Origin of the sequence: Streptomyces mayonensis, assembly GCF_018982965.1 — a bacterium.
Lineage (GTDB): Bacteria > Actinomycetota > Actinomycetes > Streptomycetales > Streptomycetaceae > Streptomyces > Streptomyces mayonensis.
In genome coordinates, this window is sequence record NZ_JACBYP010000023.1 from 1 (window position 1) to 55,188 (window position 55,188).

Genomic DNA, 55,188 nt, shown 5'->3' on the forward strand with positions numbered 1-55,188 from the left:
CGGGAGGAGTGACGTATCGGCCGGGGTAGAGGGCAGTTGCGGTGGGGGTGCGAGTGGAGTGAGGGCCCGCATGCGGCCCTCGGCCACGTGCAGCACCTCTGAGAGGTTGCGGATCTCGGCGGCGGCGTCGGCCAGGTCGTAGGAGAGGTCGAAGCCGTCGTCCTCCTCGGCCTCCTTGGCCTTTTCCCCGGCTGCTTCGAAGAACTCGCCGAGCTGCGCCAGCAGGCCCTTGGTGGGTTCCAGGATCTGGTGCAGCAAGGCAGCGGCATCCGCAGGTGACTCGGTTCCGTTGAGCCGGTCGGTCAGATCGCGCAGCGCGTCGCCGTAGACGCAGTGGGGTCCGCGCTGTGGTGTGGCGGGGGCATCCCGGGCCTCGGGCGGGGCTGGGGACACGTGTGGACCCTCGTGGGGAAAGGAGGGGTGTGGTAGCAGCCCGAACTGGGCGAGGCGGTGGTCGATCGCCTCGATCAGGGGTTGGGTGCTGCCGCCGTGACGGGCTTCAGGCCGATGGGGAGCACTGGGGTCGTCGGGGGGAAGTGAGTCGTAGATGACCTCGAACAGCGTCTCGTCGTCCGGGTCCTCGCGGGTCGCGATCCAGCCCTCGGGGTCTCCGGGGCGGCGGTTGGAGGGCGGATCCTGCGGCGGGCTGATGATCAGGTAGCTGTCGTCGGGGAGCGAGACGCGCACGATGTAGGCGCTGAGGCCGAATTCGATGTCGCACGGGAGTCCGCGTGTCCGTAGCGGGGTGGTGATGTGCGTGTGGCGACGCCACAGTTCCTGCCACCATCGCGTCTTCACGTTTTGATGGTCGGGGAGCGGCGCGAGCGGGGGAGTACGGGCGTCTGAAGGGTTCGGCTCGTCAGCGGCCACGGCTCCTCCTCCGGGATGCCGGCCGGTGCCGTGGAGTCGGCTTGCGAGCGAGGTCGGTCTCCGGCCCTGGCACCTGATCGCAGTCGACTGCGCAGTCGTCGCAGGCGGCGCTCAGGTCGTGCTCCTTCTTGGCTTCGCGGTCGGCGAGCTGAGCGGTGAGGGCGTCGAGTTCGGCTTGGCTGCGTTGGGCTTCGGCCCATTCGGTGGCGTTCACGTGCAGGGGGTGTGGCAAAGGGACTCCGGGTGTGGGTGGACGGGGGCGTTCGCAGCGGGGCCGGGCCTTGGGAGGCGGTTGGAGCTGGGAGCTACCGCCGGGGCCCGGTGCCGGGAGACGGTGGCGAGGGCGGCAGGCTCGCGGTAGTCCCCTGCTGGGGGTTGGTCGGCGGCGCGGGGGTGGGGGACGGGTCGTAGGTGGCACGCAGCCTGTTCATGCTGGCCTCGTCGGCGAGGGCCAGGACCGACAGCGCCCGGCTGGCCGCTGTCATCAGCAGGTTCGAGGGCGATCCCTTGGCCGCGCCGCGGCTCTCCTGCTTCCACCGGGCAGCGGCGACGAGGTAGTCGCTCAGGGCACGCAGTGCGGGTTCGGCGGCGTCCAGGACGTGATCGGTGACCGCGTCGATCTCCGCCGGGCTCTGGGCTGCGGCGAGGGCATCCAGGTAGAGGGTGAGGTCGGGCGCCGGCCAAGGCTGGTCGGGCAGGGGGTGGGCGGCGCGGAAGGGCTGTGCGTCGCGTCGTGCCCACCGCTTCAGGTCGCCGCGGGTGGCGAGGTTGTAACGGGCGGCGTGAATTTGGTCGGCGTCGCGGCCGACGTTGTCGTACAGGTCGAAGTCTGGGTCGCGCGAGGTGATGCGGAAGTCCCTCGGGGCTTGCAGTGGCGGGCTGTGAGCGTCTTGGTTATTGGCGAGTGCGGCGAGCAGCTGTGGATGGTGCGGGCGTGGCGCGTGGAGGGGGAGTGGCGGTGGGCTTGTCCGCCGTTACCTGGCGGTAGGTGGTGATGGCTTCCCCGAGGCGGTCGACTGCGTCAGCCCGACGTGCGGCGAGGATGTCGATCTGCGTGGCGGAGTGCTGCAGGACGCCCAGGGAGTTGATCGATGTGGTGCCGGCGACGGCGCGTGTCAGGGTGGTGGCTGCCTGCTGGGCGGCATCGGTGAATTGCCGGTGCACGTCGTCCAGGTGACGTGCGGCTCTGGTCACGAGGAATGCCAGCGCCAGCTCGGTGCCCTCGTGGAGGAACCGGAGTTCTGACGGCGACTTACCGATGGCCTGCTGCACCATCTGGGAGCCGGGTGCAGCGGAAGGCTGGGTGGCGGAGGTGTCCATCAGGGTGATTAGTCCGAAGAGTTGAAGGCAATTGCTAAGGAGACGGCAGGGTCGGGTGGGCCTGTGTGAGGAAGGCCAGAGCCGGTCACGTCGTGTCGGAGTCGAAGCCGAGGTCGTCGAAGGCGCTCTGCCGGTAGCCGAAGACGGTCTCTTCGAGCGGGGCGAGCCGCTTGCAGTGGGGGTTTTCCCGGTAGGCGTCGATTCGGCTGCTGACGTATTCCTGTTTGTGTGCTTCTGCCGTGGCGGTTCGGACGAAGTTGCGTGAGGAGATGCGGCCCCATTCGGTCATGTCGGTGGGGGTGCTGTCTTTCATCCACACCCAGATGCCGTTGCCGAGCTTCATGATGCTTTTGGGGTGATACATGCCGTTGGGGGTGCGGTTTCGGCGGGGGCTGTGGCGTTCTCCGAGGTCTCGCATCATGGCCTGGCCGGCCTTCTTGATGACCAGGCCGAGCAGTTCCTTGCGCGGAGCAAGCCGCTCGCAGAGCGCGTCGAGAAGCTCGTCTTGGTGAATGCGGCCGGTGTCGGTGGTGACCTGCCGGGCGGCTTCCAGCGCGATCTTCCGGAGAACAGGGTCGGAGGTGAAGTTCACGGAAGGTTGCGCTCCTTCCACACCGAAGCAATCTCGGCCAGTGCCGTGGTCGCATGCTCGATGACCTCTTGGGTCACGGCCCGGCCGGGCGGCGCGAACTCGGGGTCGTACAGGGCGAAGGTGCGACTGCCCCGGGCCTGGGCGAGCGAGGGCAGGACCTCGCACAGCAGCTGCGTGGCGACCCGCCGCTGACGTATCTCCTCCTCCTGCCGGGCTCTACGCTCCGCCCAGGCGCCCTGCAGAGTCAGTTCCCCTTCCTGCACGCGGGCGGCGAGGGCCGGGTCCTCGGCGCGGAGCTTGGCCAGCTGGGCCTCCGCAGAGGCGGTCTGCGCCTTCTTCTGCCGGGCGGTTTCGTACGCGCGGTCCAACCCGACGGCTCCGCTGATCACAGAGTCGACGAGTTCGGGGGCGTACTGCCAGACCACATTCGCCCGTCCAATGACGGCGCGTGCGACTCCGAGCTGCTCCTCGATGTCTCGAACGGTGTGTCCCGAGTCGGGACAAGCGTCCTGTCCCGACTCGGGACGGGCCTCTTGTCCCGAGTCGGGACAGGAGTAGCCGAGGTTCGCGCGGGCTTTGACGGTGATCATCGCGCAGATTCCCTTGGAGAAGCTGCGGCGCTTGAGGTTGACGGACAGGCTGTAGGTGTCGGTGCCGGCACCGTCGTACGTGACGAAGGCCGGCTCGATGTGCAGGCGCTCGCAGGCCGCCAACCGGCCGCGGCCGTCGAGGATCCGTCCTGAGCGGTCCAGAACGATGGGCTGGAGAAGTCCGTTCTCCTGGATGTCGTGCATGAGGACGGCAAGGTCGTCCTCGTCCAGCGGCGGGATCAAGACGTTGGTGGGATGGGATTCGATGACGGGTCTCCGTGTAGTGGGTGGAGGACGTGAGGGTTCGCGAATCGGTGCTGTCCGCCAGTCCGTGGGTTCCGCCCCCTGGACGCTTCAGAAATGGCGAACCCGCGGGCTTATCAGTGCATGCGGGCGTCGGTGTCGAAGAGCGCCAGTTCGTGGCTGTGCAGGAGGTGCTGCACGATGAAGGATCGGCCGGCGACCTTCCACAGGCCGCGCCCTCGGTTGAGGTGGGCGATGGCGTCCATCTCGACGGAGGTCAGGCCGAGCAGGGAGGCCGCGGCGTGGAGCTGGTCGGTCTCCTGGCGGTAGATGATCCGGGTGGAGCAGTCCGCCAGGAGGCCCTCGGCCAGGGCGCGGCCCTGTGATCCGGCGTCGCCGGCGGTGAGCAGGTCGGACAGCCGGTGGATCACCATCAGGTTCGCGATGCCCAGGCCGCGGGAGAGTTTCCACTGGGCCTGCATGCGCTGCAGAAGGCCGACGTGCCGCATCAGGCGCCATGCTTCGTCGTAGACGATCCAGCGCCGGCCGCCGCCGGGGTCGGAGAGCGCGGATTCCATCCAGGCGGACGCGCAGGTCATGGCGAGGACGAGGGCAGTGTCGTCTCCGGAGCCGCCGAGGCGGGACAGGTCGATGGTGAGCATCGGCGCGTTGGGGTTGAAGGCGACGGTGGAGGGCGCGTCGAACATGCCGGCCAGGTCGCCGTGGACCAGACGTCGCATGGCGTGGGCCAGGTCGCGGGCTGCGTCGCCGAGTTGGCCCGACATCATCCCGGCGGCCTCGTCGAGCGCGTGAGGGTTGTTGAGGGTGGCGGCGATGTCGCCGAGGAGCGGGGTGCGGTGTGTGTCGGCGGCGCGGGTGACGACGGCGTCGAGGGCGACGTCCAGGGCGGTGTGCTCCATGGGCATCAGGTCCCGGCCCAGGGCGGTCCGGGCCAGGGAGCCGAGCAGGAGCAGGCGCCGCTTGCGGATCTCGCCGACCCAGTCGGCCTCGGCCACGCTGTCCGGGCGCGGGGCTGCGTCCAGGGGGTTCAGGCGTCCGGGCAGTCCGGGGCCGAGGGCGACGGACCGGCCGCCGAGGGCTTCGGCCACTGGCGTCCACTCGCCTTTCGGGTCGCACGGGACGTAGACGCGGTATCCGAAGGCGACCGAGCGCAGCGCGAAGGACTTGGCCAGTGCGCTCTTGCCCTGGCCGATCACGCCAGCGAGGAGCAGGTTGGGGTTGGTGAATCCTTCGACCTTGCCGTACAGGGCGAACGGGTCGAAGACGAATGATGCTTCGGCGTGGACGTCGCGGCCGATGTAGATGCCTTCGGCGCCGAGTCCGCCTTCGGCGAGGAAAGGATAGGCGCCGGCCGCGATGGCGGTGGTCATGCGGTGGGCGGGAAGTTTCAGCCGGTTTCCGCGGGCGGAGGTGGGCCCGGGGCGCCCGCCCGGTGGGTAGAGCGCGGTGGGCATCTGCTGCTCGGGGAAGGTGCTTTCGCTCTGGTGGGAGCTGGCTTCGGTGCGGGCTTTGGCGGCGGCCTCGGCGAGTTGGCGGCGGGCGGCCTTGCGGCTGGCGCGGTCGGTGCCGTGAGGGGTGAAGAGTGGGGATGCGGAGGCGCGGCGGGCGCGGCGGGCGGGCCGGTGGTTCATCGGGGGCCCTCGATTCTGCGGCTGGTGCTCATCGCGCGCAGGTGGTGGTGTGCGGGTGGAGGTCGGTGGGAGTGGTCTTGCGACGGACGACGTGTCCGGCGGCGAGGTGGCGTTGGCAGATCGTTAGCACGGGAGGGCCCTCGGGAAGCCGCTCTGGGCGGCAGCTGCTGGTCTCGGCGTCGGCCTGGGGGACCCCGGGCAGCGCGTGGAAGGCGGCGTGGACTTCGGTGGTGGCTTGCCAGAGCCTGGTGTGGGCGGTGGCCAGGTGACGTCCGGCGGCCGGGTGAGGGGGCCGCGTGTGGTCGGCGAGCCGGTCCAGAAGCTGGAGCAGAACCGTGAGGTGGGCGTGCAGTACGTCGAGGTGCACACGGTCCACGGGCCTGGGCGGGACTGAGTCCGAGGGCGTGAGGGCGCGTGTGTGGTGGCGGATGCCGGCGCTCGCGGCGCGGAGGTAGGGGTGCGCGTCGTCGGGGCGCGTGGAGGGGGTCAAAGGTGGTGGTCCTTCCTGCCGGTCGGCAGGGTGGTGAGGGACGTCCCGTCGCGGGTGATCCGGAGTGCGGTGGGCCAGCGCCCATGGGCGCTGTTGGTTCACAGGGCGGTGCGGGCGAGCGGGAGCGCGGAGAGGGCGAAGGCGTCCGGCTGCTGGTAGTTGAGCCTGCGGAGATCGACTCCGGATGTGACGGCGTGAGTCTCGATCTGTGCGCAGGCGGCGTCCAGGAGGGCGTCGGTCTCGGCGGTGACGGTGACCAGACCGGTCAGGGCGACATCCGCGTGCCCGGCGATGAGCTGGCGTTCGCGGGTCTTGACGTCGGCGTACTCGACGGAGTCCTCTTCGGAGTCGACCTGCCCGCGGCGGGCGCGCTCGTTGGCGTCGGCGATGATCGCGGCCTTCTTGCGCTGGACGTCCCGCAGAGCGGACTCGAGCCCCTGCGGCACGTAGATGAGGGAGAGACTGCGGCGCACGCCGGCGGTGAACATGATCCCGTGCAGGAACCCTGCCCCCATCTCGGTGCGCGGCCAGTTCTCCACCCAGTACGTCGCGTGCCGCGCGCTGTCGGTGGCGAGGCGGTCGTACTCCTCGAACTGCACGACGGGACCGGCGGCTGCAGGGTCGGCCTCGGCACGGCCGGTCTCGGACCACTGCTGGAGTGCGGCGAGCGCCTTGGGGTCGTAGGCGGTGCGGATGACGGCGGCGATCTCCCGCGCGCTCAGCCATCCGGTGACCACCAGGCCGGCGTTGCGGGCGGCTTGGGCGATGGAGGCGGTGGTCTGCTGCATGACGGTGAACGCCCCGGGCAGTCCTCCGCCGGCCTGGGTGATCAGGCGCCGGGCGGCCTTGAGGTCGAGGGAGATGGCGAGGTAGGTCTCGTGCGGGGCGGCGGCCGGGCCGACTGAGGCGACCAGTTCGGAGTAGACCTGTCCGGCGACGGGGGCCTGGGGCTGCCCGTTCTGGGTCCAGTGGCGGGTGAGCGTGTCACCGCTGTCGGGCACGGTGCGCTCCAGCACCTGCACAGTGGCGACGTTCCCGGTGCGGGCGATACCCGCCAGCGCGCGTCCCCAGCTGTTCACGTTGTGGTTCTGGGTGATCGGGTCGAGGAGGGCGAAGGCGCGGCTGGTGACGCGGGCGATGGCGGTCAGGGTCTGCTGGTGCGGGTCGTAGACAGCTGCAGCCTGGTTGGCGGAGTCGCCGGGGGTGACCACCTTCAGGGAAGCGGCGGTGCCGGGCAGGTGGAGGACGCCGTCTTGCCGGGGCCGGGTGACGGGCCGGGCGAGCCAGAGCGTCTGGCCGGTGCGGTGGCGGTGCGCGTACCTGGTGACGATCGGTGCCCAGTCGATGAGGGATCGGCCGTGGCGGCGGATCGCGACCAGTGCACCAGATGCCGCCCACAGCGGGGCCAGGGCGAGGGCGCCGAGCAGCCCGGTGGAGATCACCGTCATGAGCAGCAGGGCCAGCGTGCAGGAGACGAGGACGAGCTGGGGCAGGGTGAGGCCGAGGAGGATGCCGCGGCGGCTCCGGTGCGGAAACTTCACCGTGACCGGAGCGACAGAAAGATCAGTCATGGGACAGGTCCTGGAGGCGCGGTGGAGCCCGGGGCGGGAGGTGGCGTGCACGTCCCGCCCCCGGGAGTCGGGCAGGGGTCAGAGGCCAGTCGGAGGCGGCGGCGGAGCCGACCCGCTCGACGCGGCGTCCTGTGAGCCGGAGGACGGGGGTGCGCCCTGCGGAGGCGGTGTCGTCGTCGGCGGAGTGGCCTGCCACCCGCCGCCCTGGCCGGACCCGGTATTCGCGCCGGATCCGCCTGGACCGGGGCTGCCTCCCACCTGGCCACTGGTGTCGTCGGACACACTGGTCGGCGCGGGCTGGACGGCCTTCTCCAGGCCGGCCTTGAGGGCACCGCCGCCGGGCGAGCCGCCCGTTCCGCCGCCCTGCGAACCGTCCTTGCCTTCGCCGCCGCCGATCGGGTTGGCGGCGACGTCACCGGGGAATCCGCCGTCGGGGCCCTGCGGCGCGGCACCACCCATGGCGGCAGCGCCACCTGCTCCGGCTGCGGCGCCACCGGTGCCGGCGGTGGCCGCGGCTGCTGCGGTCTTGCGTGCCGCATTCTCGGCGTGGGCCTTCGCGATCTGTGCTCCGGCACCGCCGGCACGGTGGATGGACTCGCCGTCGGTGCCGTCGGCCGCCCAGTGCACGAACTTGAAGACGCCGTACGGACACAGCAGCACCAGAGCCATGATCACGATGCCGGACATGACGTCGGCCAGGGCGGCAATACCGTCCTTGGCCTCGGTCTTGCCCATCGCGGCAATGCCAAGCACGAAGATGACGGTCATCAGCAGCTTGGAGACGACGAGGGTGGCGGTGGCCTCGATCCAGCCCTTGCGCCAGCGCCGGGCGACCTCCCAGCCACCACCGGCGGACGCGAAGATCGCCAGGGTGACCAGGACGAGGATGCCGACCTTGCGGACCATCATCACGCACCAGTACAGGAAGGCCCCGACGGCAGCTCCGAGACCGGCGACGGCGGCGACGAGCCAGCCCAGGCCGCTGAGGCCCCCAATACCGTCGACCTTCACAGTGCGCCGCACGGCCGTCTCGATGTTCAGGTGAGCGGTCTTGAACAGGCCGTCGGAGACGGCGTCGACCACTTCGACGGCGACCGTGGTCAAAGCGATGGCACAGAAAGCGAACAGGACGCCGGACATGGTGCCGGTGAATGCTTGGGCGAGGGCTTGTCCGTCGCGTCTGATGGCGGCCCGGACCAGTTGCGCGCAGAAGGTGGCGACCAGCAGGACCAGGCCCAGCGGCAGCAGCATTTCGTAGTTGTCGCGGAACCACCCGGCGTTCAGATCGACCTTGGTGGTGGTGTTGACGGCCTCGGCGGCCAGATCGGCTGCTGCGGCTGCCAGTTCACCGGCGGACTTCGCCATCCAGTCACCGATGGCTTTGCCGGGGTTCGAGGCGAAATCCACTGCGTCGCCGACGGCGCACAGCTTGTCTGCCAGAGGGAAATCACAGAAACCCACGAGGAGTTACTCCTCCTTTCGTGTCTCAGGCGCGGGTCACTGCGTGACGCTCGGTGCGATGGCGGCCAGGGTGCAGTCGTGGTTCGGGCGGCACTGCACGGCGAGGGTCACAGCGCGGTCCTCGGCTCCGCCGCCGCCCTTCTTCCAGGAGATCTGCTGCTTGCCGTTGACGGTGACGACGTAGATGTACGCCTCGGTGATCGCGGACGGATCCTCGGCCAGCGCCTGTTTGAACGCGCCGGGGTAGTGGCCCTCGGTGATGTGGGCAGTGGCGTGCTGGTCCTGGTCGGCCATCCGCGACCACAGCACCGGGTCGGGGACCTGGCCGGCGACCGAGGCCCAGTCGACGTACTTGGTCTCGGTGGTCATCCAGGCGCGCATGCCGGCGAGCTGCTGGTCGCGGCTGGTGTCGCGGGTATCGTAGGACCACAGCATCTGGGCCGCCGCCTTGGCGTAGGCGACCGGTTCGGCGACCTGCGGAGGCCCCGGCACCGATCCGGATCCGGAGGACGGCTTCGGGGCGGCCTCGGGGGAGGACGGGCTGCCAGTCGGGGCGGGCGCGGCACTGTCCGGGACCTGGTGGCGGTTGCCGCCGCCGGTCCACAGGGCAACGATCACGGCGAGACCGAGCAGGCCGGCGACGGCGGCAACGACGATCGCGATACGCCGGTTGCCCGACCAGCTAGCGCCGTACGAGGACAGCGAAAAGGAAGGGAAGCGGTTTCGCATCAGTGGACCTGCGACCCCAGGCCGGAGAAGAAGGCGACGATGCCGTTGGCGGCGCCGAGGCCGAGGGCTGCGCCCGCGGCTACGACGGCGCCCTTCTTTCCGTTGGCCTCGGCCTGGTGGCCACCGGTGTGGTGGCCCCAGGCCCAGACGCCGAGCGAGACGGCGAGGGCGCCGACGACGGCGATGATCCCGAACATGTTGATCGAGTTGACGACGTTCTTCAGCACGCTCAAGCCGGGCAGGCCGCCACCCTTGGGTGAGATTCCTGGGTCGTAGGCGAGCTGGATGACGCGGTCTGCGAGAGGGACGGACATAGGTGTGGCGGGCTCCTTGCATACGCGGGCCCGGCGAGGGCCAACGGGAAGGTGAAAGCGGAGGGGGAGGCGAGCGGAGGGCGCGGAAGTGGCCTCGGCGCCCGGCTGCCGGGCGGGCCATGGGCAAGGTCGCGGCGACGGCGGCTCCGCGGGACTGCGGGCTGACCGGGGTCAGAGGATGCGGCGCGCGGCGAGAATGTCCCAGTCCTTGATCGGAGTGATCCGCACCGGCTTGGTGGTGCGCGGTGCCTCGATGACGAGGCCCTCGCCCATGTACATGCCGACGTGCTCGGGCCGTGCGGCGGTGCCGCGGCTGAAGATCAGGTCGCCGGGCTTGAGGTGAGCGGGGGAGACCGCCTTGCCTTCGCCCACCTGCGTGTACGTGGTGCGGGTGAGCGTGATGCCGGCATGGGCGTACGCCTGCTGCATCAGGCTGGAGCAGTCGCAGCGGCCCATGGGGCCGGGGCCGTGTGCGTTCGTGCAGGATCCGCCCCACTGGTAGAGCGTGCCGAGTTGGTGCATCGCCCACTCGATGGCCTTTCGGGCCTTGGGGTCGGCGTCCTTGGGGATCGAGTAGCCCTTGGGGACGCTCCCTTCGGGGATGCGGCCGAAGCCGGAACCGTCCTGGCCCGGCATGCAGCTGGTCGTGCCGGTCGACGGCGTCTCGCCCTGGTTCGTGTCCTTGCCGTCCGCGTCATCGGCGCCGGGAAAGGTCTTGGCGATGGCGCTCTGCAGCGCGGTGGCCAGGCTTTCCCACTGCGCGTACGCGTCCGGCAGACCGGATTTCTGCACGGCTTGGGCGGCCTGGGTGACGGTCATCTGCTGCCAGCCGTCCACCTTGAGCAAGTGCTTGTAGAACTGCTCGCTCGCATAGGTGGGGTCACGGATCTGCTGGGCGCTGCCCCAGCCCTGGGAGGGTCGCTGCTGGAAGAGGCCGAGCGAGTCGCGGTCGCCGTAGCCCAGGTTGCGCAGGCGGCTCTCCTGCATCGCCGTGGCGAGCGCGATGATCTGTCCCTTCTTGGGGACGTCGAGGGAGAGGCCGGTGGCCACGATCGTCGCCGCGTTGGGGACCTGCTTGGCGGGCAGGTCCAGGCCCTCGACGTGCACGTCTTTGCCGGAGGCGCCGTCGAGGATCTTGGTGACCTGTTCGGCGATCTTGTCGCTGTCGATGTCGCTCAGGCAGTTGCTGAAGGAGCTGTTGCTCTGCACGGCGTCGGCGGAGGAGGCGAGCATCATGCCGGTGCCGGCGAGCAGGATCGGGGAGAGGAAGACGACGCCGATGCCGGCGGCGAGCCCCTTCAACCTGAGCGGACCGCTCGCCGGTCAGCGGTTTCGGGCCTGGGTGGGTAGCGAGACGTCATGAACGGCTCCTTGAGGGGTGCGGTGTCCGGCGTGCCGCGGGCGCGAGGCGTGGTGGAAGGACGCGGCGGCCGGGGTGGGCGATCGGAGGCGGGCCGGTGGGGGCGAGTTGCCGCTCGCTCCGTGTGTGGCCGTGCCGTGAGCTAGGTATGCCGGGGCAGGGGTACCTCCATGAGGTGCGGCAGGGGAGTAGCCAGCGGCGGGACCCGCCCGGCGGTTCAAAAACAGTAGGCGCGAATCGGCGGTTGACCAAAAAGCTCGGCGGGAGGTGCCGGAAACCGGCACCTCAGCACGGCACTTCTTGGTCGTCGGCGGATTCGCCTCTACAGTTTTTGGACTCCCCCTCGCCTTCCTTCGCCTGTCGCCATGGGCTTCTGCACGCCCATGTTCGGCCCGCAAGGACTCCTGCGCGAGGCGGGGTTTCCCTCCGCGTTCCCGCACCCGAATAGGGGTTCCTCTTTGCCTTTTTCCCTGCACCAGGGCGACGCTCTGGCCGTCCTCTCCGGTCTCCCGGACGGCTGCGTCGACACCGTCATCACCGACCCGCCGTACAACAGCGGAGGCCGGACCGCGAAGGAGCGCACCACCCGCTCCGCGAAGCAGAAGTACACCTCCGCCGACGCCAAGAACGACCTCGCCGACTTCACCGGCGAGAACATGGACCAGCGCTCCTACGGCTTCTGGCTGACGCAGATCATGACCGAGGCGCACCGGCTGACGAAGACCGGCGGGACCGCGCTGCTGTTCACCGACTGGCGCCAGCTCCCCACGACCACGGACGCGATTCAGGCGGCCGGGTGGCTGTGGCGGGGTGTGCTGGCCTGGCACAAGCCGCAGGCCAGGCCACAGAAGGGCCGGTTCACCCAGAACTGCGAATTCATCGTCTGGGCATCCAAGGGGCCGATCGACGGCTCCCGCAACCCCGTCTACCTGCCCGGTATGTACTCGGCTTCGCAGCCCTCGGGGTCCAAGCGCCAGCACATCACGCAGAAGCCGGTCGAGGTGATGCGCGAGCTGGTCAAGATCAGCCCCGAAGGCGGCACGGTCCTCGACTTCTGCGCCGGCTCCGGCTCCACGGGCGTCGCCGCCCTGCTGGAAGGCCGGGACTTCATCGGCGTGGAGAAGACCGAGCACTACGCGTCGATCGCGGCCGACCGGCTCACCGGGACGATCCGCGCAACCCTCACCAAGGACGACGTGGTTCTCGCAACCTGAGCCGCGTCTTCTCCCGCCGTGAGCGCAACCGGCTCCTTGCATAGCCGTCGGCACAGCACCCCGGAGCGGACGCGCGCTTTCACTGTCCGGTCGGTGCAAGGACGCTTTCGCCTGTCTCAATCCCGTGTCTCGTAGGAGGCCGAACTTTCAATGCCCGAATCCGCTAAGCCGTCTGACGCTGGAGAGTTGGAGCCGGTTCGTATTCCGGATCCGCAGTTGGAGGGAATCGAGGCGAGCGTGCGGCAGCTCATGGAGCAGTCGGCGCAACAGGCTCAGCAGCTTGACCACCTCGCGTCCGCGCCGGCACCGAGTGGCTCACCCTTCGCCGCGTTCGGCATGCCGGGCCTCGGCGGACCGCCGGCGCCCGCTCCGCCCGAGCCCCGCCCGATCCTGGAACTCGCCGGGGAGGAACGGGAAGACGAACTCGACGCCCTCTCGGACTGGGTCGACGACTTCTTCCTCCCGGTCTACGGAGCCGAGGTCACCACCGCGGCGCCCTGGTGTCTGCAGTGGCAGGAACACGACGACGTGGTGGCCTGGCTCCATGCCCTGTGGCTCGCCTACCAGCAGCACAAGGACCCCGAAGCCGGTCTTTCCGGCCTGTTCGTGTGGCACCGGGACTTCCTCGCCCACGCCGTCGCCGCGATCCGCGCGCCGGGCGGACCGCTGTCGGCCTGCCTGACCTCTCCCGACCGGCCCGCGCATCGTCTTCTGCCCGGCCCGCCGCCGTCCCTGCGCACGGAGACGGCGGCCACGGTGGAAGCCGCCGAGCCGGACGAGCCGACGTCATGACCGCAGGAGCGGGAGAGCCCGCCTTCGGGCTGAGCTTCGACCCTCGCGCGCTGACCGATCTCCTTCAGGCCCCCAGCGATATCCGCGACCTCACCCTCGCCTACCTGCAGGAAGTGGTGAACGCGCAGCGCTTCGGACAGCGTCTCGACGGCGACCTGGAGGGATTTCGAAAGCTGTATGTGGACCGCCGCAAGGACTGGCGCGTCGTCTACGCCGTCCGACCGGCGCCTGCGGAATCCACCCATTCCAAGGAGATCCACGTTGTCGCGATCCGGCCGCGTGCGGGCAACGACGTCTACGACGAGGTAGGCCGCCGCTTGGGGATGACCCGCCGGCCGCTGAGCGCTCGGACGCACGCGGCCCGCTCGTGTTCCCCGCAGCTGACCACCCGTGCTCCCGTGCCCCGGCCGGGTCCGCCGCCTACCGGACTGCCGGGTCTACCCCGTCCCGCACTCAATTCCGGGCACCATCCCACCCGCTGAACGACGGAGCGTCACCTTTGCCCCCTCAACCCGCGCCGTCCGCCCGGCGTGCGGTCACGCAGCTTGACCACCGCATCGAAGCGGTCACCGGCCACGACATCGACACCCTGTGGGCCTACCGTGACCGCGGCGTCCTCGACGAACCGCACGCCCAGCTGGTCGACCGGCACCGTACTCTGGCCAACGCGCAGATCGGCGTCACCTTCTACCTCAAGCTGCTCAACCGCCTCACGAGCGGTGAGTTCCCTGTCGACGGCGCCCTCTTCGTACGCATCGACCGCACCGCGGACCAGCTGGAGGAAGCCGCCGACGCGCGCGACGCCGCCGCCCAAAAGGTGCTTGCCGCCCTGGAGCCCATCGAGGCCGCCGCCGCAGCATCGACGCCCGACGTAGGACGGCTCTCGAACGACGACCAGGCGGCACTGCTCGCCATCGCTGGCGGTGCCAAGCTCCACGAACACCTGCTGACAGGCCGACTGTCCGTGACCGCCTCCTCCGGCACCCGCATCCCCTATCCCCAGATGCAGCAACTGGAACACGCCGGCCTAATCGTCCGGGACACCAGCCACCCTGTGCACGCCGGGCAGCCCGTCTCCCTCACAGACGCCGGACGAGCCGCCTTGCTCGATGCCCGCCAGACCCCCACCACGCATGCGCCGAAGAGCCCGGCACGCCCCGGCGCCTCGCCGTCCACCCCCGCGAAGCGGCGCTGACCTCCACCGATCCACCGAAAGGCTCTTGTTGCCCCCCACCGAACCGGCGCCGGCCCGGAAGTCCATCCCCCACGTCGACTTCGCGCTGGACGACCTCGATGCCGACGAGGAGCGATACCTCGACTTCTACCGCAAGGTCGTTATCCACGAGGACATGCTCGTCCCCCTCGCCCAACACCACGACGGCCCGAACAGCTACTACGTGCTGTTCGACCGCGCCGCCACTTGGGGCCCCGGCATGCCTCAAGTCTTGGCCGTTCACCTGCAACGAGACTACGAGAAGCAGACGTTCAGCTTCGAGCAGGCGGCGTTGCCGCTGCCCGCGATGGCGCAGTCCTGGCTCATCCACCGCGGCTGCCCACCCGACGCCATCAGTCTCGACCCCGACCTGGGCCCACCACCGGCGGACGAGGCCACGCGAGCACTGGAGCGACGCCTCGCCGAAGACGGCGACCGCTATGCCACGGGCTACTCCTACACCAGCGACGACCCCGACGACATGGTCATCGTCGTGGTTCTGCGTGCCCGAGACGAGCAAGCCCCCAGCCCGTTCCGCGTGGTGGTCGAGGAGGTCGACACGGGGACGTGGACGCACACCCTGCGCGAGGGCGGCTTCGACACGGCAGGGGAGGCCATGCAGTGGTGCGACGACCGCCTCACCGGCGAGGCCGGCCTTCTACCGCCGGCCCGCCCAGCAGCCACCACCGGCCAGCCGGCCCCTGTCGCCAAGACCCCCGCCCCGCGCCCCTCCGGCCGCTCGCGCTGAGCGCTCAGCCCCACACGGTCGGGGCAACATAGCCGACGATCGCCGGTTAGCCAAACCGGCGATTCTCCGGACTCTTATACAGCCGCCGGAACAACCCCCGCGGCCCCTTCCCCGCATTCCCTGTGCCTTCACGGAGGTCTCTTCCGCATGCGCTCCACCCGAATTGCCATACCCGCGGCGATGCTTGGCGCGCTCACACTGCCGGCGCTGTCCACAACCCCCGCCAGCGCCGCGACCGTACCCACCGCCATCCCCGGCGTGAGCTGCCACAACCTGCCGCCGCTCCCGTACGCGGTGCACGCCAAGGCCGTGACCATCCGGTCCAAGGCCAGCTCGAAGTCCACCGCGCTCGGCGTGCTCTACAAGAGCCCACAAGTTCAGCGTGGCCAAGAAGAGCGGCACCTGGCTCTACATCACGGACAAGACGACCGGCGTCAAGGGCTGGGTCTCCGGCACGTACGTCTACCGCGACGTCCGCATGTGCCTGGACTGACCGGAATCCGGCACGCCCCGCTAAGCGGCGGGGCGCCGAGTACAGCCGCCCCTCACATTCCCCAGGCACCGGCCTTTCCAGAGTAGGAGAACCCCTTTTTGACTGACGGCATATCCGATGAGTCTGCGGATGTCGTGGGCGTGCTCACCGAACGGATCGAGGCCCGCTTCGACATGGGCATGGACCAGCTGAAGGCCGCGGTCGCCGCCGCTCCGACCGCGAACCCCGACGCCACCGACGTCGTCAAGTGGCACGGCCTCCTCGTCGAGGCCCAGTCCGTGCTGGAGCGCGCGGAGGACGACCTCCTCGCAGCTCTTGAGACCCAGCCCAGCGAGGTCGACGACCCGACGACGGGCCTCGACGACCGGGTGAGCGCCGCGGTCACCACCCGCGACGGCCGGGCCATGGTCGTGCGGTGGCTCCTCGACCCGGACGCCCCGGGAAAGAAGGACCTCGCCGAAGGGCGCCTGGCCCGCCTCCGGCCCCGGAGCGGCCCGGCGGTGCAGACCAGCGCCCCCCACCGGCCGCCAGGGACACCCGCGCCGGCGTCGGCGTGGCGGCCGGCACGGTCCGCCCGATGAGCCGGGACAAGGCCAGCACCATGGACACCGACTTGCAGAAGGTCTTCGGGAGCCCGCTACCCGACCTGTACGAGGCGGTGTCCGGCCCCGATGCTCCACCCGCGCTCGCCCGCGCTCTGGAGCTGCGCTCGTTTCTGGCGCTCACCGAGGAGCAGGTCGCTCGCGTCCGCGACCGCGTTCACGCCGACATGGATCCCGACCGTGACATGGGCGAACTGTCGGCGGACACGCTGCGCTTCGACGCGCAGTGGCTGGAAGCGGCACTGGAGGCCCGCGACGGCTACCGCGCCGCCCTCGGCGAGCTGCTGCGCACCATGCCCCCGCCTGACCGGCATGCCCAGCCTGTCCGTACGGCTCAGCTCAGGGCCACCGCCACCCTGCGCCCGTCTGCCGCCCCGGCACCTCAGCGTGCCGGGGCGGCCCGGGCCCGCCGACCGTAAAAGTTCCCGTTTGCCCGACCTGACGTCCACCGACATAGCCGGACGGATCGAGGGCCTGTACGGCGCATCGCTCGCCGACCTCGAAGCTCACGCACAGGAGCAGCCCCCCGGCATGCTCTCGGCCGTGCTTGGCATGCACGACGCCCTCGCCCTGGCCGAGCGCAGCATCGACTTCCACCGCGACCACGTCACCCGGGCCCTTGACCCTGAGCGGCAGATCGGCCCGCAGGAGGTCTCCCACCTCCTCGACGGCGTCCGTCGGCTCGCCGAGGCCGTCGCCGTCCGCGAGGCCCAGGCCACTTCGGTTACCGCCGTCCTGCAGAGCCTGGCCCGCGTTTCAGCCCCGACGCCGCCGACTTCCTCGCCGCCTGCTCCGGCGCCGCCTCGTGTGCCCCCGAGTCCGGCGCGCAGCCGCTGACCCGCGGGCGACCCCCTTCTTCATTCACCCAGGAGTTTCTCCCTTGGCCATCACCGCTCTGCCCCCGGAGACCGAGGCTGACATCGCCCGGGTCACCGAGGCCCTCGCCATGATCACCCCGCGCTGGAACGTGAGGATCCTGCTGGCCCTCTCCGGACCGCCGCTGCGCTACAGCGAGCTGGCAGCCAAGGTGTCCTGGCTGCAGAACGGCCAGCTCCACCCCAAGCTCAAGTCGCTGTGCGACGCCGGCCTCGTCGAACGCACCGAACACACCGCACGCCACGTGACCTACGGCCACACCGAGCGAGCCACTGCCCTGCTGCCGGTCCTGCCGATGATCGTCACCTGGGCCGAGGAGCACCTGGAGAAGGCCGACCGTCCGCTGCCCGCGATCGAGCAGATCGAGGACAGCCTCACCCTGCTCACCCGGCGCCACGCCGCCGCGATCCTGTGGGTGCTCAAGTCGCGTGAGGAGGTCAGCGGCCGGGTGCTGGCCCGGATCGTGATGCCCAGCAGCGACTGGACCAACATCTATCCGCCGCTGCGCCAGCTCGTTGCCGACGGTCTGGCCGACACCGAGGGCAACGGCCGGCCCTACCGGCTGTCCGCCGCCGGCGCCGCCCTGGCTCCCGTGCTCGGCGCGCTGTCCGCCTGGTCCGCCGGACAGCCCCTCGACCAGGCGGCCCACCACCCCGTCTGGGGGCAGTCGCAGGCCAAGAGCAAGCCGAGGCCGTGGGTCAGCAGCCAGTCACGGCCGGCGCCCGCGGCGCTGCCACCCGCTCGGGCGGTTGGGTCGTCCCCGGCGTGGCACCACCGCGACCTCTTCTCGCACGCCGTCGCCGTCCGCTCGACGGCAGCCCTCCCGGCGGGAGGCCCGCGCCGATGAGCACCTCCTTCACCCCTGCCGAAGCACGTCACGCAGTCGACCTGCTGGCCTCGCCCTCCCTGATCCGCCTGGTCACCGAGATCGACGACAACGGCGCCATACCGCCGCGACGGCTCGCCGGTACCCTGCCCGACCTTTCCGCGCACCAACTGCGCAGTGCATACGACACGGCCCGCGCCCACGGCCTCGTCCGGGTCGCGCCCGGTGCCGGTCTGGAACTCACGGACTCCGGCACGGAGCTGGCCGACCTGTACGACGCGCTAGCCCGGTGGGCGCGGCGCCACTCGGTCCCCGCCGCCGTCTGCGAGTTCAGCAGCCGTGTCCGTCATGCCCTCGGTCTGCTGGCACCATCGCTCACCCCCGAGAACGCCGACCGCCCCGGACCCCTGCCCGACGTGCACCCCATCGGTATGGAGGGTGAGGCGGAGCTGGTCCGTGCCCGCACGCTCCTGATCCAGTGGCTGGCCGGTAACCCCCAGGTGGTCGGGGCCGAGCCGGTGCGGGCCGCGTGAGCGCAGCGGTCACACCCCGGCACGCACGTCACACTGCCGGGCTGATGAGCAGCATCTACCTGCCGCGCACGGCGGACGCGGTGGCGTTCGCGATGTCCACCTACGGCATCCCGTTGCTCGTCCTGTCCACGACCCGCTCCGCGACGCTGACCGGTGCCGCCTTCACCCTGGAGTGGATCCCACGCCTGGCAGCGTTCGGGTGGGCCGGATCGATGGTCGACCGGCGGGGCGCCGCGGTGGTCTTCCACCTCGCCTCCCTGGGACGGGCGCTGGTCCTCGTGGCCGGGGGGATGCTGCTCTACCTCTACCCGTCCGGTGCCGTGGCGAGCGTGACGGTGATGGTGCTCGCGGCGGCGACCGGTGTGCTCACCCAGTTCAGCTACGTGGCGGCCGAGACCGCAGGTGCCGCCGCCGGCCGCCGAGCGGGGCCTCGTGCTCACCGTGTCCAGGCCGTCCTGCTCGGCATCGACCAGACCGCGACCCTGGCCGGACCGGCGCTCGCCGGCGTGCTGTTGCTCGCCGGACCGCCGTCGATGCTCGCGGTGGTCACCGGGTTCTCGCTGCTCGCCGCGCTGCTCGCCCTGCGCACACCGCCCTCGCCCGTCCTTCCGGCCCGCGCGCCGAAGGGGCGGCCCGGGGCAGGGCTGGCCACCGGGTGGCGCACCATCCGCGCGCTTCCCGCGCTCGGCTGGCTGGTGGCCGGGCTGACCGTGTCCAACCTGGCCACCGGTCTTCTCCAGGCCGCCGGTCCCGTGATCGTCGTCCAGCACTTTGGGCAGCCCACCACAGCCGTCGGCCTGGTGTGGTCCGCCGCAGCGGCGGCGACCCTCGTGGCCGTGACCATCTGTCGGTTCGCGCTGGACCGCCGGGGCTTGTGGCCAGTGGGAGCAGCTTGCTCCGTCATCGCTTCGCTCGCCTGTCTCGCTGCCGCCCTGGCCCCCGACTACCTGTCCTACCTGGTCATGGTCGCGGTCCTGATGGCAGCCGATGGCGGCCTGGCGGTCGTCCTGCGTACCCTGCGCTCCCGCCTGATCCCCCCAGAGGCGTTCGGCAGCACCCTGTCGGCCACCATCCTCATCCTCCTGCTGCCCTTCCCCGTCGCCGGCGTGCTCACCGCGCTCACCCCGCCCGACGCGCTGGGCCACGTCATCACCGCCTGCGCTGCCCTGCAAACCCTCGGCCTGTTCTGCGCCTTCGCCCGCCTGCGCACCGACCCCGCCCTGCGCACCTGACCCAGGTGTCCCCAGCCTCTGGAGAACCCTTATGACCATCGCCGCCCTCGGGTCGCACCGAGCGACCGGCCGCACCATCACCGAGCAGTTCCACGCCTTCGACGCCCGCAACCCGCACGCGTACCGCGCTCTGGAACGCATGGCCGCCCGCCGCTTGGCCGCCGGAGCCACCCGGATCAGCCTCAAGGACTCTTCGAGGACCTGCGACGCCATCTCCCGTACGGGGTCGCGGGGCTGAACAACAACTTCACCGCGCTCTACGCCCGCCGCCTCATCGACGACCACCACCACCGGGCCGACGCGTTCGAGCTGCGCCGCCGCCGCGCCGCCTGAGACACCCCGCTTCTTCCTGCCCTGCCGTCCCCCGATACGGAGAACCCCTCTTGTCCGCTCGCCCTGTTGTACTTGTCGTCGCTCCCGGAGATAGAAACTACCGCGGCTACTGCCTTGAGCAGGTCGCCGACGCCTACGACGTCGTGCTGCTCACCGGCGCCGAACCGTCGTGGGAGAAGCCGCACATCACCGATCACGCCGTCGTGGACCTCAGCGATCCTGCCGCGCTGCTGGCAGGGGGCCGCGCCCTGGCAGGACGCCACGACCTCGCCGGTGTCATGACCTGGGACGAGTGGAGCGTGGTCCCGACCGCCCGCCTCGCCCGCCAGCTCGGCTTGCCCACCACCGCACCCGAAGTGATGCAGGGGTGCCGCAACAAGGCCACCGCTCGGTCGCTGTTCGCCCGCCACGGCGTGCCCTCGGCAACCTCGGTGAGCGTGCGTACCCGCCAGGAGGCCGAAGCCGCCGCCGAACGGATCGGCTACCCCGTGGTGCTCAAGCCCGCCTCACACGCGGGTGCCATCGGCGTGCGCCGCGTCGATGACCGTGACCAGCTCACGGCCGCCTACCAGGCAGCCGAACGCACAGCCGGTCAGAGCACCGAGAGCACCAGCGTCCTTGTCGAGGAGTACCTCGACGGGCCGGAGATCTCCGTGGAGTGCGTCACCTACCGCCGCAACACCACAGTCGTCGCGGTCAACCGCAAGACCCTCAGCCCTCCGCCGCACTTCGAGCAGCTCGCCCACAGCGTGGACGCCGCCGACCCGCTCCTGGAGACCGTTGCGCCGGCCGCCCGGGCGGCGATCAACGCCCTCGGCATCACCGACGGCGTCAGCCACATAGAGATGCGCCTCGTCGAGGGCAGACCCCGCCTCATAGAGGTCAACGCCCGACTCGCCGGTGACATGATCGGCCACCTCGTGTGTCTCGCCACCGGCATCGACCTGCCTCGTGCCGCCGCCGACATCGCCTGCGGCCGTGCCCCCGACCTCACGCCCACCAGGTCCTCGGCCGCCGCCATCCGGCTCCTCTACCCGGACACCTCCGGCACCCTCACCCACCTCACCTACGACGGACCTTGCCCGACGTGGCTGGACCGGCTCCAGTTCCAGTGCCGCACCGGCGACCAGCTCCTCCTCCCCACCGACGGGGGAAACCTGTACACCGGCCGGATCGGCTACCTCACCACCACCGCATCGACCGGTCAGCAGGCGCGTGCACGCGCCGAGCGGGCCGCTCGTGCCGTCGTCGCGGTCCTCGACCAGACCCCCGGCACCCGCAGCACCGCGGCGTGAGCGTGGAGTCTGTGTCCGACCGGCACAGCCGCGCGCTGCTGACCGGGTACTTCCTCGGCCTCGGGGCCATCATGGCGGTGTGGGGCGCCCGGATGCCTGCCGTGCAGCAGGCTGCCCACCTCAGCACCGCAGGGCTGGCCCTGGTCCTGCTGGCCGCCGCCGTCGGCATGGTCGCCGGGCTTCAGCTCGGAGGCCGCTACGCCCGCCCGGCGCGGCTACCGACTCTGCTTAGCACAGGGGCCCTTGCCCTGGCCGGATGCCTCGTCCTGGTGGGCCAAGGCGAGAGCCTGTCCGCGTTGCTGGCGGCGGCTCTCGCGTTCGGCCTTGCGCACGGCGTCCTCGATGTCGCCGCCAACACCGCGGCCGTCCGATGCCAAACGGCCTTCGGCCGGCCCATCATGTCTGGTCTTCACGCCGCCTACTCCCTTGGCGCCCTCGCCGGCGCCGCCCTGGCTGCCCTCACCTCCCACGCCGCGCACAGCACACTCTTCACCGCAACAGGTGCAATCCTGGCCGGCCTCGCGATCGCTGCCGTGCCGGTCACCCGAAGCCTGAGCGGCGCAGACCGCCCCGCAATGGGCGCCGACGCCGGGAAGCCCCCCCTGGTTCCGTCGCCGGGAAAGCTCTGGCTTCTGGCCGCTCTGGCTGCTGCGAGCCTGCTGGGGGAGGGAGCCGCCGCCGACTGGGCCGCCGTGCACCTGCACACCCTGGGCGCCCCGACGGCCGCGAGCGCCACCGCGTTCGCGCTCTACAGCGCGGCCATGGCCGCGGGACGGCTGACCGGAGACCGGCTCACCGCAGCATTCGGTGCACCGACAGTCGTACGGGCCGGAGCCGTTCTCGCCACGACCGGACTCACCATCGGCGTCATCGGAAGAAGCACCCCGCTGACGCTGGCCGGGTGGGCGGTCTTCGGACTCGGCCTGTCCACCACCGTCCCCTCGCTCATCACCGCGGCCGGAGCCGGAGGCGCCAAGGCCGTGGCCACGGTCACCGCCACCGGCTACCTCGGCCTCCTCGCCGGCCCGGCCCTCATCGGTGCCCTGGCCAGCGCCACCACCTTGTCCACGGCCCTGCTGCTGCCCGCCCTCCTCGCAGCAACTGTCGCCGCCCTCGCCCATCGCGCCCTGGAGAACACCACCCCTTGACCCCCGCCACCGCCCAGGGCTTGGACGCCGTCATCCTCGACTACAACGGCGTCATCGGCCTGCAACCCACCACCGACCAGTGGATCCGCCTGGCCCGCACCGCCCTGTGGCCCGAGGACCTCCCCGCCTTCCAGAACGCCTTCTGGAACGCCCGCTGCGCCTACGACGCCGGTCAGCTCAGCGACCTCGCGTATTGGGCCACGGTCCTCGGCCACCACCCTGGTGCCCGACGGCTGCGTGAACTCCGCGACGCCGACACCGACATGTGGACGTCCACCGACGACCGCGTCGTGGAAGTCCTGGAGTACGCCCACGCGTCCGGGCTGCCGCTGGTCCTGCTGTCGAACGCACCCCGCCACCTCAGCGACGTCCTCGACCGCCACCCGTGGCGCCGCCTGATGACCCACGCCTTCTACTCGGCCCGGCTCCAGGTATGCAAACCCGACCCGGCCGCCTACCAGCACGCGATGAACGCCACCGGAGTGCGCGATCCACAACGCGTCCTCTTCGTGGACGACCGGGCCGACAACTGCCACGCCGCCCGACGCCTGGGCCTGCGCACCCTGCACTACACCGGCCGCCCCACCGACCTCGCAGTCGCCCTGCAGTCCCCCAACTGACCCCGCCCCTTCCCGTAGGATTCAGTGCCTCACGACGACCACGACACCATCGACGGCGACGTCTACGTCTCCCCCCGCCACCTGGCCCGATCCACCGCAGTCGGTGACCCCGGCCTCGACCCGCTGCGCGACCTCGGCTGGGACCTGCACCACGACGACCTCGGCAACGCGCACCTCACGGCTCCCGACGGCAAGGTCCGCCTCGGCTATCTCCCCGAAGGCGACAACGACGGACTGTGGCGCATCAACGCCTACAAGGACGCCTTCGGCCCACCGGCCTGGGGCGTCTGCTTCAACGACACCGCGCCCACGGAGTTCGTCACCGCCTTCACCACCGCCCTCGCCGGGGCGTACCGGCAGGGGCCGGACCACTACCTCGCCCGGCCGGTCGCCGACAGCGCCGACCACAACCCGTTCCTGGCCGTCGCCCCCCTCATCAACCACGGGTGGCAGCTCGACCGCCCGCACCCGAGCGCCTTCGCGATCAGCGCACCCGACGGGCTCGCCACGCTGGAGTACACCACCGGCGACCTCGACCCGGCGATCGAACTGGAAACCCGCGACGCCCGCTGGCACCTGTGGGCCGGCACGTCCCCGGCCCGGCCCTTCTGGTACGCCACGGCCAGCACCGACACCCCCGCCGCTCTCCTGCGAGCCGTGACCGAAGCCGTGGCCGACCCCGCACCCCTTCCCCGCTGGCGGGACGACACCGACAGCTACGTCAAGGACCACGCCCGGCTCTCCCTGATCCTCCCGCAGAGTCCGCCATCGCCCACCCCGCTCGACGTCCGGCGGGCCGCCGCTTCCCGCCGCCCGGCCGCGCTTCCCGCGGTCAGCGTGCCGCGCTGGAGCACCACGAGCCGACCTGCCCTGCCCGGCCCACGCCGCTGACCCCAACCCACCCCCAACGGATACCTACCCCTCGTGTCCTTGCAGGCCCCCGAGTTCTTCACCGAGCTGCGCCTCCCCTTCCACGACTACACCGTCGTGGGCAACACCTACTACGCCGCTCCCGTCCCGGGCACGCCGCTACGGCTTCGGATCGACTTCACTCGCACCATCTACGCGGACACCTATGGCGGGCTGCGGGTCGCAGTCGTCCACCCGGACCGCGGCGAGATCGACGCGGTGGCGCTCAGCTTCCTGGACCACGGAACCTTCCACCGCCGCGACGAGGCCACCAACACCCGGCCGAACACCCAGCAGTACGGCACCTTCGACAAATACCACCGCCCCGGCCGCCCGCCATGGGAGGGGGCCGTCACCACCGGGCTGCGCGACGCCATCGAGCAGTACACCGCCGTCTGGTTACCCGGCGCCTGGGCCGCCTCCGGACCCAAGCGAGCGGCCGGCCGCACGTCGCGCAGAACTCCGCCCCCGCCGACCGCGCCCGCCGGGGCCCGCACCCGCTGATCCTCATCCCGAAACCCGCACCCGCGCCAGCCACCCAGCAGGAGCCTCTCCTCGTGTTGCCCGATCCGCCCTCCGACCCCTTCAAGGGCCTCGACCCCGCCCAGACCATGAGGGTCCTCCCGCGTTACCTCGCAGGTCCCGGCCAAGCAGACCTGAAGACGATCTGGGCCTTCCCCTACGACGAGGGCTGGCACCTTCACCAGGGACTCGAAGGGATGGTGTTCGCCATCAGCCCCTGCGCCCGGTTGTGGACCCGCTTCGCTCCCGAACCCGAGGAGCGAGGCCAAGGAACGTGGACCATCGGCATGGACCGTGTCCCCTTCGGCCCACGGGCCTGGGAGACCACCTTCGACGCCACCACCCCCGCCGAACTCCTGCGCGACGTCCACGCCGAACTGCTCGACCTGTACCTCGAAGACCGCCACAGCGACCAGAACCACCTGTTCGAGGACGCGACGGCCCCGCACGAAGGTGTACACACCGCTCCTCACGCGCGGCTGGAGCCACAGCGTCAAAACGGACGGCACACAGACCTTCCTCCCACCGGACGGCCTCGGCGGCGTGCGCCACCAATACGCCACCACCCGCTCCGAAGGCCCTACCTGGCGCGCCTGGGGCGGCTACCCGAGCGAACCGCACTGGCAGGCCCAGTTCTCCGCCGCCGCTCCCACCACCCTCGCCGCGGCCTTCACCGCCTCGCTGATCTCCACCGAACCGCTGCACCGGGCCGTGAAACAGATCCCCATCCACACCCGCCGGCACCTCTACGTCGCACCCAGGGCCCCGCAGCCACCCAACCGTCCGACCCCCGCGATGTCACCCACCGGCCATACGACCGGCCGCACCCGCTGACCCCGACCGATCAAGGAGCCTTCTTCCTCGTGCACGCACGTCTCGTCCGATCCGCCGCCGCCCTCGCGGTCGCCGCGGCCGGAACCCTCACCTGGGTGCCGACCGCGAGCGCCGAGCCCTCCGAACCGACCCCCTCGGCCTCCGCCGAGACTCCGGCCCCCGACGCGGGCAGTGTCGAGATCACCACCAAGGACACGGCCGGAGACGCCCTGCCCGGCGCCGTGTTCCTGCTGCTCGACTCCGCCGGCCAGGAAGCCGGACGCGGGACGACCGACGCACAGGGGAAGCTGACCTTCTCCGACCTCGCGCCCGGCGTCTACCGGCTCAAGGAGACGGCCTCCGGCAGCCCGCTCCACGAGGTCGTCGCAGACCAGGACGTCATCGTCACCCCGGGCGCGCCCACCCGCCTGACGATCACCGACCCGTTCAAGGCCGCCAAGGTCCTCCTGCAGGCCAAGGACGACAAGACCGGCAAGCTCCTGCCCGGCGCGACCGTGAACATCGGCACCGGCACCTCGACGCTGCTCACCCTGACCACGGGAGCCAAGGGCACGGCCTCCGGAGAGCTGCCCATGTCGAGCCGCAAGGCCCAGTTCTGGGTCAAGGAGATCAAAGCCCCTGCCGGCTACGACCTGTACAAGCCGACCAAGACGTTCACCGCGGCTCCCGGCGACCCGGTGACCGTGACCGTCACCAACGCCAAGACCACCACCACCCTGAATCCCGAACCCTCGGGCAAGCCCACGCACACGCCCACCGGCACCCCCGCCGGCCCAGGCAAACCGAACAGTGGTACAGGACGGGCCGCGCCGTCCGCGTCGGATAGCGACACACCGGAACCCGACTCCTCCACCATTGCTGCCACCCCGGACGGCGACTCCACACCGAAGACGCCGACGGGCTCCCTCGCCCACACCGGTACTGACGCCACGCCGTGGCTGTTCGGCGGAGCGGCCGCACTGATCGCGGCCGGTGGAGGCGCCCTCGCCGTGGCACGCCGCAGTCGCACCGACAGCCACACAGAAGACTCCACTGGGAGCTGACTGCACCCACCCTTCTTCGCTACACGGAGCCCCCGCAGCCCCAGATGGACACCCTGTTGGCGACCGCCAACAGGTCCTCCCGGGTGCGGGGGCCTCGGTGCGTGCTTGACTCAATACGCAGTGTCTTGATCCATTACACATCCTTTGACCTCTGACAAACGATCTTGATCGATTGTCACTGGACTTTGACCGATAGCCGTCTACCGGGATCCGAGAGGGTGATGCGGCATCGGGAATGTCTCGCGGACTCGGCTGGCGTGCCACTCCCAGAGGATGCGGTTGACAGCGGCTGCGTGCTGGAGGTCGAGGACAGCGACGGTGAGGGCGTCGGCCTGCGTGCGCAGGCTCTCCTTCTCCGCTGCTCGGTCGGCGCGGTCGCGGGAGAGGTTGGTCAGTCGCCAGGCGATCGTCGCATTGACCAGGAGGTTGATGAGCTCTTCCACACGAGAAGCGTCACGGCGCCAGCCGGTGGGCGAGGTGCTGTTGCGGATCGGCAGCGGAGGGGGATCTGATCGTTGTAGGAGCCGCTACTCGCCGGCGGTCGCGCGGGCGGCGACGGGGGAGTGCGGGCTGACGGAGCGTGCTGGAGGTCTTCGGCGTCCAGTCGCGCGGTCCAGGCCGGCCCGCTCTACTTGATGGTGAACAGCGGCTGGCCGTACTCCACGGGAGCGCCGTGGTCAACCAGCCGCTCCGCGATGACGCCGGCCCTTTCCGCTGGGATCTCGTTCATCAACCCCTGCGCCTCCACAATGCACAGCGTGTCGCCTTCTCGCACGGACTGGCCCACCGCCACGAACGGACTTGCGTTCGGCTGCGGGGGCGCCGCATGAAAGGTCCCGACGACTGGAGACGCCACCACCTGCAATTCGCGGGATACAGACATCACTTCAGCCCTTTCCGTAAGGCGATGAACCATCACAGTCCGTAATGGTGCAGACGTCAGGGGAGCCTAGCCGACCCCGCTTCCCGCAACGATCAACAGCGCAGCCTGCGGCATGTCGCAAGAAGAGGCCATCAGCGCCGTCAACGGCCACCGCGGAACGTCAAGATCGCTTGGCAATCGATCAGGATCGTTTGTCACTTGAGGTTCGTTGACAGGCGGTCAACGTTCGATGGCACACGACTGTCCTGTGACAGCGAACCCGGGGCCTACCAGGCAGCTCCTCGTCCACCCGCTCCAGGACCATGTGGGCGTTCCCCCGCCGCAGGTTGGCCAGCATCGTCCCGATCGCAGGCTTGGATGGACGCTTCACCACGTGGCCGCGCTCGTTGGTTGCAATCAGGATGGCCAGATCGTCCAGCAGAGGACTGGCACCGCCCAGCAGCGTCCTGACCAGGCCGGTCCGGGTTCGATGACACGAACCGTGCAGTGGTCCAACTTCAGTGGCAATCGGTCAAGATCACCTGTCAGGGGACAGTCTGGTTTGTCCTCTGACAGCGAGGTTGGACCGATTGCCAGTGAAGCTGGATGGGGCCCACGGCAGCTTCTCGCGGCTGGCGTGGGTGAAGTGCCTGCTCGGGAGGTTGGTCCTTTCGGCGGCTTTGAGTGGAAGCCTGCTGCTGGAAGCGGTGCCATGGGCGTGGTGTATCGCGTAGACAACTGCTGTGAGGAGAGCCAATGCCTGAGCAGATCTTGCATGTGACTGACGCGTCGTTCGAGGGGGACGTGCTCAACTCTGCCCAGCCCGTGCTGCTGGAGTTCTGGGCACCGTGGTGTGGGCCGTGCAGGATGATCGCACCGCTTCTCGACGAGGTGGCCAAGGACTACGGCGACAGGCTCAAGGTTGCGAAGATCGACGTGGACCAGCACCCGGCGACGCCGGCGAAGTTCGGCGTCCGAGGCATCCCTGCCCTGATCATTTTCAAGAACGGGGTTGTGGCGCAGACAAAGGTGGGTGCACTGTCGAAAGCCCAGATCACCGCGCTTGTCAACAGTCACGTCTGACCAGCACAGGTCACGCTCCCGACAGTCTCCGACCACGCCATAGTTGTCCAACTTGCCTGGTAATCGGTCCATGCGCAGTGACAGAGGACAGCCCACTGTCCCCCTGACAGGTGATCTCGACCGATTGCCAAGAGATATTGACCGCCATGGTCGAACGGCTATCGGTACGGTCGATCCATGGAAAAGCTGCCAGAGATCGTGGACCGCCACATCCTGGACCACCACGTCGTCCTGGCACTCAAGGCGATCATGGACGCGTCGGGCTGCACACTCCATGAGGCGATCGACATCTTCGGGCTTCGATACGAGGAACTCCGCCGCGACCGGCCGGGCGACTTCCAGGTGAGCCGTCAGGAGTACGGCCGCAACGTCTACACCTGACCTGCGGCCGCTCAGCCGGTCAAACTCACCTGGCAATCGGTCAAGATCACTTGTCAGAGGACAACGAGCCCCCTCGCAGCCCTGGCCGCTGGCAGGGCGACTATATTCGAACTTGTGAGCGAACCTTCTCGTCTGGAACTGCTGCGGTTCACCCGCCGAGTGGTCGAGCAGCAGGCCGGTGCTGCACTGCGGCAGATCGACGGATGGATCGCCACAGAGGAGCGACGGGAAGCGGAACGCCGCCGCCACACAGAGGGAGGCGCGCCCCCTCCGGAATGGCTACTGCAACACGGCCTGAACCCGAAGAACATCGACGCGGTGCACACAGGGGACTGCTGGACCGTCGAGGGGTCGGAGCGGTGTCGTCCGGTGTCGCGCGAACAGGCGATGGAGGCAATTCGACACCAGGTGCCGGCGTGCACGTTTTGCCGCCCGGATACGGCGCTGGGACTGCTGGAGTGACCGCCGCTACCCCGTGTGTGGCTCACGCCACAGAACGATTTTCAGCCATGCGCCGCAGGCAATCCGCGCAGATCAACTTTGCTTCCGCGAAGCCCGCAGGTCAGCGTTCTGCAGAGCTGCCCCAGAGATGGGGTAGGTGATCCAACTCCGCAGGTCAGGCCGTGAATTGCCCTGGTGGCCGATGCACGCCCCATGATGACGCCAACCCCTGTAGCGACCGCATACCGTCGTCGGCAACGCGGACGGGGACCGCCCCGGCCAGGGCGATCCCCGAGATGTCCGTGGATACGAGCAAATCGCATTAAGGACGACACCATGCAACCACAGCTCTGGAAGCCCGTCGGGCTCCAGTACCGCCGCCCCGAGTGGCAGGACGCGTTCAACACAGTCATCACCGGCACCGTGATCTTCCTGCTTCCGCAGGTCCCGTCAGAGATGACCCTCCTGGCGTGCGTCCCGCTCCTCCGCTGCATCCGCTACCGGAACGCTGTCTGAAACGGAACCCCTTCCAAGCCCCTGGTCGCGCTCAGCGGCCGGGGGGCTGCTCCGTTCCGCCGCCATACTCGGCGCGCTGCCAGGGGTGGTCGGAGTTGCGCTATCGGCGCGCCGTCTCGGCTTGACGTCCTGTATGACGTTGGCGGGGACGAACTGAGACATGGGGTGGGGATGGCTTTCGAGTTGGGCGTTACTGGACCGGCACAGAGCGAGTACCTGTATCACTTCACGAGCCGTAATGGAGAAAGCCCGGACTGGGTGCCGGACGAGATCCGTTCGATGAACGGGGCTCAGCGCCTGGAGTCGATCTTGCGGGAGGAGCAGTTCCGGGCGTTCCCGCCTTTCGGCGCTGCTGAGGCCGGCGCCTCGGGGAGGCCCTGTGTGTGCTTCTCGGAGTGCTCTCCGGAGCACATGGCTCAGCTGTTCCGATGGAGGCACTTCGACCCATGGGGTCTGGTCACTACGCGGGAGGTGGTGAACGGACTCGGTGGTGGCGCGGTGGCGTACGTGCCGCGGGAGGTTCAGCGGCGTTTTCAGCGGGCGGCGCTCGGCCATTGGGCGGTGAACACGGGGAACGGGATCTCGTGGATGCACGAACGGGAGTGGCGGCTGCCCCTGTCTCGCCCGGAAACCAGCATCAAGATCAATGGAGTGGTTGCGATCCTCGTCGCTAGCGCCGACTGGCGACCTCGTCGGATGCCCGTGGGCTGGGTGAACGGTGAGAGCGGTGATCCGCTGGCCGGTCATGGCGAGAACCCGTTCGCGATGCCGTACGAGGACTACCCGAGACTGTGGCGGGAGACGCCGGTCTGGGTGTGGGACCAGGAGGCCGAGCGGGTTGTGGCGTACGAGCCGGGCGCCTTGTGCTGAGCTTGCGGGCGTAGACGGCGCGCGCCGCTTGGAGGAACGTCGCAGGCTGGTGGTGTGGAGTTCCCCGTCGACGTGGCGCTCGCCGAGCTGGTACCGCGGCTGCCTACGGGGCCGCGGTGGTGGTACGAGGTGAAGATGGACGGCCCCCGTACGGTTCTGTGGCGGCTGGCTGACACGGTGCGGCTTCAGGCCCGGTCGGGGCGGGATGTGACCGGCCCGTGGATGGATCTGGCTGTGGCTGGGATGGCGTTGCCGCCGGGTGTGGTTCTGGATGGCGAGGCGGTCGTCGTGGTCGACGGCAGGGTGTCCTTCGAGGCGGCGCAGTCTCGGGCGGCGTCGTCGCCGGCTCGGGCCCGGCAGCTGGCGGCACAGCGCCCGGCGTTGCTGATAACTGGAGTGCGCGCGAGTTCCTCGTGAGGTCCCGAGAGCGCGATCGATGGATGTGAGCAGGTGAGAGACCGTTGTTCGAGACATCCCTCGACGGTGTGAGGTTCTCGTAGTTACTCGCAGATTCCAGGAGTGCCACTCGTAATCTGCGGATCTATGGGGGATCTCGAAACTCGCACCCCGACATCGGGTCGCCGCCGGACGGGCTGGCAGAGGTCTTCTCCCTGCACACCCACCGAGCGGGCCGCGCGGGGCAGCAGGACGAGCGGTCGTACTTCTTCGACACGCTGGCGGAGTACCAGTGGGCGCGTGATTCCGCCGGGCTGATGCCGTCCTCGATCGACCAGCTGGTCAAACCGGTGCTGGAAATCTGCGAGCACTACGACCTCGTGCCGTGGCAGCTCACCCCGACGCTGCTCGACTGCTACTTCGCAGGACCCGGGAAGCGTGCTCGGTCGACTGTCCGTACGAAGATCACCAAGATCGACGCGTACTTCGCGTTCTTGGAACAGCGCTACGCCGGTGAGATCCATCGCCGGTTCGGCGCCGCGGTGGAGTCGCCGGTCGACCCGTTCAACCGGCCGCGACATCGTGGTGACTTCGGGCTGCGGGTGCCGCCCTCGCAGCGGGCGATGCGCGAATACTTCGCCGCGTGGCGCGATGCGCTGCCGCTGGCTCGCAAGCCGGCGGTCGCGTGCCGGGACTACGTGATGGCCAAGCTCGACTATCTGTCCGGGGTGAGGGCGTCCGAGCTCTGTGGTGTCGGCCTGTGCGATGTGCACTGGGAGTTGGGCAAGTGGGGCCGGTTCGTCGTGCAGGGCAAGGGCGCCCGCGGCTCCGGGCCCAGGCCGCGCGAGGCGTTCATGTTCGAGGAGTGCCGCGAGCTCGTGTGGTGGTACGTCGAGGAGGTCCGCGGCCTCTTCCACGACGACCCGGAGCATCCGCTGGCGCCGCTGTTTCCCTCTGAGCGGCTGCCGGTGGAGCTCGCGGCGGCGAACATCCCGGTCGCGGCGGCGATCACCCCGGGAACGTTCCGCCGGAACCTCAAGGCGGCCTCGCTGCTGTACCTGCCGGGGCCGGTGGGCGAGTTGTACCCGCATCTGCTGCGGCACGCCTGCGCCACCCATAACTATGAGCGCGGGATGACGCTGTGGGAAGTACAGCGGCTTCTTGGACATACCTGGACGACTACGACGGTGAACTATCTGGCGACGGCTCAGGCGGACCCCGAGCACGCGGAGCGCTGGCGGCAGTCGGCCACGCGGGCCGGGCAGCGCTTGGTCGCGAATATCGGGAGTTTACGGTGAAGTGGAATCTGCGCTGGGCGGCCGCCAAGTGCGACATCTGGCGGCCTGTCGACTTGCAGGCGGCGTTCGCGACGGTGGGCTTCACCCCGTCACTGAGCAAGGTCGCGGCCTTGTGGGGCGGGACCCCGGTGACGGTGCGCCTGGACGACCTGGACAAGATCTGCGCGGCGCTGCAGTGCACGGTGGCGGACCTGATGGAGGCCGAACCGGTAGCTCCCGCCGAGGGCTTGGAGGAGCCGCAGCGCGCGGTCGGCGGTGAGGCGGGGGCGGTGCGGCCTGTGCCGCGGCGCGATGGGCGGCGTCAGCTGCGGCCGCCGAACTGACCGAGGTGGTCATGGGCGTCATCCGGCAGTGTGCTGTGTGCCTGGACTGGGGTGTGCACCGGCTGTGCGACGGTCTGTGCTGGGGCTGTGTGGGCTGGCGCAAGTCCCACCCGGACTCGGCGAGGTGTGTCCGGTGCGCCAGGCCCGACCGGGTGGACGCAGATCGTTTGTGCCGTCCCTGCGTGATGGCGGTACGCGAGGAGATCGCAGCCGGCTTCGAGGCCGTCTTCCCAGGCGCGACGCAGCTGCGGGTATACGTGCTCGGGCTCGGGCAGCAGGAGAGCCGAAACCTCCCGCGACCGCGCGGCGCCGCCGCCCCGTACCTGGGACCGCGCCAGGTCCAGCGGCCGATCGACGATCCGAGGATCTGTCCCGCCGTGATGCTCGGACAGCAGACGCTGTTCCCGGTTCGGCGGCGTCTGGAGCGTGAGCACGCGCGCCGGATCAGCGGTCGGACGTGGCCGGAGGAGAGCGCGGTACGGGCGTTGGCCGAGGAGCGGGCAGCAGCCCAAGGGCTGACCGCGACGTGGCTCCACACGGTGATGCGGATCATCCGGTGCGCGCTCGCGATCCGGGATACCGAGGGGGAGGCACTCGTCGCCCCGGAGATGCTCGATCAGGTGCGGTTGCCGCTGAAGGCGGCAGCGGCCGAACTGCTGCACCGAGCTGGGCTCTTGAAGTCACGGGCGGCTCCACCGCCGGCACTGTGGCCGGCCAGGGCGTGCGCGGACTGTGGCAGCTGGGGCATCACGACGAAGCGCTGCCGTGGATGCGAGACCTGGCGGCATACGCCCGAGCGGTATCCACCTGGCCGGTGTCCGCGCTGTCGACGCGACGACCTGCCCGTGCATGAGGAGGGGCTGTGCCGAGGGTGCCTGGCCTACATCCGTGATCACGGCCTCGACGCCGCCGAGGGGGCCGCCACTCAACTCTCTGCTCGACGCCGACCAACTGCGCGAGACACCGCATCAGCTGCTCACCGACGTCCAATGCCGAACCCCGGACAGAGTCGTGAGCCTGAGCGTGGAGCGCCGCGACCGACACGACGCTCGGGAGCTGATGCAGCAGATCGACCTGCTTCCCGAGCCGATGACCGAGCAGATGCACGCCTGGGTCAAGGTCATGCGTGGCGCCGGTCGCTACGAGCACCCACCCGCCGCCTACCGGCTCATCCGCCGCTACTTCCGCACGGCGTCCTCCACCCTGACCGCGTGGGCGGCCGCCGGGAAGGACCTGCGGCAGATCACGAGCAAGGACATCCAGACGGAGCTCGACCGGCACCGGGGAAACGCGGCCCGCGGCCTGCTCAACGCGCTACGGAGCATCTTCCGGGCATTGAAGCAGGAACGGCTGATCTTCCACGTCCCCACCGTCGGGCTGAAGGCGCAGGCCACTGTGAATCTGCCACGGCCTCTGTCCAGCGACCGCCTCGCCGGGGCATTGGACCGCCTCGACGGGCCTCGCGCCCGCCTCATCGTCGGCCTGGTCGCCATCCACGCCATCCACGCTGTGGAGGTGGCCCGGCTCCTGCTGACCGACGTGGATCTGAGGAACCGGACGATCACGGTGCGGCGGGGCTTGCACATCCACGTCGTCTACCTCGACGACCTGAGCACCCGGCTGGTAGCCGACTGGCTGCGTGAACGCCGCACCCGCTGGCCCCAGGCCACCAACCCGCACCTTCTCGTCACCGCTCAGACCTACCGGAATCCGTCATCGCCGCAGATCAGTTATACCGGGATGCGCTCCGCCTTCGACCAGATCGGGCTCCTGCCCCGTCAGCTGTGGGCCGACCGCGTGCTCGACGAGGCTCGTGAGACGGCAGACCCGGTTTGTCTCGTGCGGCTCTTCGGGATCCACCCCCGGGTCGCCGTGAAGTACGTACACACGGCGCACCCCGATAAGGCGCTGCCGCGAATCCGCTGAAGCTGATGCACTTGTTCGCCGTCGCTGAAAGGCCGCCACGCACTACGGTGCCGTGGCCATCCGCAGAAGCGTTCCCCCAGCCCTCCCAGTGGAGGCCGGTTTGTGAACGACAGCAGCGGGGCCGCCCGGAGGTTTCCGGACGACCCCGCTGGCGAGCCCGCTCAGGCCGGGACGGCAGTTACCCGTTCGACCTCTGCCGCGCCCCAGGCGGCCAGGTAGCGCTCGGCGTCCAGGGCTGCGGCGGCGCCGGTGCCGGCGGCGGTGATGGCCTGGCGGTAGGTGTGGTCGACGACGTCGCCGGCGGCGAACACCCCGGGCAGGCTCGTACGCGTCGTCGGGGCGGCGACGGTGATGTAGCCCTCGGCGTCGAGGTCGAGCTGGCCCTTGAAGAGTTCGGTGCGGGGGTCGTGGCCGATGGCGATGAACAGGCCAGTGACGTCCAGGTCGCGGGTGGCGCCGGTGAAGACATTGCGCAGGACGACGCCGCCGAGCATGCCGCTGGTCTCCTTGATCTCGGCGATCTCGCTGTCGAACGCGAAGGAGATCTTGTCGTCGGCGAAGGCCCGGTCCTGCATGACCTTCGAGGCGCGCAGGGTGGAGCGGCGGTGGACGACGGTGACCGAGCGGGCGAAGCGGGTGAGGAAGGTGGCTTCCTCCATGGCGGTGTCGCCGCCGCCGACCACGACGATGTCCCGGTCGCGGAAGAAGAACCCGTCGCAGGTCGCACACCACGAGACGCCCCGGCCGGACAGCTTGTCCTCGTTTGGGATGCCGAGCTTGCGGTAGCCGGAGCCGGTGGCGATGATCACCGTCCTGGCGCGGTGGACGGTGCCCGCGGAGTCGGTGAGGAGCTTGATGTCGGCGGTGAGGTCGACGGCCACGATGTCGTCGTCGATCATCTCGGCGCCGAACTTCTCCGCCTGGGCCCGCATGTTCTCCATGAGGACCGGGCCGTCGACGCCCTCGGGGAAGCCGGGGAAGTTCTCCACCTCGGTCGTGGTCGTCAGCGAGCCGCCGACGAAGATGGAGCTGCCGAACAGCAGGGGGCGCAGCTGGGCGCGGGCGGTGTAGAGGGCGGCGGTGTATCCGGCGGGGCCGGATCCGATGATGACGACCTCGCGTATCTCGTTCACGCCGTCGCCTCCGGCTTCGCGGGGGCGATCTCGGCGATCAGGCCCTCGACGAGGGTCTTGATCTCGTCGCGGATGGGGCGGACGGCCTCGACGCCCTGGCCGGCCGGGTCCTCCAGCTTCCAGTCCAGGTAGCGCTTGCCGGGGAAGACGGGGCAGGTGTCGCCGCAGCCCATGGTGATGCACACGTCCGACTCGCGGACCGCGTCGACGGTGAGGATCTTCGGCGTCTCCTTGGAGATGTCGATGCCGACCTCGGCCATGGCCTCGACGGCTGCCGGGTTGACCTGGTCGCCGGGGTTGGAGCCGGCGGAGCGGACCTCGACACGGTCGCCGGCCAGGTGGGTCAGCCACGCGGCGGCCATCTGGGAGCGGCCGGCGTTGTGGACGCAGACGAACAGGACGGACGGCTTGTCGGCCATGGTGATCGTTCTCTCTCGTCGCATGGCGGAACCCAGCCGCCAATGACTTCAGCCCCCGCTGGTATCAGCGGGCGATGATGTGAGAGTATCAGTGCATGCTGACTTCAGTCGATCCTGACGTGATCCGGGTGCTGGGCGATCCGCTCCGCCTGAAGATCGTGACCCTGCTGGCGCGCGAAACGCTCTGCACGACGCACCTGGTCGAGGAGACCGGAGCCAAGCAGACCAACCTGTCCAACCACATGAAGGTGCTGCGCGAGGCCGGGATCGTGGAGACCGAGCCCTGCGGCCGCTTCACCTACTACAAGCTCAAGCCCGAGGTCCTGGCCGGCCTGTCCGAGCAGTTCGCGGAGCTTGCAGCCTCCGCCCGTACCGCCGCCGAGAACAAGAGGGCCTGCCCGTGACTTCCACCGAGCCCACCACCGCCGCCCCTCGTCCGGCTGGCGGCGGGGACGACTCGATCGTCAAGAAGCTCTCCACCCTCGACCGTTACCTCGCGGTGTGGATCCTGATCGCCATGGCCGTCGGTCTCGGTCTCGGACGCGTGATCCCTGGACTGAACGACGCGCTGGCGAAGGTGGAGATCGGCGGGATCTCCCTGCCGATCGCGCTCGGCCTGCTGGTCATGATGTACCCGGTCCTGGCGAAGGTCCGCTACGACAAGCTGGACGCCGTCACCGGCGACCGGAAGCTGATGATCTCCTCCCTGGTCATCAACTGGATCCTCGGCCCCGCGGTCATGTTCGCGCTGGCGTGGATCTTCCTGCCGGACCTGCCCGAGTACCGCACCGGGTTGATCATCGTCGGGCTGGCGCGCTGCATCGCCATGGTGATCATCTGGAACGACCTTGCCTGCGGCGACCGCGAAGCCGCCGCCGTGCTGGTGGCCCTCAACAGCGTCTTCCAGGTCATCGCGTTCGGCCTGCTCGGCTGGTTCTACCTCGACCTGCTGCCGGGCTGGCTCGGCTTGGGCGACGGCGAGCACCTGGACATCTCCATGAGGGAGATCGCGCTGAACGTGGTCATCTTCCTCGGCGTCCCGCTGCTGGCCGGCTTCCTGACCCGCCGCGTCGGTGAGAAGAGGATGGGCCGGGAGGGCTACGAACAGCGCTTCCTGCCGAAGATCGGCCCGTGGGCGCTGTACGGGCTGCTGTTCACGATCGTCATCCTCTTCGCCCTGCAGGGCAAGACCATCACCTCCCAGCCTCTGGACGTTGCCCGCATCGCGCTGCCGCTGCTGGTCTACTTCGCGGTCATGTTCTTCGGCACCTTCCTCCTCGGCAAGGGCCTGGGTCTGGCCTACGACCGCACTACGACCCTGGCGTTCACGGCGGCGGGCAACAACTTCGAGCTGGCCATCGCGGTCGCCATCGCGACCTTCGGTGTCACCTCCGGCCAGGCCCTCTCGGGCGTGGTCGGCCCGCTCATCGAGGTCCCGGTCCTGATCGGCCTGGTCTATGTCGCGCTCGCCTGGCGACGGAAGTTCGCCGCCGACGCGGTGACGACGGCGCCGTGACGCAGCGCACGGATGTGGTGGTGGTCGGCGGAGGCCAGGCAGGGCTCGCCGCCGGCTACCACCTGCGCCGCCAGGGTCTCGACTTCGTGATCCTGGACGCTGATCCGGCGCCGGGCGGGGCCTGGCAGCACATGTGGGACTCGCTGCACCTGTTCTCCCCGGCCCAGCACTCCTCGCTGCCCGGACGGCTCATGCCCGCCCAGCCCGGAGAGACCTATCCGGATGCCGGGCACGTGGTGGACTACCTCACCGACTACGAGAAGCGCTACGACCTGCCCGTCCAGCACGGCACCCGCGTGGACGCCGTACGGCCCGACGGCGACCACCTCCTGGTCGAGGCGGACACCGGCACCTGGCGGCCCCGCGCGGTCGTCAGCGCCACCGGCACCTGGTCGCGGCCCTTCCTCCCCACCGTCCCCGGCCGCGAAGTGTTCACCGGACGGCATCTGCACACGGTCAGCTATCGCTCCCCGGCCGACTTCGCCGGGCAGCGCGTTGTCGTGGTCGGCGGCGGGAACTCCGGCGCCCAGATCGCCGCCGACCTCGCCCTGGACGGCCGCGTCGAGGTGACGTGGGTGACCCAGCGCCCGCCGCGCTTCCTGCCGGACGACATCGACGGGCGTGCCCTGTTCGACGTCGCCACCGCACGCCGCCGCGCCCTCGAGGAAGGCCGTAGCGACACCGGCGGGGTGGCCTCGCTCGGCGACATCGTGGCCGTACCGCCCGTCCGTTCCGCCCGCGGCGCCGGACTCCTGAGCGTCAGGCCGATGTTCGCCCGGCTCACCGCCGACGGGGTCCGGTGGGACGACGGCAGCCACAGCGGTGCTGATGCGGTTGTCTGGTGTACCGGCTTTCGCCCGGCCTTGGCCCATCTCGCCCCCCTGACCCTGCGTGGCCCGCGCGGGCACATTCCTACCGCCGGCACGCGCGCCCTCGGCGAGCCGCGTCTGCACCTGCTCGGCTACGGCGACTGGACCGGCCCGGCCTCCGCCACCCTGATCGGCGTGGGCCGCCCTGCTCGCGAGGCCGTCCAGCAGATCGCGCGTCAGCTGAGCACCTGACCTCGCGGTCCGGTCTGCACGGCTAGCAGAGACCATCTGCTGGGCTTGCTGTCGCACCCAGCGGGGTGGTGGTAAATCCGCCGCGCCAGCCGGGTCACGCGGCGTCTAATGGGCGCCATGACCGACCCGACTTCCTCTCCCTCTCAGCTGTGGCGCTACGTCCAGGACGACGACCCCAGCGCGTTCACCCTCATTGTGGAGACTCCCAACGGGCCCTACGTGCGGCGGATACCTCCGGCCCTGCCCCTGCCGTCCGGCGTCGACCATGGCTCCGGCGCCGAGGCCGCCGCCCACACCGCCGCAGCCACGTGGGGCATGCCCGACTTCGTCTTCCAGCAGGCTGATCACGCCACCAAGGGGTCGGGGCGCCGGGAGCTGGGCGACCGGTTGCTGCTGGCCGGCAGGCGAGGCGCGGTGGTCCAGGTCAAGGCACGCACGATCAAGCCCAAACCGGATCCCCAGGAGGTCGCCTGGATCCAGAAGGTGGCGGCCAAGGCGATGAGCCAGGCCAAGGGCACCGTGCGGCAACTGCGCATGCTGCCCGCCGACATGGTCAACGGACGGGCCCGGACGCTGCAGGTCGACGGCAACGCCTACGAATGGGTCGCGGTGTTCCTGCTGGATCACCCCCAGGTCCCGCAGGGCGCCCAGGCCACCTGGGAGCCGATCGGGATGCCTGCCATCGCGCTGACCCGCCGCGACTGGGACTTCCTGTTCGACCAGCTGCGCTCCACCACCGCAGTGCTCGACTACCTCTTCCGTGCAGCTGCCGAAGAGCCCGTGCCGCTGGGTGAGGAGCCGGTCCGTTTCTACGAGCTGGCCGCCGCGGATGCCGCCGCGCCGCCCAAGGACATCGACACCGAGCTGGTCGGTCCGGGTGGCACGCTGTTCTCCACACCGCGGCTGCCGCAGGCGCCGGCCGGCTCGGACGGCACCCACGCCCACCTCATGATCCGCATCATGCTCGAAGACGTGGCCACCAGCCTCCTGCGCGACTCGGTGGCCGAGGGCGACCGCTTCACGGTGCTGTCCGACTTCGACCGGCTGCCGGTGCCGGCCCGGGCCGAGTGGGGTCACCTGCTGCTGGACATGCTCCGTGACGTGCCAGAAGTGCCCGAGGAACACTGCAAGTGGCGCTTCCGGCGCCTGCTCGAAGAGGACGGCACCCGGCAGCTCATCGTGGGCGCGGCCACCCGCTTCGACCCCATCATCGAGGCCGCCTTCTCCGCGTACGTGCAGCTGCGCCACCACGAGGTCACCGCGCGTACCGGCCGGGCCGAGGAATCCTCCACGCTCGGAGTCCTGCTCACTCCGCGCCGCGACGGGGTGCGGCCATGGGACACCAGCGCGGTGCGTGTCCACGGCGACCTGGACCTGTCCGAGGAAGAGATCCAGGTCTACAGCGAGGAGTGGAACCGCGCGACCGAGAGCTCTGACGTCAGCGTGAGCGGCTGAGCCGGGTCAGGACGTGCGCGGCGTCGCGGCCGACACCGCGCAGGGTGTTGGAGGAGAAGCTGCGCTGGAACTCGATGCCGACGAAACCGAGCCCGGGAACGGTGGCGATGCCGCCGCGGTGCCGGGGCCTTCCGTCGGCGTCCAGGGCGCCGCTGTCGTTCAGGTAGGGGTGGGTGAGGCGGTAGCCAGTGGCCCAGATGACGGCGTCGACCGGTTCCTTGGCGCCGTCGGCCCATACGGCACCGTCCGGGGTGAGGCGGGTGAACATCTCGCGCCGTTCGACGCCGTGGGTGTCCAGAGCCGTGCGGTAGTGGCCGTCGTCGAGGACGGACACCGGCATCTTCTCCAGCAGCCGGCTCAGCGGGGCGGTGTCGAAGCGGGTGTGCTTGAACCACCAGTGGACGTCCCGGCCCAGCGGTCGCTGCTTCATCCAGCCGATCGGCCGGCGGCTGGCCAGCGTCGTCTCGGTGACCGTGCCGAGTTCGGCGGCGATCTGCACCGCGGAGTTGCCGCCGCCCACGACCACGACCCGTCGGCCGGTGAAGGGTTCGGGGCTGCGGTAGTCGGCGGCGTGCAGCGACTGCCCGGCGAACTCCTCGCTTCCGGGCACGTCCGGCGTGTACGGGCTGCGGAAGGCGCCGGACGCGGCCACGACCGCACGCGCCGTGAACTCGGCACCGTCCTGTGTGCGCACCGCCCAGGCGCCGTCGCGGGGCAGCACCGAGGTGACCGTGGTGGAGGTGCGGATGTCGGCGTCGAGCCGGCGGGCGTAGGCACGCAGGTAGTCGACCACCTCGTCCCTGGTCGGGTAGCGGTCGCCGTCGCCGGGGAAGCGCATGCCGGGCAGCGAGGAGTACCGGGCGGGGGAGAACAGGGTGAGGCTGTCGTAGTAGCGCGGCCAGGATCCGCCGGTCTGCTCGGCGGCGTCCAGGACCAGGGTGCGGGCGAAGCCATGGCGCGGGGCGAGGGCGGCGGTGGCCAGACCGGACTGGCCGGCGCCGATGACGATGAGGTCGGCGTGGTGCTCCATGAGAACCTTCTCCTGTAAATGTCGTTGTTTCGGGAAGTGACGAAATATGAGCCAGGGAGAAGCAGAGGCGGCGAACGGTGAGGCGGGCGAGGGGGTCGACCCGGCGACGGCCGACTTCCTCAAGGCCCTGGCGAGCGAGACCCGCCAGCTGGTCATGCAGCAGTTCGCGGGCGGTCGCGAGCTGACCGTCGGGGAGATCGCCGAGCGATGCGGCCTCAAGTCCTCGACCGCGTCCGAGCATCTGAGCCTGCTGCGCCGCGGCGGCCTGGTTCTCTCCCGCAAGGAGGGCAAGCAGGTTTTCTACCGCGCCGACGGCGCCACGATGGCGAGCCGCATGGACGCGCTCAAGGAGTACCTGCTGCGCTGCTGCCCACCCGGATGCGGCGACTGACAGCCCGCCCGCCTCGGGGCAGCCGTCAGCTACGCAGATCGAGCATGGCGGACATGGCCGCCACCACGGACGGGGCGACCTGGTAGTAGACCCAGGTGCCGCGCCGCTCCGAGGTCAGCAGGCCGGCCTCGCGCAGCTTCTTCAGATGGTGTGAGACGGTCGGCTGGGAGACGCCGACGTCGGCGATGTCGCACACGCATGCCTCCCCGCCCGGATGCGAGGCGACCTTGGAGAACAGCCGCAGACGCACGGGATCCGACAGCGCCTTGAACATCGCCGCCATCTTCTGCGCATCCGCCGTGGACAGCTCCCCGGCCGTGATCGGCGGGCAGCACGGCACCACGTCGCCGTCCTGCAGAACGGGCAACTCCACAACCTCTGGATTCGACATGTGTCTATGTTGACACTCGTCGATACGAGTGGCAAGCTCCGAGGTATCGACAGGCATCGAAACAAGGAGTCGTCGTGACCACCGCCCTCCGTACCGTGCTTTCGGTGGCCCGGGCCCGCCGCACCGCCCGCCACCTGGCCGGCGTCAGCTTCTGCGACAGCTGCGCCCAGGTCAGCGACAGAGCCACCCGAGCGGCAGAACACCGCCAACACCACCAGCTGACCGCCCTCACCCACGCGCGCTGACCCCCTTCGCCCCTCAAGGAGACCGAGCATCATGAGCACCCAGCAGCTCCCCGTCGTCGTCATCGGAGCCGGCCCCACGGGCCTGGCCGCTGCCGCCCACCTCGTCGAGCGCGGCATCGAGCCTCTGGTCCTGGAAGCGGGACCAGCCGCCGCCTCCGCGGTGCGCGAGTGGAGCCACGTGCGCCTGTTCTCCACCTGGGGCGAGGTCGTCGACCCGGCCGCCGAGAAGCTCCTCGCCCCCACCGGCTGGATGCGACCCGACCCGGCCGCCTACCCCTCCGGAGGCGACTGGGCCGACCTCTACCTGCAGCCGCTCGCCGACGTCCTCGGCGACCGCGTCCGCGCCGGTGCGACTGTCACCGGTGTCTCCCGGGCAGGCCGGGACCGCATCGTCGACGCCGACCGGGAGCAGCAGCCGTTCGTCGTGCACATCACCTACGCCGACGGCCGTGAGGAGCGCGCCTTCGCCCGCGCGGTCATCGATGCCTCCGGCACCTGGGTCACGCCGTCCCCGGTCGGCGGCAGCGGCCTGCCCGCCCTCGGCGAGAAGGCCGCCGCGGACCGGATCGCCTACCGCGTCCCGGACCTGAAGGACCCCGCCGTCCGCGCCCGGTACGCGGGCAAGCGCACCGCCGTCATCGGCTCCGGTGCCTCCGCCTTCACCGCGCTCGCCTACCTGGCCGACCTCGCCAAGTCCGACGGCGGTGAGGGCACGAAGGGGGTGTGGATCCTGCGCCGGGGCATCTCGGGTTCCACCTTCGGTGGCGGCGAGGCTGACCAGCTCCCGGCGCGTGGCGCGCTCGGGTTGGCGGCGAAGGCCGCCGTCGACGAAGGCCACGCGGACGCGGTCACGGGCTTTCGTACCGAGGCGATCGAGCGCGACGCCAACGACCGCCTGGTCCTGGCCGGCGAGGACGGACGCCGCCTGGACCCGGTCGACGAGGTCATCGTCCTGACCGGCTTCCGCCCCGACCTGTCCTTCCTCGACGAGCTGCGCCTGGGCCTCGACGAACGCCTCCAGGCGCCCGTCGAACTGGCTCCGCTGATCGACCCCAACCAGCACTCCTGCGGCACCGTCTACCCGCACGGCCACCGCGAGCTCTCCCACCCCGAGCAGGGCGTCTACCTGGTCGGCATGAAGTCCTACGGCCGCGCCCCAACATTCCTCGCCATGACCGGATACGAGCAGGTCCGCTCCGTCGCCGCCGCAATCGCCGGCGACCTCGCCTCCGCCGACCGCGTCGAACTCACCCTCCCGGAGACCGGAGTCTGCGGCGGCGCCGGCCTCTTCGACGCCCCCGACGCCCAGGAAGCCGACGGCGGCGGCTGCTGCGCGCCCGCGCCGCAGCTCGTCCAGCTCGGCGCCCCCGCCACGGTCGGGGCCGCTTCCGAGCAGGCCCCGGCAGGCGGCTGCTGCGGCTCGTGACCGACCTGAACACCCGCGACGGCGGGGTCGCGACCGGAACAGGAGACCGGTCGCGACCCCGCGCCGCCCTGCCAGCCCTCTGCGCCACGCAGATCACCAGCTGGGGCATCGTCTACTACGCATTCCCCGTCCTCAACCCCCAGATCACCGCCGCGACCGGCTGGCCGACCGGAGCGACCACCGCGGCGTTCTCCCTCGCTCTCGTCGTCTCCGCCCTCGCCGGAATCCGCGTCGGGCGCATCCTCGACCGGCGCGGCCCCTGCACCGTCATGACCCTCGGCTCCGTGCTCGGCGTGGTCAGCCTGCTAATCGTGGCCGCAGCCCCCAACGTCCTGGTCTTCATCGCCGGTTGGACGCTGGCCGGACTCGCGATGGCGACCACCTTCTACCAGCCCGCGTTCGCCGCCCTCACCCGCTGGTGGGCACCCGACCACGTGCGCGCCCTGACCGTCGTCACCCTCGCCGGCGGGCTTGCGTCCACCGTCTTCGCGCCCCTGACCGCAGCTCTCGCCGACCATCTGTCCTGGCGCCACACCTACCTCGTACTCGCCGGCATCCTCGCCGCCGTCACCATCCCCGCCCACGCCCTGGCCCTGCGCGCACCCTGGCCCGACGCCCCAACGAGCCCCGCACACGGGTCCCCAGGCGCTGCCGAGATCGGACGCAGCCGACCGTTCCTCCTGCTCGCCGCCGCCTTCACTCTGTCCGGCTTCGCGATGTACGCCGTCGTCATCGCCCTCGTCCCGCTCCTCCTAGAACGCGGGTACACCACCAGCCAAGCGGCCTGGGCCCTCGGCATCGGCGGCGCTGGGCAGACCCTCGGCCGCACCCTGTACGCCACCCTCGCGCATCGCACCGCCGCAACAGCCCGCACAACGATCCTGATCGCGCTCGGCGCACTGACCACCGCCGCATTCGCCGCCGTCCCCGGCCCGTACGCCCTACTCATCGCCGTCTCAGTCGTTGCCGGCATGGTCCGCGGCAACCTCACCCTCCTCCAAGCCACCGCCATCACCGACCGATGGGGCACCACCCACTACGGCCGCCTCTCCGGACTCCTGGCGGCACCGGCAACCACCGCGGCAGCCCTTGCGCCATTCGCCGGCGCCGCATTGGCCGTGTCCCTAGGCGGCTACGGACCGCTCTTCATCCTCCTGGCCACCGTCTCCGTGGCCGCCGCACTCATCGCACCGTGGACCGCCGATGCGTCCAACCGCTCTGACTGCCGAGTCATCCCTGTCAAGCACAGATGAACCCGCCTTGGTGCCCGGCCTCAACTGGGTAATGCCGCGCGGGTTCAGCGATCGCATCCTCCAGGAATCCACGAACCCGTCTGCCTCCGTGTGGGACGTCCCGGCGCTTCCGACGGGGGACGTGCGTGCGCGTCCGTACGAGGAGAGGCGGGCGATGATGCTGGACGTCCTGGGGGGGGGGCTCCCGTCGCCTTCGCCGATTCAGGCCGTGTCGGCGACGGACGACGTCGAGGTGGCGCGGGTCTGGTACGACACGCTTGTCGCCTCGGGCGTCGAGGGTGTGGTCGCGAAGCTGGGGAGCGCCCCCTATCAGGCAGGCCGGTCGTCGTCGTGGAAGAAGGTCGGACACGCGGAGACGATCGACGCGGAGGTGGTGGGGTTCACGGGGGCGGCGGGTCGACCGCGGGCGCTGGCGGTGCGGTTGCCTGACGGCCGTGTTGCGTTGTCTCAGCGGCTCGGGGCGCAGCTGGCCGCGCAGGTCGCGGCGGCGCTTGTGGCCGTTGCCCCGGCCGCACGAGGTCGGGCGGCCGGGGGCGAGTCGTTCACGGCGGCGGAGCCCGGACTGCTCGTCGAGGTGCTGGCGGGGACGACGAGGCATGCCGTGGTCACCGTGACGCGCGTGCGGTGAGCTGCCGCGGACGAATCAGGAGAAATGGCCGGCTTTCAGCTTGGCGAAGGACCGCGGGTCTCAGCGCACGAACTCCTCGCTTCGGCGTGGGCGTGGGCACGCAGTCCCTGAGCTGGGGCTCCGTTATCCACGAACGATCGGAGACCTCGTTACGCTGCGGCGGTGACCGAGCCCTCCCCGCTGCCAGGCGACCCCTCCGAGCTGCACCTGCGCATCTCCTACGACGACGGACTCTGGGACACTCCCCAGGCTGACACGCTGGAGTGCTGGGATGTGGCCATCCTGCACCGCCGACGCGCCCATGGTGAACATCACGAGCCGGTCAGCTCCAGCGGTTGTGCGACTGCTGACTGTCCCTCGTGCACGGTCGAGGACGTAGTCGTCGGCTCCATGACGTTCTACCGGGTGCACCTCGATCGAGGCCGCAACGCCTACTGGCCCATGGAGGAGGAGTCGGAGGAACTGTACGAGACTGCGTGACGCTGGATCCGCCATGGCGCGGGCACGGCCTGGCGGCCGTGCTTGCCTGCGAGGTGATCACCCGGCTCATGGCCGGCTGCCGGGCCGTCGCCTGTTCGCCCGGCATCACCGATCTCAGCAGCCATCGGCTGACGGCCAGAGCCGAGTGGGACCGCGTGAACGCCAAAATTGCCCAGGGGTGGGAGAGCCTGGGTTTCCGTCCCTACCGAGACAATGTCTTTCTTCTGTCTCCCGCCTCGCAGGACCTTGAGGAGCAGCGCGGCGCCCTTCGCCAGCATCTTGCCGACCTTGGGGGGCTCTGGCGGACCGATGCTTCGCGATCCGTCTCGCTGTCGGAGGAGACAGGCTCGGCAGAGAGCCTGTGAAGCCCCGAGGAGGGCGGTGTCCCTCCTTGGGCTGGTGACGCTTGGGGAACCAGTAGCAAAGTCATCGTGGGATACCTGTCCCGACTCGGGACGGATCCGATGTCCCGAGTCGGGACACGCCGCGTGTCCCGACTCGGGACAAGGTCGCCGGCGGGCTGTACGGCGTAGTCCCCACGCGGGAGTGCGCCGGGGCAGCTGGCGTTAGGGCCACGGAATCTGAGATGCCACAGCTGTTGACGGACGGCAGTTCGCCGGGGGCAGACAGGAATGATCGGGGAAAGACTGGCCAACGGGCGCGAGGGCATGTCAACGTAGACGACCTTGCAAGAAACCCCAGGTCAGAGAGGTGATTGCTCGTGACCGTAGCCCCTGCGGGCCCCGGTTTCTCCACCACCGTGGAAGCCCTGAGACTGCGGGAGTGGCAGCTCGGCCCTGGTCAGCCGACTCTGGTCATGGACCAGTTCTCCGCCGAGGACTTCCATCTGATCGTCGATGATCGCGCTGACGTGCACGTCAGCTCCAAGGACGGCCGGTTCTACCTCGGCTGGTTCCCGCTCGGCCGACCCGGCACGGACGGCGAGGGGTGGAAGATTGCTGTCACCGGCACCGCCCAGGTCCGCGGCTACCACCTGTCGTTCGACACCGAGACGCCGGCCGACATCGTCGCCGCCGCCGTGGCGAGGGTGCTGGAGACCTCACGCCGTCTCTGACAGCGCGGCCACCGATACATGGCGCCCGCCCTGTGAGCGCTGGCGGTGCCGTAGGCCGGTCCGGCTTCACCGCCCCTGTTTCCCCCGAGCCCTAGGAGGCTGTTCGTGACGTCCTCGGAGATGACCGTCGGCGATCTCATCGATCGGTTGTCCGGCTGCGACCGGAGTGCTCCGGTCCGTCAGGCCATGAACCCGTTCTTCCCGATGGCGCATCGCTTGGCGCAGGTCCTGCAGTCGGTCGATGAGACCGGCCGGACCGTTGTCTACCTCGCCGAAGGAGCCGAGCCGGACGCACAGCTTGGCCACCTTCTGCCGGAGGTTGCCATCGCCCTGACCTGGCAGGGCCCCGTCCAGGCGCCCCCGCGCCGCCCTCGCCGCCGCGCCGGCGGCAACTAGACCCGCACCGAGTCATTGGAGGCGCCTCTGTACCCCGACCTTCCGCCCGACCCGTCCGCCCCGCGCGGCGGCCAACCTGCTTTCTGGGTCGGTCCCCGGCACTTGGCCGGCGACGATGGACGCCTCTACGACGTCGTCGCCGACGCGCTCGCCGGCCTGGGCTGGACGAGCCTGACGATCGTCCGCGGACGGCACGAGCCGGACGAGGAACCGGAGGACCGCCAGGTCCTGCGCAGCACCGTCCTCCACATCAGCCCCGACGCCTTGCGCTGGGCCCAGTGGGCGCTGCCGGACGAACCGTTCCATCTGGGTGGGCTGCCGATCGCCTGGCAGATCTCCGCCCGAGCCGAGGCGAGCAGCCCGCTCGCCCAGTGGTCGGCCTACTTCACCCGTGACGTCCCCGGCGAGGCGGTGGTCGACTTCCTCGTCGCGCTCGACGCAGGCAATCAGCCTGCCTCGGTGCTCGCGAGGCCCGAGCTGGTCCTTGACGCTGTCGCCGCCCACGGCTGGTTCCGCGACATCGACCAGCCCGAGGCGGTGGCGACGGATCCGACCTTCACCTCGCACATCAGCCTGGGGGAGGTGCCGCCCCTCATCCAGGACGGCGACCCACGGGCCGTGTCCGCCGAGGACGACGAGACGGGACCGCCCGGATGGCAGGCGTGGGCCGAGCCCGTGCTCGGCGCCCCGCTTCTGTGGGTGGCCTCGTTCGCCGCCAGCGTCCCGCACGATCTCGTTGCCGCCTTCGCGGCCTCCCTCAGCTCGACCGCACCGGTCCTGCGGCGGGTCCTGCCCGAGGCCACCCAGGAGCGCCTCCTGCGCGCGCCAGCCATCTAACGTCCTGCGCACCTCTCGACGACCGCCAGTCCGGCATCCTCCAGTTGGGGGCGCCGGACTTTCCTATTTCCCGGGGGAAGTGGCCGACGGGTTGTCCATGCGCAGCCCCGTAACGCGCTGCTGCCCCCGACCCGCGGTGGTCGGAGGCAGCTGCGTGACGCGCGCGCAGGTCAGCTCGTGACTGTGGCCTTGGCGAGGGCCTTGTCGAGGTGGCGGTCGACGAGGGCCGGGGAGCCGGAGACGACCAGTAGCAGGTTGCCGTCGCGGATCGCGGTCTGCTTGACCACGGTGCTCCGACCCCCGGCGATGAAGGTCAGGAGCAGGCTCCACCGCTTATCACCGCCGACGGTGGGTGCGGGCAGCTTCTGCGAGGTCACGTCGACCGGGGTGCCACCGGAGACGACCTGATAGGCCGGGCAGCCTGTCATGGCGTCGAAGATCCGGCCGATGCCGTCGGAGAGCTTCTTCACGCTGTCGCTGTACAGCTCCTCGGAGATCTCCGAGGAGCTGCCGCCGTAGGTGAAGTCCACCTTCGCCCTGTGCGGGAAGGCGAGCGTGCCGCCAGTTGCCGCGTCGCCGCCCAGCTCGCTCAAGGCCGGGCAGCCGATGACCTTGACGTCGTCGTGCTGGGCCGGACGCTCCGGCTTGGGAAGGTAGCCGCTGCCGAGGTCGCGCGGGTCGAGCAGGCGGGACTCGAGTGCGGCCGAGGAGAGCGCGGCCGGCTCCCGGGCGGCGTCGGTCGGCTTTCCCATACGAGAGGAGGAGGTCTGGTGCTCGGACCCGGTGGTGTCGGTGGAACAGGCGGGCACGGCGAGGAGGGCGGCGGTGATGCCAAGTGCGGTGGTGGCGACGCGAACGCGCATGACGGAACTGACCCCTTGGTGCTAGGCGACGGGTGGTCAGTGCGGGCCCTCGGGCCCGGTGGGGTCGTGGGAGTGGTGGTCAGTGCCCGAGGTGGTGCAGGCAGTCCTCGAACGTGGCGTAAGTCGCATCCGCCGGTCCGCTGTTGCGGTTGTACCAGGCGGTGTCGATGCGCGTCTCCAATTGCTGGTGTCCGGCCCTGCAGCGCAGCCAGATCTCACCGCGGGTGGAGAGGATGAGCCAGTCCCGGTATGCGCCGCACTCGGCGCAGGTGGCCATCTCACCGTCGAGGACCAGGGGCTGCTTCCACGGCATCATCTTGCCTTCGACCTGGTCGTGGCTCGGCACCCGCAGTTCCGCCGGGAGGAAGTCGTCCACGATGGCCGCTGGCTCGGCGGACTGCGGCTTAGGCGCCGGCACTCCGATGCCGGGCGGGACCTGGCCCTGCATCCGCGCGTGCAGTTCGGCGAACTGTCGCTGAGCTTCGCTCGGTTCCTTGGCCCTGCGGCGTATCCGGTGAAACACCCTGGCGTCCTCCTCTACCTCGGCACCTCGTCCTGCGCGTTTCATGATCGTGCCCCACGCCCTCGGCGGTTTCAATTCACAAAGTCCACAGTGACTTTCGGCAGGTCACAAGGGCATATCCCTGCATCCTCAAGGCAGCGTCGCTCGGGGCGAGGCGTTCAGAGTGAGGTGGGGGGCGTCTACCGTGGCATGCCATGACTGTCCTTCTTGTCGGAGGCAGCGGGTTCCTGGGCACCGAGCTGGTCCGCCAGGCATCTGCCGCTGGGCATCGCGTCGCCGCGACCTTCGCGACCAGGCCGTGCGATGGTCCGGAGGCCACGTGGCACGAGGTGGACCTGCGAGACGGCAGTCGTGTCGAAGAGGTCGTTGCCTCGCTTGCCCCCTGCGTGGTCATCAACGCGAGCAGCGGCAGCGCCGACTGGGCCGTCACGGCCGAAGGCCCCGTCCGTCTGGCGATGGCCGCGGTGAAGTACGACTGCCGCCTCGTTCACGTCAGCAGCGACGCCGTGTTCTCCGGCAGCCGAGTCCACTACGACGAGTCCTGTCTCCCCAGATCCAGTCACTCCGTACGGGGCAGCGAAGGCAGCGGCGGAGACGGGCATCCGGCTACTGGCTCCCGCCGCCGTCATCGCCCGTACCTCTCTGATCATCGGCGGCATCCAGTCCGAGCATGTCCGCCTCGTGCACGACCTTGCGACCGGCTCCCGAACCGGTGCGCTGTTCACCGACGACGTCCGCTGTCCCGTGCATGTCGGGGACCTCGCCGCTGCTCTGCTGGAGTTGGCCTTCACTGGCGCCTGCGGTGTACACCACCTTGCGGGTAGGGATGCCGTGAGTCGTCACGGCCTGGGTGTGCTGATCGCTCAGCGGGACGGGCTCGATGCTTCCCGGTTGCCGGAGGGCCTCCGCGTCGGCACATCGCTTTCCGGTGCACTCGACGTCCGCCTCGACAGCCGGGCGACCCAGGCGAAGCTGCGTACGAGAGTGCGCGGTGTCCACGAGTTCCTCTGAGGCGCAGCCGCACCGGCCTCATCGCGTGTTGCCGGGTGCCTCGTCACCGAAACGGCGGCCAGATGCGGTGGGCCCGGGCGTCGGCGGGCGCCTGGTCGCCGGACTCCTTGTCATGTGGTTCTCCGGGATTCCAGGAGCGTCGGCCGGCAGATCTGCGCGCCGCCGCAAACGCCACACCAGGACGTCACTGACGGAATCGGCGGTGCCGAGTTCACGGCTCTCCACGGCGTCGGCCAGGAGCGCGGCCGGGTCGTGGCCGGCGGCGTCGGCTTCTGCGATGGTCGCTGCCAGGGCGTACCAGCCGGGTTCGGCGAGGATCTGCTCGGCCAGGCTCGGCAGCGATTCGCGCAGAAGCGCTGTCTGCCGCTGGAGCATCGGCTGGCTCAGGCGTCGGCCGCGCTGGTAGAGCAGGCCGAGCGGCTGAGCGGCGGCGGGTCGGTAGGCGTTGCGCAGGTGCTCGGCGGCCCGAGTCGCGGCTTCGGCCTGCTGGGCGTGCCCCTTCCGCGCATGCCAGTGGGCGGCGGCCGTGACGAGGAAGAACAGCATGTCGATCGCCATAGCGGTGGTGGCGCCGTCCTCGCCCCGGCCGAGGGCCGGGCCTCCGTGGACGAGGTCGCGGGCCGCCTGCCGCAGGGCGCGGTCGTGTCCGCGTGCAGCGCGTACGTGGGAGCGCGAGACTCGCTCGAACGCGAAGGCGGCATCGCGTAGTTCGCGTCGGGTTTGGGCGGCGGACGTCTTCGCGAGGGCGTCCAGGATCTCGCCGGTCGCGGCGATGTACGCGGCAGCGACCGCGTCGTCACCGTACTCGACGGCCCCGATTGCCACCCACGCAGCCGTGGCCGTCCGGCGACGTGCTACAGAAGGGCTGTTGGACGAGGCGTTGCCAGCGGAATCTGGCGACGCCGTCTTGTCGAAGTCGGCGGACCAGCGCTCCCGGATCCGTGGCAGGGACAGATCCGGGGCAAGGCGCGCGCCGGGGTAGAACACGGGCTCACCGTCTTTGTTGCGGTCATCAGGCAGGGCCACCTTGTAGCCGAGCAGGTCGCCGGACGGGGCCTCGCGCTTGCGGATCAGCAGGCCGGCGGCGGCGAGGCGGTCGAAGAACTCCACTTCGCTTCGGGCGCCGGCCACCGCTCGACGTACGCTCTCCCGCAGTTCTTCGCGCGCGGTGCGCTCGCGGCCCTGGCGTTCGGCCTTGTGGCGTTCGGCGCTGGTGGGCCGCTTTGCTGCGGTGCCGTCACCGGGCGCGACCTGATGGAGGCCGAGTTCCTTTTCGATGAGGCGGGCTTCGGCCTGGGCGCGGGCGCCGGAGCGGTAGTCGTCGGGGCGGTGGCCGTCTTCGGTGACGAGGGTGGCGACGATGTGGATGTGGTCTTCTGCGTGGCGTACGGCAGCCCAGCGGCAGCCGGGCTGTCTGTCGCCGGGGTCGATGCCGGTGGCGGCGACGATGCGACGGGCGATGCCGGCCCACTCCTCGTCGGACAGGATTCGGTCGCCGGTGGCGGCGCGGACGGAGGTGTGCCACACGTGCTTGGCCGGACGGGCGTGCTTGGCGAGGGCCATGACCGGCTGGTCGAGGAGCTGCTGGAGGTCGGTGAGGGTGGCGTTCGGGTCGCGGCCGGGGTCGGGGGACATGCCGTCGAAGGAGGCCACGAGATGGGGGTCGGTGTGTTCCTCGTGCTTGCCCGGGCCGTAGAGGTAGGCCAGGAGCCCGATGGTCCGGGAGCCTGAGGAGTTGACGCTGGGGATCATGAGCCGCGGTGCTCGATCAGCCGTGCGGCGGCTTCGTGCGCGGTGTCGGCGGCACGTCGGACGGCGGCGACGGCCGCTTCGAGGTGAGGGACGTCTGCACCTGAGTTGAGTGCCTTGACTGCCTGGTTGAGGTTGCTGCCGGCCCAGCCGAGCCGCCGTCGGCTGTCGAACAGCGCTGTGATCACTTCACGCTCGTCGGCGATCTCAGCACTGGTGCGGTCGAGATCGCGAGCAGCGGCGAGTGCAGAGCGGGCGAGGAACCCGGCGACGGACAGATTGCACCGGGCGGCGGCGGATGTAATCAGGGCGTACTCGTCTTCGTTGAATCGCGTGGCGGGCTGACGCAGACGCTTCTTTGCAGGGGGCTGACGCGGTCGCTGACGGGCGCGGGGAGCAAGCTGTCGGCTGGCGCGCGGATCTGCCTGATTCCCCTCCTGCCCCGGCTTCGATCCGCCCCCGGTCGAAGCCTCAAGGACCTGCGCCCCCCGGTGCAGGTCCTCTCTCGCCCCCTCTGGGGCGGGCTCGGCGGAAGCTATGCTTCCGCCCCAACTTGCTCGCCCCGAGACCGAGTTGGAGCCGGGATCAGGTTCCGGGGTGGTGCCGTTCTTGGGTGCGGTTGTCATCGGGATTCGGACCTCGTAGAGCGGGTGCGTTGCTGGATGGTTGCCTCCAGCGCAAGGACTTCGGCGGGGCTGGCAAGGACGCGGACCGGCTTGTTGGGAAGGTCCTGGACGAGCCACTGCCCGGTCGGCATGAGGACGACGGCGTGGAGGAGGTGTCGGCGGACGAGGACCTCCGCCCAGGCGCCGGCCTCGGCGGTGGTGGGCCCGCCCGGAAAAGCGAGGGGGACGAGGAATCATGGCGTACCTCCTGAGAGGGGCGGTGGCCCGGCTTGAGCCGGGCCACCTTTACGGATGCGGGCCTTGAGCTGGGGCTTTGCCGGTTCAGCCGCACTCGGGGCAGCGCCCGACATGGCTATTGAGCGCGCGGGCCATCCGCTGCTTCGCGGAGGCAGCTTGCTTCGCACTGGACTTCGCCGCCGGCCTGCCCGCGTGCCGCTCGGAGTGAGCGAGCATGAATCTGATCTCTCGCTCGTACTCCGCACGGACGGTGTTGAACTGGTGGCAGGTCTTCATCGGGCTGTGCTCCTCGTCGTGATGTCCTCGTTCCGCAGCTCGTGGAGGACCAGGCCGAGTCGGTCGTTACCGACTCCCGTCAGGCCCTGGCGGCGGATGATTTCGCGCAGCTGCACTCGGGTGATCGCGCCGTTGCCGTCCCGTTCGAGCAGGGCGGGAACATGGGGGCGCACCTCACGGACAAGCTGACGCTCGGACTCACCCAGCTCGCGTGCCTGGCGCTCCGTCTGCGGAGTGCGGGACCGGGCCCGCTTGTCCTTGTTCTTCGTCCGGGACGTCCTGGTCGGCTTCCGGCGAAGCGGGACCTTGTGTCCTCGGTCCTGGGTGGTCTCGGTCCCGGACTGTGGGGCGGTCAGTCCTCGGTCCTGGGTGGTCTCGGTCCCGGACTGTGGAGCGGTCGGTCCTCGGTCCTCGATGGCCTCGGCCCCCGTCTTCGCGATGCCCGGTCCTCGATGAGGCGGGTCCTGAGCTGCTACTTCTCGTGTGCTGTGGTCGGTCCTCATGGCAGCTGCGGCTTCCGGTCCCGCGAGTTCGGTCCCGGGGACGGCACCGTCTTCACACGGTTCGGTTCCCGCGGCCGTCCCCGTTGCGTCGCTCTTGGTCCTTGTGTCGACCTCGGCTTCCGGGTCCGCCTCCTCGGGGACTGGTCCCCGCGGAGCCCTCGGTCCTCGGTCCCGGACCGGCTCGTCAGAACCGTCGGGACCGGGGACGGGGACCGGCACATTCGATGGCGGCTGTGCGGGGACCGTGGCGGCCGATGCGCTGCTGTGCGCCGGGGACCAGGGAGAAGGGAGCGGGACCGTGGCGAGCGCGAGTGCGTGTCGCCGGGCGGCGAGCTGGTCGAGCAGCTGTGCCCGCTGGAGAGGGTCGGTGCCGACCGAAGCCCTGCCGACCGCCTTCGACAGCCGTCGCGTCAGCCGTCGGCCGCGACGGCTCTGCTGCTGCTCGGGTGTGCGCTCGGCGAGGCGGGCGGCGAGGGTGACCGCACGGGCGGTGGCCCGGTCCCGGGTGATCTGCGCGGCGTCGCGTCCTCGCGCGGCGATGCCCAGGCGGGACAGCAGCCGCTCGCGTGCCTCCCGGCCCAGGACGGCGAACAGTCCGTGCGAGGCGGCACCCGGGGTGCGCAGGCGCAGTTCGATGCCCATGGCCAGGTGCCACAGCATCGCCGCCATGACCGGTCCGACGAAGGCGCGGACCGTGCCGCCGACGGGGCCGCTCTCGGCGTAGGCGGGGATCACCTGCACCGTGGTGATCACCCAGACCAGCGTGCCCGGCAGGCCGGGGGCGCCTTGGACGGCGAGGTTCTGCCGTGCCATCAGCGCGGTGGCGAATAGGGCGAGTTCGGCGGCGGCGAACATTCCGGCGCGCTCGGCGGTGCCGGCCATGTCGAGGTAGTCGGCGGCGAAGCGCCAGCTGGTGTCGGCGCTGTAGGCGGTGCAGCCCAGGGCGGCGACGGCGGCGACCTTGACCGCCGGGCCGCCGAGACGTTTCTGCGGACGGGTCCCCCGGCGCCGGATCGCCCAGGCGGTCAGCACGAGCGCGAGGGCAGCGGGCACGACGGCGGCGAGCAGGAGAGGGAGGTCCGAAGTAGCACCGAAGGCGAGGACAGGATGGGTCATGCTGCCTTTCCGAGAGGGGCCTGCGCC

67 protein-coding genes and 4 pseudogenes (1 of these 71 only partly in view) are annotated in these 55,188 nt (G+C 70.2%); 45 read left to right on the plus strand and 26 right to left on the minus strand.

The window, feature by feature from the left end:
• The 13 genes from HZS56_RS11535 to HZS56_RS11595 all read right to left on the minus strand — a co-directional run.
• Positions 1-870: hypothetical protein (locus tag HZS56_RS11535; protein WP_216720658.1), on the minus strand; the 870-nt coding region annotated here is incomplete at its 3' end.
• Positions 860-1,084 carry a hypothetical protein gene (locus HZS56_RS11540; RefSeq protein ID WP_078889097.1) on the minus strand — a complete coding sequence of 75 codons (225 nt, stop codon included), beginning with the start codon at positions 1,082-1,084 and terminating at the stop codon, positions 860-862. The genes HZS56_RS11540 and HZS56_RS11535, both read right to left, overlap by 11 nt.
• A 91-nt stretch (positions 1,085-1,175) precedes the next feature.
• Positions 1,176-1,355, minus strand: a complete 180-nt coding sequence (locus HZS56_RS38105) for a hypothetical protein (protein WP_244942104.1) — start codon at positions 1,353-1,355, stop codon at positions 1,176-1,178.
• A gap of 409 nt (positions 1,356-1,764) precedes the next feature.
• Positions 1,765-2,190 (minus strand): hypothetical protein, encoded by a 426-nt coding sequence (locus HZS56_RS11550; protein ID WP_108988895.1) that lies wholly within the window; start codon positions 2,188-2,190, stop codon positions 1,765-1,767.
• Positions 2,191-2,275: 85 nt separating this feature from the next.
• Entirely contained in the window at positions 2,276-2,782 is a 507-nt protein-coding gene (locus HZS56_RS11555) for a hypothetical protein (protein ID WP_031185637.1), read from the minus strand.
• A complete protein-coding gene (locus tag HZS56_RS11560; protein WP_234319902.1) occupies positions 2,779-3,615 on the minus strand; it encodes a ParB N-terminal domain-containing protein in 837 nt (278 codons plus the stop codon). The genes HZS56_RS11555 and HZS56_RS11560 overlap by 4 nt, the downstream gene beginning before the upstream one ends.
• A gap of 137 nt (positions 3,616-3,752) precedes the next feature.
• Positions 3,753-5,267: a VirB4 family type IV secretion system protein gene (locus tag HZS56_RS11565; protein ID WP_108988894.1), complete on the minus strand. Its 1,515-nt coding sequence runs from the start codon at positions 5,265-5,267 to the stop codon at positions 3,753-3,755.
• Between the two features lie 28 nt (positions 5,268-5,295).
• Complete coding sequence (locus HZS56_RS11570; RefSeq protein WP_108988893.1) at positions 5,296-5,757, minus strand: DUF6238 family protein; 462 nt, start codon at positions 5,755-5,757, stop codon at positions 5,296-5,298.
• 98 nt (positions 5,758-5,855) lie between these two features.
• Positions 5,856-7,328, minus strand: coding sequence for an SCO6880 family protein (locus tag HZS56_RS11575; protein ID WP_108988892.1), 1,473 nt, complete (start codon positions 7,326-7,328; stop codon positions 5,856-5,858).
• A 78-nt stretch (positions 7,329-7,406) separates the two neighbouring features.
• Positions 7,407-8,789 (minus strand): SCO6881 family protein, encoded by a 1,383-nt coding sequence (locus HZS56_RS11580; protein ID WP_108988891.1) that lies wholly within the window; start codon positions 8,787-8,789, stop codon positions 7,407-7,409.
• 36 nt (positions 8,790-8,825) lie between these two features.
• On the minus strand, positions 8,826-9,518 hold the full coding sequence (locus HZS56_RS11585; protein ID WP_108988890.1) for a hypothetical protein: 693 nt from the start codon (positions 9,516-9,518) through the stop codon (positions 8,826-8,828).
• Positions 9,518-9,832 (minus strand): DUF6112 family protein, encoded by a 315-nt coding sequence (locus HZS56_RS11590; protein ID WP_011031268.1) that lies wholly within the window; start codon positions 9,830-9,832, stop codon positions 9,518-9,520. The genes HZS56_RS11585 and HZS56_RS11590 overlap by 1 nt, the downstream gene beginning before the upstream one ends.
• Before the next feature lie 171 nt (positions 9,833-10,003).
• The gene (locus HZS56_RS11595) at positions 10,004-11,134 is read right to left on the minus strand and encodes a C40 family peptidase (RefSeq protein ID WP_108988889.1); all 1,131 of its coding nucleotides are present in this window, start codon (positions 11,132-11,134) and stop codon (positions 10,004-10,006) included.
• Between the two features lie 516 nt (positions 11,135-11,650).
• Between HZS56_RS11595 and HZS56_RS11600 the strand changes: the two genes are divergently transcribed.
• From HZS56_RS11600 to HZS56_RS11695, 21 genes and pseudogenes are all read left to right on the plus strand, one after another.
• On the plus strand, positions 11,651-12,406 hold the full coding sequence (locus HZS56_RS11600; protein ID WP_108988888.1) for a DNA-methyltransferase: 756 nt from the start codon (positions 11,651-11,653) through the stop codon (positions 12,404-12,406).
• A 249-nt stretch (positions 12,407-12,655) separates the two neighbouring features.
• Positions 12,656-13,198 carry a DUF4913 domain-containing protein gene (locus tag HZS56_RS11605; protein WP_167468185.1) on the plus strand — a complete coding sequence of 181 codons (543 nt, stop codon included), beginning with the start codon at positions 12,656-12,658 and terminating at the stop codon, positions 13,196-13,198.
• Positions 13,195-13,680 carry a type II toxin-antitoxin system RelE family toxin gene (locus HZS56_RS11610; protein WP_108988886.1) on the plus strand — a complete coding sequence of 162 codons (486 nt, stop codon included), beginning with the start codon at positions 13,195-13,197 and terminating at the stop codon, positions 13,678-13,680. The genes HZS56_RS11605 and HZS56_RS11610 overlap by 4 nt, the downstream gene beginning before the upstream one ends.
• Before the next feature lie 17 nt (positions 13,681-13,697).
• Positions 13,698-14,393, plus strand: coding sequence for a hypothetical protein (locus HZS56_RS11615; protein WP_108988885.1), 696 nt, complete (start codon positions 13,698-13,700; stop codon positions 14,391-14,393).
• Between the two features lie 25 nt (positions 14,394-14,418).
• The gene (locus tag HZS56_RS11620) at positions 14,419-15,159 is read left to right on the plus strand and encodes a hypothetical protein (RefSeq protein ID WP_108988884.1); all 741 of its coding nucleotides are present in this window, start codon (positions 14,419-14,421) and stop codon (positions 15,157-15,159) included.
• 180 nt (positions 15,160-15,339) lie between these two features.
• Positions 15,340-15,652 (plus strand): annotated as a pseudogene (locus tag HZS56_RS11625) (SH3 domain-containing protein).
• Positions 15,653-15,750: 98 nt separating this feature from the next.
• The gene (locus HZS56_RS11630) at positions 15,751-16,233 is read left to right on the plus strand and encodes a hypothetical protein (RefSeq protein WP_108988883.1); all 483 of its coding nucleotides are present in this window, start codon (positions 15,751-15,753) and stop codon (positions 16,231-16,233) included.
• Positions 16,230-16,673, plus strand: a complete 444-nt coding sequence (locus HZS56_RS11635) for a hypothetical protein (RefSeq protein ID WP_108989124.1) — start codon at positions 16,230-16,232, stop codon at positions 16,671-16,673. The genes HZS56_RS11630 and HZS56_RS11635 overlap by 4 nt, the downstream gene beginning before the upstream one ends.
• A gap of 10 nt (positions 16,674-16,683) precedes the next feature.
• Positions 16,684-17,091 carry a hypothetical protein gene (locus HZS56_RS11640; protein WP_167468172.1) on the plus strand — a complete coding sequence of 136 codons (408 nt, stop codon included), beginning with the start codon at positions 16,684-16,686 and terminating at the stop codon, positions 17,089-17,091.
• Between the two features lie 43 nt (positions 17,092-17,134).
• Positions 17,135-17,977, plus strand: a complete 843-nt coding sequence (locus tag HZS56_RS11645) for a winged helix-turn-helix transcriptional regulator (RefSeq protein ID WP_108988882.1) — start codon at positions 17,135-17,137, stop codon at positions 17,975-17,977.
• Positions 17,974-18,489 carry a regulator gene (locus tag HZS56_RS11650; RefSeq protein ID WP_108988881.1) on the plus strand — a complete coding sequence of 172 codons (516 nt, stop codon included), beginning with the start codon at positions 17,974-17,976 and terminating at the stop codon, positions 18,487-18,489. The genes HZS56_RS11645 and HZS56_RS11650 overlap by 4 nt, the downstream gene beginning before the upstream one ends.
• The gene (locus HZS56_RS11655; protein WP_108988880.1) at positions 18,486-19,721 is read left to right on the plus strand and encodes an MFS transporter; all 1,236 of its coding nucleotides are present in this window, start codon (positions 18,486-18,488) and stop codon (positions 19,719-19,721) included. Before HZS56_RS11650 ends, HZS56_RS11655 begins: the two co-directional genes overlap by 4 nt.
• A gap of 31 nt (positions 19,722-19,752) precedes the next feature.
• Positions 19,753-20,054 (plus strand): annotated as a pseudogene (locus HZS56_RS11660) (hypothetical protein).
• 50 nt (positions 20,055-20,104) lie between these two features.
• Positions 20,105-21,349: an ATP-grasp domain-containing protein gene (locus HZS56_RS11665; RefSeq protein ID WP_108988879.1), complete on the plus strand. Its 1,245-nt coding sequence runs from the start codon at positions 20,105-20,107 to the stop codon at positions 21,347-21,349.
• On the plus strand, positions 21,346-22,497 hold the full coding sequence (locus HZS56_RS11670) for an MFS transporter (RefSeq protein WP_108988878.1): 1,152 nt from the start codon (positions 21,346-21,348) through the stop codon (positions 22,495-22,497). The genes HZS56_RS11665 and HZS56_RS11670 overlap by 4 nt, the downstream gene beginning before the upstream one ends.
• Positions 22,494-23,117, plus strand: coding sequence for an HAD family hydrolase (locus HZS56_RS11675; protein WP_108988877.1), 624 nt, complete (start codon positions 22,494-22,496; stop codon positions 23,115-23,117). The genes HZS56_RS11670 and HZS56_RS11675 overlap by 4 nt, the downstream gene beginning before the upstream one ends.
• 24 nt (positions 23,118-23,141) lie before the next feature.
• A complete protein-coding gene (locus tag HZS56_RS11680; protein ID WP_108988876.1) occupies positions 23,142-24,008 on the plus strand; it encodes an SPDY domain-containing protein in 867 nt (288 codons plus the stop codon).
• A gap of 33 nt (positions 24,009-24,041) precedes the next feature.
• On the plus strand, positions 24,042-24,530 hold the full coding sequence (locus HZS56_RS11685) for a hypothetical protein (RefSeq protein ID WP_216720659.1): 489 nt from the start codon (positions 24,042-24,044) through the stop codon (positions 24,528-24,530).
• A gap of 215 nt (positions 24,531-24,745) precedes the next feature.
• Positions 24,746-24,877: pseudogene (locus tag HZS56_RS38110) on the plus strand (DUF317 domain-containing protein); the annotation flags it as partial.
• Between the two features lie 124 nt (positions 24,878-25,001).
• Positions 25,002-25,382 carry a DUF317 domain-containing protein gene (locus tag HZS56_RS38115; protein WP_308408060.1) on the plus strand — a complete coding sequence of 127 codons (381 nt, stop codon included), beginning with the start codon at positions 25,002-25,004 and terminating at the stop codon, positions 25,380-25,382.
• Between the two features lie 29 nt (positions 25,383-25,411).
• A complete protein-coding gene (locus HZS56_RS11695; RefSeq protein WP_216720660.1) occupies positions 25,412-26,425 on the plus strand; it encodes an MSCRAMM family protein in 1,014 nt (337 codons plus the stop codon).
• 200 nt (positions 26,426-26,625) lie between these two features.
• On the opposite strand, the gene HZS56_RS11700 is transcribed toward HZS56_RS11695, so the two are convergent.
• Together HZS56_RS11700 and HZS56_RS11705 are read right to left on the minus strand one after the other, a co-directional pair.
• Positions 26,626-26,868, minus strand: coding sequence for a hypothetical protein (locus HZS56_RS11700; RefSeq protein ID WP_108988873.1), 243 nt, complete (start codon positions 26,866-26,868; stop codon positions 26,626-26,628).
• A gap of 185 nt (positions 26,869-27,053) precedes the next feature.
• Positions 27,054-27,341, minus strand: coding sequence for an acetyl-CoA carboxylase biotin carboxyl carrier protein (locus tag HZS56_RS11705; protein WP_108988872.1), 288 nt, complete (start codon positions 27,339-27,341; stop codon positions 27,054-27,056).
• 702 nt (positions 27,342-28,043) lie between these two features.
• Here HZS56_RS11705 and trxA point away from each other — a divergent pair.
• The 9 genes from trxA to HZS56_RS11750 all read left to right on the plus strand — a co-directional run bounded on the left by trxA (position 28,044) and on the right by HZS56_RS11750 (position 34,521).
• The gene (trxA, locus tag HZS56_RS11710; RefSeq protein WP_108990624.1) at positions 28,044-28,370 is read left to right on the plus strand and encodes a thioredoxin TrxA; all 327 of its coding nucleotides are present in this window, start codon (positions 28,044-28,046) and stop codon (positions 28,368-28,370) included.
• A 177-nt stretch (positions 28,371-28,547) separates the two neighbouring features.
• Complete coding sequence (locus tag HZS56_RS11715) at positions 28,548-28,751, plus strand: hypothetical protein (RefSeq protein ID WP_108990623.1); 204 nt, start codon at positions 28,548-28,550, stop codon at positions 28,749-28,751.
• Positions 28,752-28,865: 114 nt separating this feature from the next.
• The gene (locus HZS56_RS11720) at positions 28,866-29,213 is read left to right on the plus strand and encodes a DUF6233 domain-containing protein (RefSeq protein WP_108990622.1); all 348 of its coding nucleotides are present in this window, start codon (positions 28,866-28,868) and stop codon (positions 29,211-29,213) included.
• Positions 29,214-29,528: 315 nt separating this feature from the next.
• Positions 29,529-29,708 carry a hypothetical protein gene (locus tag HZS56_RS11725; RefSeq protein ID WP_108990621.1) on the plus strand — a complete coding sequence of 60 codons (180 nt, stop codon included), beginning with the start codon at positions 29,529-29,531 and terminating at the stop codon, positions 29,706-29,708.
• Between the two features lie 171 nt (positions 29,709-29,879).
• A complete protein-coding gene (locus HZS56_RS11730; RefSeq protein WP_159107050.1) occupies positions 29,880-30,578 on the plus strand; it encodes a hypothetical protein in 699 nt (232 codons plus the stop codon).
• 54 nt (positions 30,579-30,632) lie between these two features.
• Positions 30,633-30,995 carry an ATP-dependent DNA ligase gene (locus HZS56_RS11735; protein WP_244942250.1) on the plus strand — a complete coding sequence of 121 codons (363 nt, stop codon included), beginning with the start codon at positions 30,633-30,635 and terminating at the stop codon, positions 30,993-30,995.
• A 296-nt stretch (positions 30,996-31,291) separates the two neighbouring features.
• The gene (locus tag HZS56_RS11740; RefSeq protein WP_108990619.1) at positions 31,292-32,272 is read left to right on the plus strand and encodes a tyrosine-type recombinase/integrase; all 981 of its coding nucleotides are present in this window, start codon (positions 31,292-31,294) and stop codon (positions 32,270-32,272) included.
• Positions 32,269-32,595, plus strand: coding sequence for a helix-turn-helix domain-containing protein (locus HZS56_RS11745; protein ID WP_108990618.1), 327 nt, complete (start codon positions 32,269-32,271; stop codon positions 32,593-32,595). Before HZS56_RS11740 ends, HZS56_RS11745 begins: the two co-directional genes overlap by 4 nt.
• 888 nt (positions 32,596-33,483) lie before the next feature.
• A complete protein-coding gene (locus HZS56_RS11750) occupies positions 33,484-34,521 on the plus strand; it encodes a site-specific integrase (protein WP_108990617.1) in 1,038 nt (345 codons plus the stop codon).
• Positions 34,522-34,682: 161 nt separating this feature from the next.
• Here the strand turns inward: HZS56_RS11750 and trxB are convergent, their stop codons facing one another.
• Complete coding sequence (gene trxB, locus HZS56_RS11755; protein ID WP_108990616.1) at positions 34,683-35,654, minus strand: thioredoxin-disulfide reductase; 972 nt, start codon at positions 35,652-35,654, stop codon at positions 34,683-34,685.
• Entirely contained in the window at positions 35,651-36,073 is a 423-nt protein-coding gene (locus HZS56_RS11760) for an arsenate reductase ArsC (RefSeq protein WP_108990615.1), read from the minus strand. Before HZS56_RS11760 ends, trxB begins: the two co-directional genes overlap by 4 nt.
• Before the next feature lie 95 nt (positions 36,074-36,168).
• Between HZS56_RS11760 and HZS56_RS11765 the strand changes: the two genes are divergently transcribed.
• From HZS56_RS11765 to HZS56_RS11780, 4 genes are all read left to right on the plus strand, one after another.
• Entirely contained in the window at positions 36,169-36,477 is a 309-nt protein-coding gene (locus HZS56_RS11765; protein ID WP_030329993.1) for an ArsR/SmtB family transcription factor, read from the plus strand.
• Positions 36,474-37,589 carry an ACR3 family arsenite efflux transporter gene (gene arsB / locus HZS56_RS11770; protein ID WP_108990614.1) on the plus strand — a complete coding sequence of 372 codons (1,116 nt, stop codon included), beginning with the start codon at positions 36,474-36,476 and terminating at the stop codon, positions 37,587-37,589. Before HZS56_RS11765 ends, arsB begins: the two co-directional genes overlap by 4 nt.
• The gene (locus HZS56_RS11775) at positions 37,586-38,650 is read left to right on the plus strand and encodes an ArsO family NAD(P)H-dependent flavin-containing monooxygenase (RefSeq protein ID WP_108990613.1); all 1,065 of its coding nucleotides are present in this window, start codon (positions 37,586-37,588) and stop codon (positions 38,648-38,650) included. The genes arsB and HZS56_RS11775 overlap by 4 nt, the downstream gene beginning before the upstream one ends.
• A gap of 117 nt (positions 38,651-38,767) precedes the next feature.
• Positions 38,768-40,105: a hypothetical protein gene (locus tag HZS56_RS11780; RefSeq protein WP_159107048.1), complete on the plus strand. Its 1,338-nt coding sequence runs from the start codon at positions 38,768-38,770 to the stop codon at positions 40,103-40,105.
• Here the strand turns inward: HZS56_RS11780 and HZS56_RS11785 are convergent.
• Positions 40,089-41,135: a flavin-containing monooxygenase gene (locus HZS56_RS11785; protein ID WP_108990611.1), complete on the minus strand. Its 1,047-nt coding sequence runs from the start codon at positions 41,133-41,135 to the stop codon at positions 40,089-40,091. The two genes, HZS56_RS11780 and HZS56_RS11785, sit on opposite strands and share 17 nt — an antisense overlap.
• A gap of 46 nt (positions 41,136-41,181) precedes the next feature.
• Here HZS56_RS11785 and HZS56_RS11790 point away from each other — a divergent pair, with 46 nt between their 5' ends.
• Positions 41,182-41,526, plus strand: a complete 345-nt coding sequence (locus tag HZS56_RS11790) for an ArsR/SmtB family transcription factor (RefSeq protein ID WP_108990610.1) — start codon at positions 41,182-41,184, stop codon at positions 41,524-41,526.
• A gap of 25 nt (positions 41,527-41,551) precedes the next feature.
• Here the strand turns inward: HZS56_RS11790 and HZS56_RS11795 are convergent, their stop codons facing one another.
• Complete coding sequence (locus HZS56_RS11795; protein WP_108990609.1) at positions 41,552-41,917, minus strand: ArsR/SmtB family transcription factor; 366 nt, start codon at positions 41,915-41,917, stop codon at positions 41,552-41,554.
• Positions 41,918-41,991: 74 nt separating this feature from the next.
• On the opposite strand from HZS56_RS11795, the gene HZS56_RS11800 reads away from it, so the two are divergent.
• The 9 genes from HZS56_RS11800 to HZS56_RS11840 all read left to right on the plus strand — a co-directional run bounded on the left by HZS56_RS11800 (position 41,992) and on the right by HZS56_RS11840 (position 48,257).
• On the plus strand, positions 41,992-42,162 hold the full coding sequence (locus HZS56_RS11800; RefSeq protein WP_167468340.1) for a hypothetical protein: 171 nt from the start codon (positions 41,992-41,994) through the stop codon (positions 42,160-42,162).
• 31 nt (positions 42,163-42,193) lie between these two features.
• Positions 42,194-43,588, plus strand: coding sequence for an FAD-dependent oxidoreductase (locus HZS56_RS11805; RefSeq protein ID WP_108990608.1), 1,395 nt, complete (start codon positions 42,194-42,196; stop codon positions 43,586-43,588).
• A 143-nt stretch (positions 43,589-43,731) separates the two neighbouring features.
• Entirely contained in the window at positions 43,732-44,841 is a 1,110-nt protein-coding gene (locus tag HZS56_RS11810; RefSeq protein ID WP_374201130.1) for an MFS transporter, read from the plus strand.
• Positions 44,842-44,872: 31 nt separating this feature from the next.
• Entirely contained in the window at positions 44,873-45,469 is a 597-nt protein-coding gene (locus HZS56_RS11815) for an ATP-dependent DNA ligase (RefSeq protein ID WP_253914108.1), read from the plus strand.
• A gap of 162 nt (positions 45,470-45,631) precedes the next feature.
• Entirely contained in the window at positions 45,632-45,949 is a 318-nt protein-coding gene (locus tag HZS56_RS11820; RefSeq protein ID WP_108990606.1) for a hypothetical protein, read from the plus strand.
• A complete protein-coding gene (locus HZS56_RS11825) occupies positions 45,946-46,314 on the plus strand; it encodes a hypothetical protein (protein WP_108990605.1) in 369 nt (122 codons plus the stop codon). Before HZS56_RS11820 ends, HZS56_RS11825 begins: the two co-directional genes overlap by 4 nt.
• A 356-nt stretch (positions 46,315-46,670) precedes the next feature.
• Positions 46,671-47,024, plus strand: coding sequence for an SPDY domain-containing protein (locus tag HZS56_RS11830; RefSeq protein ID WP_108990604.1), 354 nt, complete (start codon positions 46,671-46,673; stop codon positions 47,022-47,024).
• A 105-nt stretch (positions 47,025-47,129) separates the two neighbouring features.
• Positions 47,130-47,420, plus strand: a complete 291-nt coding sequence (locus tag HZS56_RS11835; RefSeq protein ID WP_108990603.1) for a hypothetical protein — start codon at positions 47,130-47,132, stop codon at positions 47,418-47,420.
• 15 nt (positions 47,421-47,435) lie between these two features.
• Positions 47,436-48,257, plus strand: a complete 822-nt coding sequence (locus HZS56_RS11840) for an SPDY domain-containing protein (protein ID WP_108990602.1) — start codon at positions 47,436-47,438, stop codon at positions 48,255-48,257.
• Positions 48,258-48,427: 170 nt separating this feature from the next.
• Here the strand turns inward: HZS56_RS11840 and HZS56_RS11845 are convergent, their stop codons facing one another.
• Positions 48,428-49,120, minus strand: a complete 693-nt coding sequence (locus HZS56_RS11845; RefSeq protein ID WP_108990601.1) for a hypothetical protein — start codon at positions 49,118-49,120, stop codon at positions 48,428-48,430.
• Between the two features lie 79 nt (positions 49,121-49,199).
• The gene (locus HZS56_RS11850; RefSeq protein WP_167468339.1) at positions 49,200-49,643 is read right to left on the minus strand and encodes a hypothetical protein; all 444 of its coding nucleotides are present in this window, start codon (positions 49,641-49,643) and stop codon (positions 49,200-49,202) included.
• 194 nt (positions 49,644-49,837) lie between these two features.
• Here HZS56_RS11850 and HZS56_RS11855 point away from each other — a divergent pair.
• Positions 49,838-50,654 (plus strand): annotated as a pseudogene (locus tag HZS56_RS11855) (SDR family oxidoreductase).
• 18 nt (positions 50,655-50,672) lie between these two features.
• On the opposite strand, the gene HZS56_RS11860 reads toward HZS56_RS11855, so the two are convergent.
• The 5 genes from HZS56_RS11860 to HZS56_RS11880 form a co-directional block, all read right to left on the minus strand.
• Entirely contained in the window at positions 50,673-52,406 is a 1,734-nt protein-coding gene (locus HZS56_RS11860) for a relaxase/mobilization nuclease domain-containing protein (RefSeq protein ID WP_174855479.1), read from the minus strand.
• Positions 52,403-53,029: a hypothetical protein gene (locus tag HZS56_RS38120; RefSeq protein WP_244942248.1), complete on the minus strand. Its 627-nt coding sequence runs from the start codon at positions 53,027-53,029 to the stop codon at positions 52,403-52,405. Before HZS56_RS38120 ends, HZS56_RS11860 begins: the two co-directional genes overlap by 4 nt.
• 321 nt (positions 53,030-53,350) lie before the next feature.
• The gene (locus HZS56_RS11870) at positions 53,351-53,542 is read right to left on the minus strand and encodes a hypothetical protein (RefSeq protein WP_108990598.1); all 192 of its coding nucleotides are present in this window, start codon (positions 53,540-53,542) and stop codon (positions 53,351-53,353) included.
• Entirely contained in the window at positions 53,539-55,161 is a 1,623-nt protein-coding gene (locus HZS56_RS11875; protein ID WP_108990597.1) for a hypothetical protein, read from the minus strand. Before HZS56_RS11875 ends, HZS56_RS11870 begins: the two co-directional genes overlap by 4 nt.
• Positions 55,158-55,188 carry the final stretch of a WhiB family transcriptional regulator gene (locus tag HZS56_RS11880; protein WP_108990596.1) on the minus strand. 611 nt of this gene lie beyond the right edge of the window, so the window shows 31 of its 642 coding nt (coding positions 612-642); its start codon lies off the right edge, out of view — the gene reads right to left on this strand; it ends in the stop codon at positions 55,158-55,160. Before HZS56_RS11880 ends, HZS56_RS11875 begins: the two co-directional genes overlap by 4 nt.

Coding starts and splice junctions, on each gene's coding strand:
- HZS56_RS38105 (WP_244942104.1), bottom strand. CDS start 1,355: ATGACAGCGGCCAGCCGGGCGCTGTCGGTCCTGGCCCTCGCCGACGAG.
- HZS56_RS11550 (WP_108988895.1), bottom strand. CDS start 2,190: ATGGACACCTCCGCCACCCAGCCTTCCGCTGCACCCGGCTCCCAGATG.
- HZS56_RS11565 (WP_108988894.1), bottom strand. CDS start 5,267: ATGAACCACCGGCCCGCCCGCCGCGCCCGCCGCGCCTCCGCATCCCCA.
- HZS56_RS11575 (WP_108988892.1), bottom strand. CDS start 7,328: ATGACTGATCTTTCTGTCGCTCCGGTCACGGTGAAGTTTCCGCACCGG.
- HZS56_RS11585 (WP_108988890.1), bottom strand. CDS start 9,518: ATGCGAAACCGCTTCCCTTCCTTTTCGCTGTCCTCGTACGGCGCTAGC.
- HZS56_RS11590 (WP_011031268.1), bottom strand. CDS start 9,832: ATGTCCGTCCCTCTCGCAGACCGCGTCATCCAGCTCGCCTACGACCCA.
- HZS56_RS11605 (WP_167468185.1), top strand. CDS start 12,656: ATGGAGCAGTCGGCGCAACAGGCTCAGCAGCTTGACCACCTCGCGTCC.
- HZS56_RS11610 (WP_108988886.1), top strand. CDS start 13,195: ATGACCGCAGGAGCGGGAGAGCCCGCCTTCGGGCTGAGCTTCGACCCT.
- HZS56_RS11635 (WP_108989124.1), top strand. CDS start 16,230: ATGAGCCGGGACAAGGCCAGCACCATGGACACCGACTTGCAGAAGGTC.
- HZS56_RS11650 (WP_108988881.1), top strand. CDS start 17,974: ATGAGCACCTCCTTCACCCCTGCCGAAGCACGTCACGCAGTCGACCTG.
- HZS56_RS11705 (WP_108988872.1), bottom strand. CDS start 27,341: ATGGTTCATCGCCTTACGGAAAGGGCTGAAGTGATGTCTGTATCCCGC.
- trxA (WP_108990624.1), top strand. CDS start 28,044: ATGCCTGAGCAGATCTTGCATGTGACTGACGCGTCGTTCGAGGGGGAC.
- HZS56_RS11715 (WP_108990623.1), top strand. CDS start 28,548: ATGGAAAAGCTGCCAGAGATCGTGGACCGCCACATCCTGGACCACCAC.
- HZS56_RS11725 (WP_108990621.1), top strand. CDS start 29,529: ATGCAACCACAGCTCTGGAAGCCCGTCGGGCTCCAGTACCGCCGCCCC.
- HZS56_RS11730 (WP_159107050.1), top strand. CDS start 29,880: ATGGCTTTCGAGTTGGGCGTTACTGGACCGGCACAGAGCGAGTACCTG.
- HZS56_RS11740 (WP_108990619.1), top strand. CDS start 31,292: ATGCCGTCCTCGATCGACCAGCTGGTCAAACCGGTGCTGGAAATCTGC.
- HZS56_RS11760 (WP_108990615.1), bottom strand. CDS start 36,073: ATGGCCGACAAGCCGTCCGTCCTGTTCGTCTGCGTCCACAACGCCGGC.
- HZS56_RS11765 (WP_030329993.1), top strand. CDS start 36,169: ATGCTGACTTCAGTCGATCCTGACGTGATCCGGGTGCTGGGCGATCCG.
- HZS56_RS11780 (WP_159107048.1), top strand. CDS start 38,768: ATGACCGACCCGACTTCCTCTCCCTCTCAGCTGTGGCGCTACGTCCAG.
- HZS56_RS11785 (WP_108990611.1), bottom strand. CDS start 41,135: ATGGAGCACCACGCCGACCTCATCGTCATCGGCGCCGGCCAGTCCGGT.
- HZS56_RS11790 (WP_108990610.1), top strand. CDS start 41,182: ATGAGCCAGGGAGAAGCAGAGGCGGCGAACGGTGAGGCGGGCGAGGGG.
- HZS56_RS11795 (WP_108990609.1), bottom strand. CDS start 41,917: ATGTCGAATCCAGAGGTTGTGGAGTTGCCCGTTCTGCAGGACGGCGAC.
- HZS56_RS11805 (WP_108990608.1), top strand. CDS start 42,194: ATGAGCACCCAGCAGCTCCCCGTCGTCGTCATCGGAGCCGGCCCCACG.
- HZS56_RS11815 (WP_253914108.1), top strand. CDS start 44,873: ATGCCGCGCGGGTTCAGCGATCGCATCCTCCAGGAATCCACGAACCCG.
- HZS56_RS11845 (WP_108990601.1), bottom strand. CDS start 49,120: ATGCGCGTTCGCGTCGCCACCACCGCACTTGGCATCACCGCCGCCCTC.
- HZS56_RS11860 (WP_174855479.1), bottom strand. CDS start 52,406: ATGATCCCCAGCGTCAACTCCTCAGGCTCCCGGACCATCGGGCTCCTG.
- HZS56_RS38120 (WP_244942248.1), bottom strand. CDS start 53,029: ATGACAACCGCACCCAAGAACGGCACCACCCCGGAACCTGATCCCGGC.
- HZS56_RS11870 (WP_108990598.1), bottom strand. CDS start 53,542: ATGAAGACCTGCCACCAGTTCAACACCGTCCGTGCGGAGTACGAGCGA.
- HZS56_RS11875 (WP_108990597.1), bottom strand. CDS start 55,161: ATGACCCATCCTGTCCTCGCCTTCGGTGCTACTTCGGACCTCCCTCTC.